Raw genomic sequence first — 42,058 nt, 5'->3', positions numbered from 1 at the left:
ATTCTTAGAAAAACAAATTCATTTGACTAATTTAGTTTAATGTTCGATATTAAATGAACTACAAACTGATTAATAAAAACTGCTAGATTACTCTAAGTAAAGGCTATTTGATTAGGATTTATTGTATACTTTTTTTGATGAAAAAGTTGATTGGAATGGAGGGGTGCTCGACTCCTATGGGATTAGCGGGAAGGCTAAAGACCCCGCAGGCTTGCCGAGGAGGCTAAAGAATCCCGTCACATGGAAAGCGAGCATCCTGTAATGGAAATCAACATCACCTACTCCTTTTACGAAAATTTGGTAATTTAATTGACAAAGTTGTTTTTCAACAGCGTGTAAAAAGACCCCTACAATTAGATAAGGGTCTCTTTTGTTCATTTATGATATTTTTTTCGTAACTTTTACTTCCACTGCCACATTTTGTTTTGTTAAGAATAAATTTAAAATAATTGCAGTTAATGAACCCGTCACAATTCCATTTTGCATTAACATTTTTAAAAAGTCAGGTAGTTGGTCGAACATTTGTGGAAGGGTTGCTGAACCTAACCCTACTGCTATACTACAAGCCGCGATTAATAGGTTTTCACCTTTACCTAAATCGACTTCTGAAAGAATTGATATTCCGGCAGCTGCAACAGATCCGAACATAACAATCATTGCGCCTCCAAGAACGGCATTTGGAATAACGGTCGTTAAAGCTGCAAGTTTAGGTAGTAATCCAAGAACAACCATGATACTTCCAGCAGCATAAATAACTTCCCTAGATTTAACTTTTGTAAGTGAGATTAAACCAACATTTTGTGAAAATGCTGTGTACGGAAATGCATTAAAAATACCACCAAGCATAATTGCAAGACCTTCTGAACGCAACCCATTTACGATTTGATCCTGTTTTACCTTTTGGTTGGTCGCTTTTCCTACTGCGAAATAGACTCCAGTTGATTCAACCATACTAACGATACAAACGATAATCATCGTGATAATAGCTGTAATACTGATTTTTGGTGCTCCGAAATAGAATGGTTGAGCGATACTAAACCACGATGCTTCCGATACGCTTGAAAAGTGAACGATTCCCATTGCATAGCCGGCAATTGTTCCTACAACCAAACCAACAAGTACGGAAATTGTTCGTAAAAACCCTTTAGCCCATCTGTTAATGACTAAAATTACGATAAGTGTAAGAAGTGCTAGTAATAAATTGTGTATTTGACCGAAGTCTGGACTCCCTTGTCCACCTGCTGCATTATTCATAGCTACTGGAATTAGAGAAAGTCCAATGATCGTTACGACCGACCCTGTTACAATTGTAGGGAAAAATTTTAATAACTTGCCATAAAAAGGAGCAGCTAATACAACAAAGATCCCAGAAATAATGATTGCACCATAAGCTGTCGGTAAGTTTGAAGAGGATGCAATTGCAATAATCGGACCTACCGCCGTAAAAGTACATCCTAAAACGACTGGCAATCTGCTACCAATGTATTTAGTCCCCATGCTTTGCAGGATTGTTGCGATACCGCAAGTAAATAAATCTGCTGCTATTAGATAAGCGATCTGAGTTGGCGTAAGTTTAAGCGCGCCACCTATTATAAGAGGCACAACAACTGCACCTGCATACATAGCCATGACGTGTTGAAAACCTAATGTAAATGCTTTTTGTTTAGTTAACAATCTGATTCTCTCCCTTGTCATTGCTTTAATTTATCTATATTGATTGGCATACAGTTAGTAAATACAAAAAAGGACAGGTTCCACTTGAGTATGTTTCTCTCAAGTGAAACCTGTCCTTCTGGGTTTTTATCCCTAATGGTGTAGCACGTGTAGTGCCCACATCGCTCGGACCAGCCATTTTACTTATACAATAATGCGGAACCCTAGATGTGCTTTCACTCATAGTCGGTCGATTATATTGGTCGTCCGGTAGAAACTTATGGGCCATATCCCCATGATTATATGAGTTATTTATATATTTGTACCTTGATTATGTTACACATGCTATTCAATATTTTCAAGTAGAAAATGCAAAGAAAAGGTGCTCCATTAGAAAAAAACTAATGGAACACCTTCTATTATGTTCTACGCATATAAGCTTTTACAGTTAGTGGTGCAAAAATTGCTACAATTACAGCAGCTCCAATAAGCGAAATGATTAAATCTGAACCTGCAGTTCCTGTGTTCGTTAGATTCCTTACAGCAGTGATCAGATGAGAGATTGGGTTTATTTTTACAAACCATTGAAGCCAATTTGGCATTGTATCGACTGGTACAAAGGCATTTGAAAGGAATGTTAATGGAAATAGTGCTAGCATAGAAATCCCTTGTACACTTGACGCTGTACGTGCAATTACTCCAAAAAAGGCAAAAATCCAGCTAATCGCCCATGAACATACAATTACAAGTAGTCCAGCTAAAACGACATAGCCTAAGCCACCTTCAGGGCGATATCCCATTATATACCCCATCGTGAAAGTAAGGACAGTAGCGATTGTATAACGTATCGTATCCGCCAATAAAGCTCCTGCCAGTGGTGCAATACGTGCAATCGGTAGCGATTTGAATCGATCGAATACACCTTTATCCATATCTTCACGCAATTGTACACCTGTAACAATCGAAGTAGTAATGACAGTCTGTACTAAGATTCCTGGTATGATTACCGGCAAATAACTCTTAACATCCCCAGAGATTGCTCCACCAAAGATATAAGTAAACATAAGTGTAAAAATAATAGGTTGTAATGTAACATCAAATAATTGTTCTGGTGTACGTTTTATTTTTAATAGACCACGATAAGCCATCGTAAAAGAATTTTTTACTGATTGACTAAAGCTGGTTTTATTTTTTAATTCACGATAAGCAGCTGGTTTTATTGAAGTGCTCATACCCTTACTCCCTCCATTTCTTTTGTTTTACCTGACTCCTTTGATCCATCATCATCTACACTGTTACCAGTAATCGTAAGGAATACTTCATCAAGTGTCGGCTTTTGCACACTCATTTCAGTTAAATGGATACCTTCATCACGTAAGGCGATTAGTAGGTCGGTTACTCGGTCAGCATCCGCCATAGATGCAGTAATTTTTCCTTCTACTAATGTAATATTGGATTTTACTTTTAGCACTCGTTCTACTGTTTGACGCGCCTTTTGAACATCTTTTATATCTTGAATTTTTAATTGTAATGATGAACTACCAACTGAAGCTTTCAATTCATCAACAGTACCTTCCGCAACTACATGACCACGATCTATTACTGCGATTCGATCTGCTAGTTCATCCGCCTCTTGAAGATATTGTGTTGTTAATAAAACTGTAGAACCTTCTTTTACTAAACGACGAATAGTATCCCACATTTGATTTCTTGTACGAGGGTCTAAACCAGTTGTCGGCTCATCTAAGAAGATAAGTGGTGGCTGTGCAATTAAACTTGCTGCTAAATCTAATCTACGACGCATTCCACCTGAGAAGTTTTTCAATGGGCGTTTTGCTGCTTCCGTTAAGCCAAATTCCTCTAATAAATCAGCTGCTTTCTTTCGCGATTCCGCTCTACCTAGACCTAGTAATCTTGAGAAGATAATAAGATTCTCTGTAGCACTTAGTGACTCATCTACTGAGGCATATTGACCAGTAACTCCAATTAATTGACGCACAATTTGAGCCTCTTTTAAAACATCATGCCCGAATATGCGTGCAGTACCTGCGTCTTGTCTAAGTAGCGTAGCCAGCATTCGAATTGTGGTTGTTTTCCCTGCACCATTTGGACCAAGTACACCGTAAATACTTCCAGCACGAACGTTTAAATCTACTCCATCAACCGCACGATTTTCACCAAATATTTTAACTAAACCACTCGCTTCTACGGCCAAATCTCCATTATTTGGGGTAATTATTTTTTTATTTAAATATTCCAATTTACTTCCTCCTTTACGCCTTATTACAAAATGAATATATCGACTAATTATGAATTAAGTATGAACTTTAAATAAAAATTTTCTTTACGAATAGTTACAACCTAAGGGATACAATGTCCAATAAAAAAACTTCCCTTATCTAAATTAAGGGAAGTTTAAATTTAGTCATGTACTATAGTCTGATTTAGTAGTAAGAACTCTGAATCTATATCATGTAAAAAAGGAGTCACTTCACCTAAACTATATAGATGTAACTGATGCATTGCTCGTGTACATGCAGTATAAAATAGTCTTCGGAGGTGCTCATCTCCATAAACTTGAGCTGATGCATCATAAATAATCACTGCATCGAATTCAATTCCTTTTGCCAAATATGCAGGAATAATGACTACACCTTGTTCATATTCAACTGAGTTTCTCTTTACATGTTTGATTCCTTCTACATCTTTTAATGCTTCATATGCCTCTGAGCTTTCTTCAGCAGATTTACAAATGACAGCAATTGTATTAAATTCACTTTTCTTTAAGTCTTCGATCTTAGATGCAATATGGCTGTGCAAATCTTCTCGGTTAGATAACTGTGTTAACACGGGCTTATCCCCAACTCGTTCAAAAGGTGTAATTAAATTGCCACCAGGAATGAGTCTACGTGTGAACTCTACAATTGGTTTTGTTGATCTGTAACTACGAGTCAGATTGATTACTTTTGTTTCATTTGGCCCATATAAACCTTTAAGGACATTAAAATCTCCCATTTCACTGGCATGCGCAAAGATAGCCTGATTAAAGTCACCTAAAACGGTCATCTTTGCAGAAGGAAACAATCTCTTCAAAAATTCAAATTGGAAAGGAGAATAATCTTGAGCTTCATCTACAAGTACAAATTTAATCGTAACATTTGATTGGAATCCTTGAACCAACTCTTTTAAAAGTAAATACGGTGTAGCATCCTCGTAAAACAATTTGCCTTCATCTAACATATTTAAAGTTAACTGACAGATGTCCTCCCAATTCTCAGGAGTATCCCCTTCAATCCATTGTTCAATTTGAGTTGGATTGGAAAATAACTGTTTATAGACACCCTTTATGTCAATGAAACGCAATCCACGAACCCACTCGCGTAATGGCTTTAGTTTTTTACGTACGACCATTCGACCTAATACCTTAGTTTCTTGTTCGTAATCATCGAATGAATCCTCTTTAGCTTGTTTTTTCTGTAAGTACTTATATGCTTTTTGATAATCATCTTTACTTAGTAACTCGATTTCATCCTGTACCCATGTTTTTTTCAGCTCTTGCTTTTCCATTTCATTGATTTGTTTGTTTAACCATTCCGTCAACTTCTCTAATCGGTTGTTAAATTTTAAAGAAGTGTCTGTGCTATAAAATCTTTCATATATTTGTTTAGCTGTAACGACTGGTTTGCCCCTAAATTTAAATCCCCTAAAGACCATTCCGGATAACTCCAGTGATTGTCTGTATGCCTTAATCGTCTCAAAGAAACGAGTTGAAGCTTTAAAGCGTATACTTGAAGTCCTAGTCTTATAGGTAGGATCATCTATTGCAGTTAGCACATATTCTAATTGCTCATAATTATCCTCAACTTGGAACGCATCACTTAGTCTATGAACTAAATATTCTTGGAATGTAACTTGTTGCATATTTTCTTCGCCTAATTCGGGTAAAACTCTCGATACGTAGTTATTAAACATTGCGTTAGGTGAAAATAAGATAATTTGATCTGCTTTTATCCAGTTTCTATATTTGTAGAGCAAATATGCAATCCTTTGTAAAGCTGCAGATGTCTTTCCGCTACCAGCCGCCCCTTGAACAATCAGTAATCTACCTTTGTCATAACGAATAATCTGATTTTGTTCTTTTTGAATGCTGGCTACTATGCTTCTCATGTGCTTATTTGTACCTTTGCCTAGCACATGCTGCAATATCTCATCACCTATAGTAAGACTTGTATCGAACATTGATTCAATTACACCGTTTCGTATAATGTATTGCCATTTTTGGTCTAATACGCCATTCACTTTCCCCCCAGGTGTATCATACTCTGCAGGACCTGGTGGATAATCATAGTAAACACTTGAAACTGGGGCCCTCCAATCATAAACCAAAATATTCTCTCCAGTTTCATCCATTAGTGTTGAAACACCAATATAAATACGCTCCGTTTCAGACAAACCTTCTTCTGTAAAGTTAATGCGACCAAAATAAGGAACCTCTTTCATTCGATGAAGTGCTGATAATCGGTTTGAAGATTGCTTATGATTAATTTGGCCGATCGCCAAAAGTTGAGATTGTTGTCTTAAACTAATAACCGTCTCTAAATAGTCATCAAAGCTATCTGTATTAACTTTAACCTCATCCCAAAAGTTTTTACGAACATTGATTACTTCGTTTCTACGTTGGGCTGTTTCGTCTGTTAATTTACTAATTTTGTCCGTAATTAGATCTAATACAGTATTTACTCTTACTTGTTCTTTTTGAAGTTCGTTGTTCATTTCATGCACTCCTTTAAAAGATAAAAATGGGGGTTGACTCAAGAGGATTTGTATAGTAAAATTAAAGTAGGGAAAATATGTCCTCTATATAATTTGTAATATATATACTGTATTAATCTACCACGTTTTTATCTTTTAGGCAATAGTCCTCGTTTAAAATCATCCTTATTTCATCTCAATTACTAATTTTCGTACATTCAAAAAGCAAAAAGACCTACCCAAAAATGATCATTTAATCACTTATAGTAAGGTCATCCTTATTATTTATTAATTTCTTCTGTACATACTACAATTAATTACCTTTTTTCAAAATTTACTTCTTTATTAAAATACCTCATACTATTTATGATCTTTCCTAAATACAAATTCTCCATTCACAATAGTAGCTTGAACATTAAACTTACGATCAATTAAGACGATATTTGCTTTTTTCCCACACTCTATACTTCCAACTTCATGATCAATATTAAGTAATTTTGCTTGGTTAAGACTGACCATCGGTAAAATAGATTCTAAAGGCACCCCTAAAATATCTTTCACATTTTTTAAACATTCCATTAAATTAGTCGTGCTTCCAGCTAATGAGCCTGTTTCTACTGTTCGAGCAATTTTATTTTCCACTTTAACATCTAATGTACCAAGCGTATAGGATCCATCTGGTAAATCAGCAGCTGCCATTGAATCACTTATTAAAATTATCTGTTCTGTTCCTTTTGCTTTGTATAAAAGCTTAATTGCTCCCGGGTGTACATGCTGTAAATCTGCTATACATTCACAATAACACTGATCATTTGTTAGAACGGCACCAAGACACCCAGGATCACGATGATTAAATCCCCTCATGCCGTTAAAAGTGTGAACAGAAATTTTTGCACCATGTTCAATTGCTTTATTCGTTGTATCATAGTCAGCATTTGTATGACCCATAGACACGTGAATTCCTTTATCTGTTATCAATTTAATAGCTTCCTCTGCTAGCTCTTTTTCTGGAGCTATTGTGATCACTTTAACCGTATTATTAGAAATTTTTACGAGCTCAATTAATTCATCAATATTTAGTTCACGAATATAATTGACCGGATGAGCACCACGATGCTCAGTTGTAATATATGGGCCTTCTACATACGATCCAATGATTTCCGCTCCTTCTGTCTGTCCCATCGCTTCACTTACGATCATTACAGCTTTTTTAATTTTTTCGAAATCATGAGTCAGTGTAGTTGGTAGAAACCCCGTAACTCCATGGCGTGCAAGTGACATAGACATTTCTTGTAATGAATGAATACTACCATCCATCGTGTCATTTCCAGCAATTCCATGAATATGTAAATCAATCATGCCCGGAATGGCTACAAAACTAGAATAATCTAAAATTTCACAGGTAGGTTTATTCGTTGTTACGCCATTTATTTTTCCGTTGTTAATCAGAATATAGCCAGCTTCAATTACTTTATCGGGTGTATAAACTTTTTCTACCTTAATTGCTTTCATAACACTTCCTCCTCTATTGTTTGCAGGAATACTTTTTCCTAAAGGACAATAGGCAACACCAAAATAGGATGCTGCCTGTTTGCTTGAATCTTATACGTGTAAGTAGTTTAATTTTTTTAAAGTTAAATAACATGCTCCATACAGCCCGGCATCATTCCCAAGAATCGAAGGAAATACGAGAGTTTCTTGATGATAAATCGGCATGGTTTCCTTTTTAATTTCAGAGTTGATGTCTTGTATAAATCGGTCTCCCTGCTCAGCAATTCCTCCTCCAATAATAATTGCCTCAGGGTTCAGGAGATGAACTATATTTGAGAGACCTATGCTTATATAATTGATAAAACTTTTATATACGGCAGTAGCAATTGAATCTCCTTCTTCTACTAGAGCCAAGATTTCTTCTCCAGAGATTTTCTTTATAACTTCACTATTCTTGTTCTTTTCATCAATAAAATCACTTACTAAAGCTGAGGTAGAAGCATATCTTTCAAAGCATCCTCTCCGTCCACAACCGCAAGAACGTCCGTTATTAATGATAACGGTATGACCTAGTTCACCAGCTAAATAACGAGATCCGCTTACAATCTTCCCATCTATGATAATGGTGCTTCCAATACCTGTTCCTAATGTTAGAAAAACTACATCTTTCTTTCCTTGAATTGCGCCTTTCCACATTTCACCGATGCAAGCACTTTTCACATCATTTTCTACACTAACGGGTAATTTAAATAAATTGAAAAGTATTTCTCCAAGCTTCATTCCTGAATAGTCTGGTATATTGTTGGAAAATAAAATTTCGCCTGTTTCATGATTTACAAGACCACACGAGGAGATTCCGATTCCTGCTATTAAAAAATCATTTTGGAGCTTTTTTATTTTCTCAGCTAAAAGTTCAGGAAGCAGCTTTTGTATATTACTTTTAGGTGTTGGTACCTTATCTTTGTATACTAAATGCCCATCACGATTTATTAGTCCAAATTTGATAAATGTACCCCCGATATCAAAACAAACTATATTTTCCACCATAATCGCCCCCTGTTAACTCCTTCACCTTAATGAGATTAAAGTAATGTTGAACTTTTGTTAATTCAACTGATCCAGTCCGCTCTGAGGCAGCATTAGATATCCCGCAGGCACATGACCACTTTAAAATATCTTCAATTGAATAGCCTTTCGAATGAGCAAAGACAAAGCCTGCAAGCATGCTATCTCCTGATCCAACTTGGTGCACATCTGTCAAAATTGGAATGATTGCCTGCAGTGTGACGTTCTCGCTAATTAAAATAGCACCTTCTTTTCCTAAAGAAAGTAAAACGTATTGGGTACCCTTTTGGCATATTTCCCTAGCGTGCAAAATCATATCTTCTATTGATAATTGGTTTAACCCGATTAACTTGCAAAACTCTTCTCTGTTCGGCTTAATTAAAAAGGGCTTTCCCTTTACACCTTGGGCTAGAGATTCTCCACTTGAATCTAAAAGAAAATATTTCCCTTTTTGTTTTGTTTTTTCTATTAGGTCTCTATAAAAATCAGAACCGATTCCATAAGGCAAGCTGCCAGAACCTACAATATAGTTATTTGATTCTAGAATGGTATCGAAATTTTTCAAAAATTCTTCTCTTTCATTCTCCGATATCTCAGGTCCTTGTTCAAGAATTTCTGTATGACCTTCTTTAGATTCAATTGCTAAACAAAATCTCGTCTCTCCTCTTATTTCTACAAAATGATTAATTAAATTGTAATTTTGGAGCTGACCAGCTATCCACTCGCCACTTTTTCCACCTAAAAATCCGGTACAAGTAACTTTAACTCCCAGCTGAGATAATACACGTGAAACGTTAAGTCCTTTTCCACCAGCTGTTTTATCTACAGCTGTAACACGATTAACGTCATCTAAGTGTAAGACGGGAAGATTGTACCGAATATCAATAGCTGGGTTTAATGTAATTGTAGCAATCATTTTTCTAACCCCGATTCATACTACCGCACATTTTAATCTTATCAGCAACGACTAACTTCATTTCTCTTACTGCATCTTTAAAATAATATCTAGGGTCATTGGCATCTGGATGTTCATTCAAATAACCACGCAATCCATTAGCAAAAGCTATTTTTAATTCAGTAGCAATATTTACTTTACATATGCCGTTTTTTATCGTCTGTTGTACTAATTCATCAGGTAAGCCCGAAGCTCCATGAAGAACTAGTGGAATATCAACTTCTCTTTGGATTGCACTTAATCGTTCAATATCTAATTTTGGTTCTCCTTTATAAAGACCATGAGCTGTTCCAATGGCAACAGCTAACGAGTCGATTCCTGTTCTTGAAACAAACTCTTTCGCTTGTGCCGGATTTGTATAAATTTGATCCTTTTCATCCACTTCAAGATCATCTTCTACCCCGCTTAGTCGGCCAAGCTCCGCCTCCACAGCAACTCCAAATGAAGAAGCATAATCAACTACTTCACGAACGATTCGAATATTTTCTTCAAAGTCATGATGAGAAGCATCAATCATGACTGAGTGAATTCCACTATCAATTAAAGCTTTTATATCATTAATTTTTTCATGGTGATCTAAATGAAAACAAATTGGAATATCATATCTTTTTTTTGCGGCCTCCATCATACTAATTAGAAACTCTTCTCCCATATAACTTACTGTACTTGGAGTAGCTGCGATCAAGACCGGTGAACGTAGCTCTTGAGCTGTTTCTAAAACTGTTTTCATTGTTTCTAAGTTATGAATATTAAATGCCGGAACTGCGTAGCCTTTAGATTGTGCCTCTAAAAGAATCGTACTTCTTGAAGTAATCAAAATAAATCTCCTCCATTCTTCATCTCATTAGTAAAAGGGTGAATCGTAACTCCTTTAACAACTCTGTTAACAACTCCTAATGGGGAAGGGTTATCTGGAGAAAAGCCGAGATTAATAGATTTATACATGGCAAAGGTTTGTGCGTATAAGATAAAAGGGAAAGTTAGAAAAATATCTTCACTAATTTTAGGAAGATCCACATGATAGAAAAGATCACTATATTCTTTGGCAACCTGATCCTTTAAAGATGAAATTGCTACTACTTTTCCTCGATTGGTTTCTTTGTAAATCTCTTCTAAAATGTCGAGATCGTACTGTCTTGTATAAGGGTTACAAGATAAAAATACAAATACAACAGTATCCTTATCTAAAATGGACTTAGGGCCATGTCTAAAACCTAATGAAGTATCAAAAGTAGACGGAATTGTCCCGCCTGTTAACTCCAACAATTTTAAAGATGCTTCTCTTGCCAATCCTTCAAAAACTCCTGAGCCTAAATAAACGACTTTTTGAAAAGATGAATTCGCCAGCTGTTTAATACTTTGCTCGCTACTGCTAATAATTGATTGACCAGCATGCATAAGTTCATCAACTTTCTTCTCCCACGTATGAATCTGATCAATATTGAAAAGCAGTAAAGCTGAGAAAAGCATCGTCGTAAAACTACTCGTCATTGCAAATCCTTGGTCGTTTGCTTCTTCTGGCATATAGATGACCATATGATTATGATCATTTTTCTTCTTTTGAGCCAGTAGTCCATCTTGGTTACATGTAAAAACGATTCCATAAAAATCATCTATCACTTGTTCTCCTAATTGAATAGCAGCCAAACTCTCTGGACTATTTCCTGAACGAGCAAATGAAATCATGATAGTTGGAATGTCCTTGCTTAAATAAGAATATGGATTTGACACAATATTTGTCGTAGCAATACTCTCTACTACAATTTTTTTGTTGTTAACGATTTGTTTTAGATAAGGAAGGACTGTGTCACCAACAAATGCAGAGGTACCTGCACCAGTTAAAATAATTCGTAACTGATTGTGTTTGTTTTCAATGCTATTTAAAAATGTAAGAATTTGGTCTCTACTAAATAAAAGAATATCCTTCGTTTCGTTCCATAATCTAGGTTGCTGGGCTATTTCTTTTGCTGTATGGCTCGCGCCAACATTCATTCTTTCATATTCACTCGATTTTAATAGCTCCATATTTACTTCCTCCTATTTTAACTGTTAGTGTCATCATTACCAGTTAGGTTAAATAGATACTTCTGTATCTATTTTTAGTGTGTAGAAAAATCCATTAAAAGCTGGTTTTCAGACTGATTGCAAGCAGCGGTGATGGCCAGTCTGAAGTGTCTACTTCAACTCTACTGTATAAGTAAATTTATCCCCTCTTGCAATAGAAATTGTATACTCAATTACTTTGCTCTGATCATAAGTTACTCGTTTAAGCATTAGACATGGTGCACCTTCGATAATGTTTAGCATTTCTGACTCCACTTTATTTGCACTAACAGCCATAAAACTTTCTAAAGCTCTAGAAATATTCACATTATATTGAGTTCTGAAGATTTCATACATTGGTGTATGTTGCAATTCTTCACTTGAAAGATTTTTAAAATCCTTTACAGGTACATAAGAGGTTTCATATAACATCGGTTCTTGATCTGCAAGTCTTAACCGAACAATCTTAAATACCTCTTCTTCTACCGATAGATCCATGACCTTTGCTACTTTACTGTCACAATTTATTTTTTCAAAAGAAACGACTGTAGTGGTTGGGATTTTCCCTGCTTTTTTCATTTCTTCTGTAAAACTATAAAATTTTACAAGACTTTGGTTATACGTTCTTTCTGAAACGTATGTCCCCTTGCCATGAACTTTATAAATATAGCCTTGTTTTTCAAGTTCTTGCATCGTCTGCCTTACCGTTGTTCGGCTAACTTGATACGTATCACATAATTCTCGTTCAGATGGTAGCTGATCGTTTTCAGCTAGTTCGCCTGATTCAATTTTTTCTAATAAAATATCCATTAATTGATAATAAAGAGGAAGTCGGGAATCCTTTTCTACCATGATTAGCTCCTTTAGTGGTATCTTTGTCATAACCAGTTAAATATACATCTATTATACATAATATTGAAAAAGATACCACACTATGTCGCAATAGAAATTTCTACAAAACTCTCTCTTCTGTCATTCTTAATTTTTTTTCATAGTCATCTAGTGAAACCATCGTTCCTGACACTCTTGATTCTTCTGCAGCATAAGCGATCATATGACTTTTAGCTGATACGATAGCTGATGTTAAGCTGCCTTTGTCCTTCTTAGTAACACGTTGAATGAAATCAGCCATAATACTTGTATCGGCTCCCATATGGCCACCATCTACAGTTGATGGCTTAATTAATTCCTTCTTACCTGAAAAATAATTAACTTCAATTTCGTTTTTAGCATCATTTCCTATTATTTCGCCTTTTGTTCCCATAATTTTAAAGTTACGGAATGTTTCATTTGTAAATGCCGTCATAGTAAATGCAACTGTTACGTCATTTTCAAATAATAAATTAACTACTTGATGGTCAACAACATCATTGTCACAGTGATATACGCAACGTCCATATGGTCCCTCTTGAATTGCCTTAAGTCTACTATCAAGACTTGAACTTGCTGAAATAACATTTGCTGGCCAAACATCACGGTCATGTAAATACCATTTAGCCGCTGAATAAGGACATTCCTTTTCTACCTTACAACCATCCAAACAGCGATGAGTTGAGCCTTCTGGTGCGTTTTCTTTTTTAAAGTAAGTTAAACTCCCATATGAAGATACACTCTTGCATTCTGTACCAACCAGCCATGCAAGCATATCCATATCGTGGCAACTTTTTTGTAAGAGCATTGAGCTAGATTCAGACGAATTACGCCAGTTACCACGTACAAAACTATGAGCTTGATGAAAGTAACCTACATTCTCATTCCACTGGATTGATATGATATCGCCAATTACTTTTCGATCAACAACTTCTTTTAGTGCTTGATAAAATGGCGCATATCTCATAACATGACAAACTGTTAATAATGTATTATGCCTTTCTGCCGCTTCAGCTATTTCTAACGTCTCAATTGGTTCCGGTGACATCGGTTTTTCTAATAAAATACTATATCCTTTTTCAATTGCCTTCATAACTGGCTTATAATGATTACGATCTGGACTACAAATTAATAATGCCTCGCATAGCTGTTCTTTTTCTAATAACTCAGTCCAGTCTTCAAATCTCATATTTTCAGGGATATTGTGAGCTTCCGCAAACTTTTCTCTTTTTTCTTTATTTGGCTCAGCTACAGCAATGAATTGTATTTCATGTGGATACTGTAAAGCATATGAACCGTATGCGTAAAATCCTCTACTTCCCGCTCCTATTAATGCTGCTTTCATAATTAGTTTCCTCCAAGCTTTGTAAGATTTTTATTTACTTCCCGTAACTGCAATTCCTTCAATAAATTGTTTTTGTAAAATCATAAATAAAATAAGCATTGGTAAAATGGCTAAAAATGACCCTGCCATTAAAACTGGATAATTGGTTAAGTATTGTCCTTGTAGTGAAGACAAACCTACAGATAACGTCATTGATTCTGGTGAACTGTTAACAATCATTGGCCACATTAATTCATTCCAGCTCCATAGCGTTGTAAATATACCTAAAGCAACTAAACCTGGCTTTGCTAAAGGAAGCATAATTTTCCAATAAATTTGGAAATGATTACAGCCATCTAATCTAGCAGCTTCTTCTAATTCCTTTGGTAATCCCATAAAAAATTGTCTTAATAGGAATGTACCAAATGCGCTAAATAAACCTGGAACGACTACCGCTTGTAAAGTGTTTAACCAGCCTAATTTCACCATGATCATATATTGCGGCAATAAAAAGACTTGCCCAGGTACCATTAAAACCGATAATGCGATTAAAAAAAGAATGTTTCTTCCTGGAAATTCAATTCTTGCAAAAGCGTACGCAGCTAAAGAACATAGTAATAATTGTCCGATTGTGCGAATTACTGTAATGATTAGCGTATTAAACATGAATTTAAAGAATGGTAGTAATTCAAAAACATCTTTATAATTCACCCACTGGAAATGCTTTGGAACAATAACAGGTGGAACATGAATCGACTCAGCATAAGTTTTTAATGAAGTTAGTAACATCCATATAAAAGGGAAGACCATTGCCAAGGCGCCGACAATTAGGATTAAATGAATTAAGATTGTTTTACTTGTAATCTGGTATCTTGCTTTCTCCAATGGTTACTCCTCCTTCAATCATAATGAACCCATTTCTTTTGTAAAACCATTTGAATCGCTGTAATGATCAAAATAATGATTAATAGTAAAACGGCAATTGCAGCAGCATAACCTTTATCGTTTAACACGAATGCATGCTGATAAAATAAGTACACAATTGATTGAGTATTTTCGAGTGCTGTACTGCTTTTCCCAATCATCATAAAAATTAAATCAAACACTTGGAACGCCCCAATAAAGGACATGATTGTTACGAAGAATATAACAGGGGAAAGTAACGGTAGTGTTATTTTAAAGAAGACCTTGACTGGCCCTGCACCATCTATCTCCGCTGCTTCGTAATATGATCTTGGAATCCCTTGTAGTCCTGAAAGAAAAATAACCATGTTGTAACCAAGTCCACTCCAAATTGCTACTACTATAATTGAATACAGTGCAATTTTTGGATCACTTACCCATTGTGGACCTTTTATGCCAAAGATGGATAAAAGATAATTTAGGAGCCCATAATCAGAATTATATAACCATCTCCAAACCATAGCGATTGCTGCTGGCATGGTAATAACAGGTAAAAAATATAAGGTTCGATAAACAGATTTACCCTTAATTTTTTGGTTTAAAAGTACTGCTATAAGAATTGATAAAAATATACCAATCGGAACCGTAAAAACGATATAAATGCCTGTGTTTTTAAACGACTGTAGTAGGTTAGAGTCTTCTAACATTCGTCTATAATTGTCTAATCCTGTCCATTCATATTGCCCAAATGCTCCCCATTCTGTAAAACTGAAGTAAATCGTTTGAATGATTGGCCACAAATAGAAAATCGTTAAACCAATCATTGTTGGAGCAATCATACAATACGCCCAAAAATAATCTGATCGTTTTTTCGTCTTTGATAAGCTTGGTATTTTTAGTTTACTTTTTGATTTCACTTCAACTTGTAGGGGCATTTCTTTCACTGTATTCACTCCTTTTAAGGGAAATAAAGAGAAGAAGTAATTTTAGGCTTTATAAATCTTCTTCTCTTCATTTTTTTAGTTCTTTGCTAGTGCCTCATCTGCCTTTTTCGTTAATTCTTTTGCAGCATCTTCAACACTTTCTTCATTACTCCATGCCTTTTTCAAGATATCAGTTTCATACTGCCAGATTTCGCCCGTATTTTTTACACTTGGTAACGGAACTGAATAGTCAACTCCATCAATAAAGGCTTGAAGATTTAAATTTGGAACAGCTTTTAACCAAGCATCTTGTGTACCATTATAAGCAGGGATTACTGTACCAGTTTTCGCATATACTTCTGCTGCTTCTTTAGAACCTAGGAATTGAACAAACTTCCAAGCAGCATCTTTATGTTTTGTGTTTGCCGCAATAACGTTTGCTAATCCATGAATGGCAACTGCACGCTGTTTTCCTTTAGGTACGACAGCTACATTTAAATCTGGATTTTTCTTATATTCCGGAACCATCCAAGGTCCATCAAACATCATTGCAATTTTTCCAGAAGAGAATAACTCTGATGGTGCTGTTTCCGTCATTTGAGCTTGTGTTGGAGACAGACCCTCTTTTATAAAACTAATGTTATATTTAAGTGCTTCAATTGCCTCAGGTTGATCAAATCCGACTGATTTGCCATCATCGGAAATAATATGACCACCATTTTGCCAAATGAAATCATAATATCCGCCTTGGTTACCCATTAAAGCTGCAAAGCCGTAAACTCCCTTATCTTTATTTGTAAGCTTCTTAGCAACCTCTTTTAACTTATTCCAATCCCAAGTATTATCTGGGTAAGGTATACCTGCTTCATCAAAAATCTTTTTGTTATACCAAAGTCCAGTTGTATCAAAGTCTTTTGGAATACCATAAAGCTTTCCATCTACTGTATAAAGATCGACTAATGACTTAGGATAATTGTCTAGACTGTAGTTGTCCTTTGATGCTAAGTCACTAAGTGGGACAATTACTTTGCCTTCCGCATATTGGACTATATGTGGACCATTCATCCATAAAACGTCCGGTAATGCTCCCCCTGTTGCAGCAGTTTCTAGCTTTTGGAAATACTGTGCATATGGAGTAAGCTCAGTTTTCACTTTAATATTAGGGTACTTTTGATTAAATAATTTTATAATTTCATCAACTGCGGGAACTTGCTTCTTATCCCAAAAACCGTAAGTAATTTCAACCTTTCCATCTTTTGCATCCCCCGATGTGTCACTGCTACCACAACCAGCTAATCCTAGTAAGCCTAAAGCCAAAGTTAGTAGCAAAACAAGCCACTTTTTCATCCTATTCCCCTTCTTTCTCTTAAAAGTTTAAAGCCTTTTAATCTAGTAGTTGCTCTAAAAGACATGATTTGGAATATTGTGCTCCATGAATACGTTGTCATGATGTTATTACCAGTTGATTTGAAAAGGCTTACAAAAAATGTTTAATTTCTAATAGAACATTCACCCCCTGTTATAACTTTCATAAATTCACTTTAGTAATGATGTCATTACCAGTTGTATGTAGTATAACACCTCTTTTTTAAATCATGAACACTTTTTTTCAATTTTTCAAAAAATTAAAATCGACAGGATTCATCATTATCTTCGTCATTTAGCCCTATTCTCCCATAGCCTATCACAACAAAAAGAACCTCCAATCACTTTTAATTGAAGGTTCTTAACTTAACTTAATTATGCTATTTAATTTGAAAAAAATTAATTATAAGCTAGCTCTTTTTCGTTTAATCCAAGCGTTTTTGAAGTGGAAGATTGGATTTCATCTAAAAGTTCTGGATGATCTTCTAGAGATAATCCAAATGATGGGATCATTTCTCTAATTTTTGGAGCCCATTCCATCATATGCCCAGGGAAGCATTTTTCTAATACTTCAAGCATTACGTGAACAGCAGTCGAAGCACCTGGAGATGCTCCAAGTAATGCCGCAATCGAACCATCAGCCGCACTAACTACTTCTGTACCGAATTGTAGTGTCCCTTTTCCAGCTGGAGTGTCTTTAATAACTTGTACACGTTGACCAGCAACTACGATATCCCAATCCTCACTCTTAGCATTTGGAATAAATTCACGTAATTCTTCCATACGTTTTTCATTCGATAATAAGACTTGTTGAATTAAATATTTAGTTAATGACATCTCTTTTACACCTGCCGCTAACATCGTCATAACGTTATTTGGTTTAACAGAGCTAATCAGATCCATATTTGAACCTGTTTTTAAGAACTTTGGTGAAAAGCCTGCAAATGGTCCAAATAATAACGACTTTTGGTTATCGATATATCTTGTATCAAGATGTGGAACAGACATTGGTGGTGCACCAACTTTAGCTTTTCCGTATACTTTTGCATGGTGTTGCTTGGCAACCTCTGGATTTTTACATACTAAGAATAGTCCACTTACAGGGAACCCTCCAATATGTTTTGACTCAGGGATACCAGTTTTTTGCAGTAAAGGTAGACTAGCTCCTCCACTACCGATAAATACGAATTTTGCAATATGGGAATCGATATTACCTGTGCTCATATTATACACTTTTACTTCCCATGAGCCGTCACTAGTGCGCTTAATATCTTCTACAGCATGTCTATAGTTTATCTCTACATTCTTACTCTCTAAGTGCTCAAACATCATACGCGTTAAAGCACCAAAGTTTACGTCCGTTCCTGAGTCTATTTTTGTTGCCGCTATTGGTTCATTAGATGTGCGTCCCTCCATGATTAGCGGGATCCATTCCTTCAACTTTTGAGCGTCTTCTGAGTATTCCATCCCTTTGAATAGAGGATTTTTAGAAAGCGCTTCAAATCGTTTACTCAAAAATTCCACATTTTCTTTACCTTGCACTAAACTCATATGAGGAATCGGCATGATAAAGTCTTGTGGATTACCAATCAAGTTATTGTTTACAAGATATGACCAAAATTGTCTTGAAAGTTGAAACTGTTCGTTAATTTTTATCGCCTTGCTAATATCAATCGTTCCATCAGCTTTTTCTGATGTATAGTTAAGCTCACATAACGCAGCATGTCCCGTACCTGCATTATTCCACTCATTAGAGCTTTCTTCTCCTGCTTTTTCTAATTTCTCAAATACTTTAATTTCCATTTCCGGTGCTAACTCTTTTAGTAATGACCCCAAAGTCGCACTCATGACTCCGGCACCAATTAAGATAATGTCTGTTCTAGTTTGTCTGTTGCTCATAATAACCTTCCTTTTCCCCTTTATTTGCAAAAAAGTAGGTTTTCCTGCTTAGGTGTCACAAAAAGCAAGGCACCACCTAGGAACACACCTTTTCTGTCTCAATTATATCTTATTAATAGTATAACACATTTAAACTACATTTTAATAATAGTATATCACTATTTAATTATATCCAATTAATAGTATATTTCTATTATTAACTGCCCTAAAAAAATTTTTTTCTTTATCTGATAATTATAAACTATTTAAACAATGTAAAAAAGTTAAAAATCTATCATTAAGGTCCTTATTTTAGAAAAATAAAATTTTGACTCACGATTAGTTAGTAAACCCTACCTCTATATAGTAAGCGCTTATTTTAAGTTTGTCTCCTGTACAATATAAAATAACCGAAGGAAAGATTTGCTTATTATTTTAAAATTATTTAATTGAACCAAATTATGGTCTAAATTTACTCTGACTTAAATGATTTAATACAAAAAAGAGACTGTCGAGAAGATCCCGACAGCCTAGTGCGACTCAAAATGAGCCTTTAATTTCTCGTTCGAAAAAATATATTTTCTATTTATATAACAAACCTATTTTTTGAACGTCTTACTTTCTCTGTCAATTCTGCTGATTCATTACTTTCCGCTGTTACCTTTGTGTTTAAACGTAACACTGATTGTATGATTCTTTGTTATATTCGTAAACGTGTACGTATTATTTGTTAGCTTAGTTTCTACTCCGTCTACTTTAAACGATTCAACCTCATAATTACCCTTATCAGGCGTAATTTTGTATGTTTGATTTGCTCCTTCATCTACTGAAAGTATACCACTTGGGCTAATCGTTCCATTGCCTTCAGCTGATGCTACGATTGTGTAAATGATCTTCTTGAACGTAACGTTAATCATGTGATCCTTCGATACATTTGTAAACGTATACGAATTACCAGTAAGATTTGTATTTACACCATCAACAGTAAATGTAGCAACCTCATACCCTTTATTCGGTGTAATCGTAAATGTTTGATCTTTTCCATGATTTACAGAAACATTACCGTTTGGACTGATTGTTCCATTGCTTCCAGCTGCTGCTGTGATTGTGTGTACGATTTGTTTAAATGTTACATTAATCGTATGATCTTTTGTTACGTTCGTAAACGTGTATGAGTTGTTTGTTAACTTTGTATCCTCACCGTCTACTTTAAACGTTGAAACTTCATAACCCTCGTAAGGCGTGATATTAAATGTTTGGTTCGTTCCATAATTCGTAGCAATTCTACCGTTCGGACTAATCGTTCCATTGCTTCCAGCTGAAGCCGTGATGATGTGAACGATTTGTTTGAATGTTACATTGATCGAATGATTTTTTGTTACGTTTGTGAAAATGTACTCGCCGTTTGTTACTGTTACTTCTTGTCCATCAACTTTAACGCTTCCAATCTCAAAACCTGTATTCGGTGTGATTTTGAACGTTTGATTTGATCCATGTTTCACTGAAGTAAAGCCATCCGGATCAATTTTACCGTTGCTGTCCGCTGTTGCCGAAATCAAATGTGATAAATCATCACTTATGATAATCGTAAATGAAGTATCGATATAACCAGGTGCAGAAATTGTAAAATTATAATCACCTAGGTCTTTAAATAAAGAGCGATCAACAAATGTTAGTTCCTTAGCTGTTAGAGTGTACTTGCTAGAATCAACTACTTTGCCATTAAGTGAAACAACAGGTGACGCTGCAAGCCAATCTGAATCTTGATTGTAGTTAATAGTGATTGGTGTGTCTTCTTGAATATAAGCAATTTTAGAAGCAAACACTGGTGGATTGCTCTTAATTACTTGAGTTACCTTTGTATCCGGGTAGCAATAAGCTGTAAACATAATCTCTTTATTACCTGTTGTTGAGAAAGCAGTACCTGGTAGAGTAATTGTAATATTGCTCTCATCTGATGAGATTGTTGTATCCGATTTAGTTGACACTCCATCTACTGTAATATCTCCTGTAACTGCCTTTGTAGCATTTGCCCATCTCATATTTTCAGTATTATTAGGTACTGTAATAATTACTGGTTTATTAACTCCACTTGGCGTCAAACTCGGTGTTGGTGCCGTTCTTTGAACAAATGGTTGAGCGATTGTGATTGGCGTAAAGTAAGGTGATATGAACTTAACGTTCTTATTACCAGCAGCAGTAGTAGATTGTGTTGCATTTCCATCAATAGTTACTGATCCTGTACCGTTTTTTACGGATGTTGTGACATAAGGTTTTACTGATGTAATCGATGATAATTGAAGTGTGATATCACCGTTATCTATCGATTGATCTGACGTCGGTGCAAGTAAAATTGAACTTCTCCATAACGGATTATCATCCCCATTAATATAGTAAGTAATGGTATCACCAAACTGAGGTGTTCCTGCAGTTGACGAAGGTGCAATTACAGGTGCAGTTTGTGGTGTAACAGTTGCATTTACATTAACGTCAGCATAACCCGGAGCTGAAACAACTAAACTCCTTGAAACTGCAGCTCCACCATTTGTTCTTACTAAATCATATGGAATCTTTAACGTTCCTGATGCTTCATCAATCACAGCTCTAGTTTTGATTGAATTGCCGCCAAATTTAATATCACCGCCAGCCTTCATAACAGATATCCAATCAGATGCAGCTGCACCTGGATTAAATGTCATTACAAGGTCTTTTCCAGCATAAATCGTACCTGCCGGACTTGTAAGTGTTACCCCTTGTTTGTAGAGAGGTTGATCAACAGACGTAGTTTGGTAATTTGATGCGATTATATTAATTTTTATACTACCTGGAGCAGTGATTAGCGCTTCATCAATCTTAATTGGTGTTCCAGGAGCACCTACTGTGATTTTATTAGCTTCAAAATCCGCTCTATTAATTGTAGTACCGCTAATTTGAATGGCTGTAATCGCATCTCTCCACGCTTGTGTATCGTTTGTAGCTCCAACTCCAATTGAGATTGGAGTTGAATTGCTATCATTAAAATAACGATTTGCTTCAGCAGTCAACGTTGGAGAAGAGAACGCATTAATTCTTTGTGTGAATGAATACGAAGTGTAATTGTCAGCTGAGATTGTAATCTTCCAATCCGCACTACTCGACGATGGCGTCGTGAAAATACCTGCTGGGATAGTAAAGTTAAATGTTGTTGCGTTTGCTGGCGTCAATTGGTTAAAGAGTCCTGCTAATTCAGCTCCGGTATAGTTTTTAACAACATTATTGTTAGGGTCAGTTATTGTTATTGAATTAATATTTGGCTGCCAAATATCACGATAGTGCGCAGCTGTTGAGCCTGTTGTATCTGATCGAGTGTATGTCAACGCTTTTCCGATTGTTGCAACGTTGTTTGGTGATAAAAGTGAAAAGCTGTTTCCTATACCATCTAGCATTTTGAATTTTAAAGAACGATCCATATAACCTGGAGCCTTGAACACGATTGTGTGGACTCCTGCTTTTTTGAACAATGATGGATCAAATTCATATTGTCCTTTGTTAGATACTACTTTTTCAATAATCGAATTTGTTGAAACGCCATTATATGAATTCGTAGCTGCTTTTCGGTCGACTCCATCAATCAGAATTTGTCCACCAGCTCCGTCTACAGCAGTTCTCCAAGCTGTATCTTCAATTTGTGTAAGAGTAGTAGCGCCGTTTACAGGGTCTGGTGTTTTATAGCCTACAGAAAATAATTGAAACGGATTTATTTTTCCATAATATACAAAAGCGGTGCTATCACTTGTTTTAATATATGGCACTGGTTTTACAATAGTGTTAAAAGCAGTAAGATCTGAACCGCTTGGTAAAGTGCCAAATCCAGTGATTGTTGTTGTTTTACTTGTAGTTAAAACGATTTTTCCTTCTAAAGTTGATGCATTTGGTGCAGTCGTATTGTATTTTCCAAAGTTTTTGATGATGTATTCAAAGTCGCTATAGTCAATTGTACCGTCGAAGTTAAAATCAGCATTTCTTGTGTAAGTTGATGGTGTACCAACAAAGCTATTGTAAGCTGCACTTTCATTCTCAATGTCTTTCATATCAATTACATCGTCACCATTTACATCACCTGCTAGCATGATTGCATTCGGAACAGAATAACTTCCTCCCGCTGCGTAATTATATTGCCCTGCAGTATTAACAGCTAATGTTCCATAGAACGTTAAATGACCTGGCATTTTCATTGTAAAGTTGTATGGTTTGTCTCCTGCTTGCATAGGAAGGTCAGTTGTGAATAAACCAGTCTGAATAATTCCTGGATTTGCACTTGAAGCGCTGGCTGTAGTATCCTGAGCTATTGACAATTTAGACGTAATACCACCTGCATTAGGATCTTCAAACTTAACCTCAACCCCCGAACCATCAGCTGTTATTGGCGTTGATCTACCGAATGAATTAGAAGTCGGATAGTTTTGGAAACCTTCCGGTCTAATACTTCCACTAATATACGCTGAGCCTTTAATGTAAAGTTTTTTATCTAGGAATGTAGGGACTCGATCCATTCCATTTTTCCCACCGTCATACGTTGTGATTTCCGGTATATTTGCAGAACCAACAAGCCATAAAGTATCGTATCCCGCATCGTTTGATACTTTGTATTTAATGTCAAGAAGAGGCATTTCTTTAGCAACACCACCACTCATTGTGTCCGTTGTATTTAATACACCTTGAGCTTGTACATCTTTCGGAAGATTGAAACTGAATATAAAATCTCCATTTACATCCGTGTCTTTTTGAATCCAAGTCTTATCAGCTGTAAGACCCTTTGTTGCTAAAAAGGCTTTGTATTCCGGACTAAAATCAATATCATTTATATCCGCAAAAGGAAGGCTATCAATATAGAACTTCGCTCCAACAAGATTTTTAGGATATTTAATAGATAATGTTGATTTAAAGTTATCTCCTTTTGAGACTAATGTTTTATCAACAAGGAAGTTAGGATCGACTCCATTTAATGTAGTTGAACCCGGCGAATCTAGTCGCGCAAATCGATTAACTACATACTCATTACCTTTTTTAACAAAATAATAAAATTGTCCTTGCGTTTCAAGATTACCTGCAAATGAATAATCTTCAGGATAAATTCTGAACTGTACACCGTAATTTTCTTTTAATGGGTCATCAGAAGTATTCACAAGGTCTTCTTTACTAATACCAAATTTAAATTGTCCATCACCACTAGGGGAAAGGAAATAGTTGACGTACGGTGCTGAGTTTGAATCACCAACCATTCCGTCAATTCTACCTAAAGACTGACTTACATTTGTATCAGTATCATAGTTAGGTGGTGCTGGGACTTGCGTTTCATGTCCAACGTTTTTCATATAATCAACATTTGAATCGTAAGCTTTTCCTGAGAACCACTTTAACGCCCCATCTGTCATAGGACCATTGGGGTCAATTTCATAAATGCCCGGTTCACTACCTTTATCCATTTGTACCGTTGGGGCGGTGTTATCAACATAAACTGTGCTGTTTTTTTCATATAACTGACCAGTAGTAGCGTCTAAAGCACGAGCTTGTATTGTATAACCACCTTCTCCAACTTGCTTTTGAGTTGATTGTTGTTGTGTAAGTTTAACTGATAAATTAGGATCATCCTTAGAAATAGGATCTTTATAAGGGTAATAATTACCATTAAGTAATAACGGTGCATAAACCAAATTACCAAGAGTAAAAGCAGATAGATTAAATGTAGCAATATATCCGATATATTTACTTCCTGTTATATCCATAATATAAAGCCTAAAACCAAATGAAGGATCTAGTGGACTTTTTACTCGAACCTCTGCCCAAGATTGAGGAACAACAGCAAATGTATTAGGATTAAAATTTTTATCGCCACTTAACGTAAAAGCTTTTCTTTGGATTCTAAAATCTAGTCCTCTACTTTGAACATTAATTGCAAGAGGCATGCGGTAAGTTTCATCAGGATTAGCTTGATTAACAAAGTTAATATATGCCTCGTAATATCCACTTGCAGCTGAAGTAGGAGCAGTAAATTTTACTGTAAGATGAATAGTTCCTCCTGCTGGAACTGTAATTGACTTTATTTCAGTCTCAGGTGATGTTGCATTACTTATGCTAATTTTAGCACCTTGCTCTACACCATCTTGTCCATCTGTCATGAACGCATCCTTAAAGAAAGCGCTCGATCCGTTGAAGGTCTTAGCAGCATTTCCGTTATTAGTAATATACAAATCGCCTGTTTTCGTAACAGAACCATCTACTGAGCGAGCAGTATAGCCAAACGAAAATGAACCTGTTGTATTTGCTATGTTAATAATATTTGAACTTGATGAATCATCAGTTGATGAGCGTGATTGAATAAAATCCTTTACCTTAAATTGCATATCAGAATGCACCGCTTGATATGGATCGGCTTTACCAGAGCCGATTTGGAATAAACTTTTTTGTGAGTCTATAGGATCAGCCGTTTGCATCAATGCTACTTTGACATCCTCAGGCTTATAGTTTGGATGAGCTGATAAAATCAATGCTGCCATACCAGCAACATGAGGAGTAGCCATTGATGTACCTGACATTGTTTGGTAATTATACGAATAATCTTTGCTATTTGGTTCCCAGATATCATAAGGAGCTGTTGAGAAAATATCTACACCTGGTGCAACAACATCAGGTTTAATTGCTAATGAACCTGTAACTGGACCGGTTGAACTAAAACTAGCAAGTGAATTCCCTGGCATTGTGAAATTTCCAGCATTCGATACAGATATTTTCTTAATCGTACCGGCCTTAAAAGCATTATAGAATTTTGTTCCATCTTTATTGCCTATTTGCAAAGTGTAAACCGTACTACCCATAGAACCAAAATAAAATGGATAAAACCCCTGATCATCAAATAGAAGATTAGAATTGTCCGATGGATTCCACAAAATCATTGCCTTAACATGTTCATTAGTCGCGTACTTCATTAGTTGGTCCATAGATGAACCACCGCGCTTGACAAGAACAACTTTATCTTTAACATCAATATTTTTATTACGAAGATCATCATACCAAGCAGGTGTGCCGTATCCAGCATCTACGATATCATACTGAGTCGATCCACTAAGCTTTGAATTCGATTCCGAAAAATCCTTTCCGATTAAACGCGTATTTGTAATCGCAAATGAATCTTCCCCTGATGCTCCATACGAATGGATGTCAAACGTTGGAACTTGAGTAGGTGTAGCAATTGCGCCGACAGTTATTGCCTTAGCTGCTGCACCCGGAGTTCCTACTGTTCCAGCACCTGGCCCAGAATTACCAGCAGCAATAACTGCAGTTACTCCAAGGTCAGAAATATTGTTAATTGCAACAGCATTAGGTGACAATGAATCATTATAAGCTGCACCAAGTGATAAGTTAATTACCTTACACCCATCCTTATATGATTGCTCAATCCCTGCGATAACTGCCTCATCTGTACCACCGTGAGGACCTAATACACGGTAAGCATATAACTGAACTTCAGGAGCAACTCCTCTAACTGCATAAGGAGAACTACTTCTTGATTGACCTGCAATTGTTCCAGCTACGTGGGTTCCGTGAGAAGTAATATAATTATGGTAATCTGTTGGAAAATTCGGGTCTTGTTGATCAGATGGAAGTGAATCATTGGCATTCTTTGCAGTTAACCAGTCAGAATATACCGTTTCCATCGGGTCATTGTCATTGTCTACAAAATCCTTACCGCCTTGATATTCTCCAGCAATATCTGGATGATTATAGTCAAGACCTGTGTCAATAACGCCGACCTTTACGCCTTTCCCTGTGATGTTTTCATTTTGTAAATCATGTATTTTTAACCAATCGAGAACTGCTGTTTCACCAGATTGTGGGCCTTCTGGACCCGGAGGTGGAACTGTTCCAGACTGCGTATTAACTGCTTTTTCTGATACGGAAGAGCTATCTGAAGTACTACTTGCTGATTGTATGTTAGATCGATTTGAACGAATAGCAGGTAATACATTTGGATTTGTTTTTTGATCAGAAACCTTTCCGTCACCTGTTACGCTCGCTGGAACATCGATTAATTGAGAAGCTGGAATTGGCGCATATTTAACATTTTGATAGACACTCTTTACGTAAGGTAATGCCAATATATCATTAAGTGAACTTTTAGGAATTTTGACAGCTAACCCGTTAAATACTTGAGTATACTCTCTTCCTATATGAATAGAGCTAGATTCGCCTGCTGCTTTCAATTTTTTAGACTCATTGCTAACGAAACTCTTAAAGTCACTGTGTGTTTGATTTACTTCTGTTTGAGCACTTTCTAACGTAACAGCCGGCGTGCTTTCTTGATTAACAGAAAGTTTTCCAGAAATTGCATTCTTCTGTTGATTTTGCATTTGAATTGGGGCTGGATCAACATTAAATTGAATAATTAAATCTAATTGATCCGAAGAATTTAATAGCTGTGGATCAAATTGAAGCTTCTCTAAATATAAATTTTGCAATTGTTGCGTTTGAGTCAAGTCAAGTTTGCTATTACTGTCAGATTGGACAGCTTTACTATCATTTGCAGTTGTTCCACCTGTCATGGCAAACGCCGGAACTGTGTATCCTAGCAGTGTGGAAGTTGCAAGAAACGTTGACATGACCATCTTTTTCATTTTTCGATGACTCATACCTTTCTCATTTCCCTTCTTTACTTTAATAGATAGAGCAAAAGCTCTATTCCCCCTTAACCATTTCTCCCCCTTTGATGACTGAATTTTAATAGTTTTTAAAATTTTATGACAAATTAATTGCCATTCTTCATTATAATTGGGGTATTATAGACAGTAAATTGGGGAAATTTAGCATAAAGTGAAGAAAGAACTTTGTCAGATTTTGTTAATAATTTGGAGTAATCTTCCTGTTGTTATTGTTTTACATAAGTATTTTATATGAATGGATTTGGGGGAATTTGTGAATTGTCATTCTACAAATTTTATAGATTTACATTTTTTGGATTAAATTAGTAATCCTTTTCAGCTTTTTCTCTTGCGATTCTATCTCTACTCGCAAGTTAAGAACATAAAAAAAGATCTCTCAATTTTTTGAGAGATCTTTCTACATTCTAATCCGATCTATTTTTTAATTTCCTGGACAAATTTCCAAGTTTGCCCTTTATTCTTTGATTGATAAAGTTCGCTACTATTCCCGTTATAATCCCCATCTGAACCTTGACCAACCAACATGCTTAAAACTCCGCCCATCATAAATGGCATACTTGGTGTGTCAAAAGGTTTTATAGCCTGTCCATTGTTCAACTTTACTTCATGAGATGTATAGTTTACTTTTTTGAAAGTTTTGCCCCCATCGTCTGTGCGGTATAAGGTTCCTTCATTACCGGATGGATTAACTGCTCCTAAAAATCCGAGTTTGTCATCCAAAAAAACGATGCCCGAAGCGCCACCAACTGTTCCGCTGTATGGGTCATTATTAATAATAGTCCATACATTTCCACCATCAGTGGTTTTGCTTAATGAATAAAATGTGCTTCCTAATGCTTTATCTGCAACATTTAGTTTATAACCAACTTCTTTCGATAGAAAAAACTGTTCCTTTGTATTAGTTTGCTCGTCTTTCTTCTCATCTGAAGTAGGTTGTTTTGGGGTAGTAGATGGTTTGCTCCATTTTGGATTACCTATTAAGTTATACCTAGCAGGTGTAATCTCTTTTTCCATCCCAGGGATAAATAAGGATACTGTATAGCCAATGATTTCATTACTTGCTGTTTCCGGACTATATTCTTTTCCATCCTTATCGATATTGATGATTCCATTTGTATTGTATCCCCAATTTCTTTTACCGTAATAGATCAATCCATACTGACTTTCATTCCATTTGCTAACTGCTTTTTTAATTGGAATCACATTAGCGGTTTCAATTAAAGGATCTAACAGTTTGTCATCATTATAATTAGGAGCGGCATAACCGTGTAAATATACGGTAATATTTTCTGACTTATTTTTATCATAAGTTATTAGAAAGCTTTCTTCTTTTCCATTGTCATTCTTCCCATAAACAAATGTATCAAAGGATGTAATTAATCCATCTGAATTAAATTTAAGGGAAAAATTATTTTCCATATATAATTTCTTGGGTAATGTATGTTTATTATTAATATCTTCAAAAATACCTTCTACGCCATATTGATAGATATTGTTATGCTCAAATTTAATTGATCTTTGATTTTTTAGTCGTTCTATATACCACGCAAGTTTACCGCCAAAATTAGTCGCACTTTTATATATGTTCGCTCCGTAAAATAATGTAATAGCAACAAACAAGACAATAGAAATAAATTTCCATACTTTTAAGTCTGATAGTTTATTCGGTTTACGCTCGCTGCCTTTTATAACTCTTATTATGGTAAATAAAATGACCAATATTAATAGGGCTATGCTTACTAATAAAATAGGTAGATTTTTATCAATACTTCCATACTTGCATATTGAAGCTAACTTTAGTCCAAAAACCCAGTATCCAATTAAGAAAATCGGATTTGTTAATAATGTTATAAGTGTTCTTTTTACTTTTCCCCTCAATCTATAAATCCCCCCTAATTGAATTTGTCGTTCTATTCATCCATTCTAAGTATACTTTGTTTTCCTGGATTTCTGCATGACTCGTGATTTACCTCCTTGTCTCCTTCAATAAAAAAGCACCCCTATTTGAACAGGAGTGCTAGATCTTAATTATTTGATCTTAAGAAATTAAACTATTTTGTTTAGGTATTCGAATCATCGCCTTAAATAAATCACCGTCAACTTGAATTGAAAACTGCCCTTTTTGAATTTCAATTAGACTTTTCGCTATTGAAAGACCTAAACCGCTACCTTGGCTATTTCTCGATTCATCGCCTCTTTTGAATCGTTCCATTAGTTCATCAGCCGAAATATTTAATTCATAAGCAGAAATGTTTTTGAAAGTTAGAAGTATATCATTCCCCATATCTTCTATATCAATATATACTCTTGATCCTCTGAGTGCATATTTAAATATATTAGATAATAGATTCTCTATAGATCTCCATAATAGTTTTCCATCCGCTGTAACAAAGAGTTTATTTTTGGGATGATTTATTTTAAATGTTAAATCTAAAGCTTCTACTTTTGCATTAACTTCACCCAAGCCTTGGGTTAATAACGATAAAATATCTATACGCTCAAGATGAACAGGAATTGTTCCACTAGACGCTTTGGCTGCTTCAAATAAATCATCAGTTAATAGCTTTAATCTTTGCGATTTTTGATCCAAAACTCCTACATATTCTTGTATTTTAATAGGGTCCTTTTCCTTTTTTAATAAGTCAACATACGTAATAATTGACGTCAATGGTGTTCTAATATCATGTGATACATTCGTGATAAGCTCAGTTTTCATCCTCTCACTCTTTAGTTCACGATTAACGGCTGTTTTCAAACCATCTGTAATGGTATTTATATTATTAGCAAGACTTGCAAACTCACCTTTCCCATCTACCTCTATATGGTGATTGAAATCGCCTGCTTTTATTTGCTCGATGCCTTCTTTAATTGCATTGAATTTTTTTACTTGTTTATATGCAAACCACGCAGCAAAGCCGATCGTGATTGGGAATATAAAAAATGTTAACGCAATTAAGATTGGATAGCCAACTACAAGTAAAACCGTTTTAACACCAGTACTGCCACTATTATAGACATTTTTAATAAAAGTAAAAAACTTACTTAATGAAAGATAGATTAATGTATGTTTTAACAGTGTTCCGTTTTTAATCTGTTTTATGATTGATAAAATTAGCACTAGTGCCACGATCAGAAACGGAATTGTAAGGAAAAATACTAACTTATTAATGACCTCTATTGTTAGCATGTCTACTAATGCTACCCAAGAGGAAATTAGAGCCATTATCAATACAACATTAACATCATTAAATAATTTATCAATTGTGTTTAAATGAAGTTCTCGATCATTAAATGCTTTTCTACCTATAATAAGTGCTAAGTACACAAAAGATGATAAGAATCCGACTGTACATCCTATAAACAGAATAAATGCTTTCGTCGCAATTGACTTATCTTCTTTCCATTCTTTTATTTTTTGATTCAAAGCATCTTGCGTGAACGCTATAGAAACTTCCATATTTTTTTCATTTAACTGATGTAAATTTCCGGTAATCCAATTAAAACGCTTATTCTTTTCAATTGTTGCTGGATAAATTTCTGTTTTATAATTTTTATAAATTACATAGGAAGGGTTCCCTTTGAATTGGCCTTTTAAAGTGTTATTTGTAAACTCATTAACTCCATCAGTGGCATAATATAATAGATCTTTCTTTTCTCCTAAAATTTGCATTAAACCTTGATATCTTTTTAAATCATCCGTTACCATCTGATTCTTTGCTTGATTAATTTCTTTTGTATAAGCCTTTTTAAAGTTTTCAAAGTTTTCTTCTTCACTTAAACTTGGATTATATATTTTTGACCTCTCCGTAAAGTCGGGATATAAAGATTCTTCAATTGATCTCATATCCTCTGTGCTAATTGCTCCACCCTTTGAAATATTCTCTTCACTTTTATACTCAACTACTAACTGAGTCAGGCTAGTAATAATTGGTTTAACTTCTTGCATATAGGATTTGCTGAGAAAGTAATTATCTTCAAAGACTATTCCAAAATCATCGTCGGTTAAAGCCTCTATATTTGCAATCGATTTTAATATACCTGAAAAGAAAAGAACAACAAGCGTAAATACAATTATTTTTGTAGTTAACGAATGACTATATTTTCTCGACCTTATATCCAACTCCCCACACCACCTTCAAATATTTTGGTTCTTTAGGATTTATTTCGATTTTCTCTCTAATTTTTCGTATATGGACTGATACAGTATTTTCGGGATTAAAAGCCGTTTCGTTCCATACTCTTTCATAAATTTCTTCAATTGAAAATACCCTACCAGCATTTTCAGTCAAGAGCTTTACAATTTTATACTGAACTGGAGTAAGATGAACAACTTCCCCATCAATTGTAATGATTTTACTTTCATCATCGACTGCTAGCCCTCCACTACGATATAAACTATTCTTTGTTTCAAGACTACCTAAGCTTGTATATCTCCGCAGTTGTGATTTAACTCGTGCGATGAGCTCTAAAGGATTGAATGGCTTTGTTATGTAATCATCTGCTCCTAAATTTAAGCCTAAAATTTTATCAGAATCCTCGGACTTCGCAGACAGCATAATGACAGGTACTCCATAACTTTCTCTGATCTTCATCGTAGTCCGAATCCCATCTAGCTTAGGCATCATAATATCCATAATAATGAGATGGATTTCCTGATTTTCGATGATTTCCAGAGCCTCTACTCCATTAAAGGCTTTGAACATGCTGTAACCTTCATTTTCTAAATAAATACAAATAGCCTCTACAATTGACTGATCATCATCGCAAACTAATATGTTCATGTATTTCTCTCCTATTTCCCTTTTTCAAAATTTTATCACCTCTTTATTTTTCATGTAAGAAGATGATATCAGTAAAATCTTAATAACCTCTCTATGTAAATCTTAAGATTTTCTTATGATTATAAAAAATCAATAATGGCTCTCATATATAAAATCAATTAAAATCCTCTTATTTTCCATAAGAGGTACGCATTTTTCACTCATTATTTTAACTAATTTATGGTAACCACATTGTTAGAGTTATAATAAAAGATTTTTATCTTTTTACAAAAAATTAAAACTATTCCAAATTTAATTATGCTATTGTGGAAATAGGCAAATTAAATGATTACAGATTATAGATCTAAGTCATACGGTCTATGTTTTGTGAATAGATAAGAAGTTGATCTTATGATTTTTTGCCCATATCATATTTTCGTTTGTAAAAAAAAGCAAAACTACAAAAAACACTTAAGGAGGTGCTTAAAAGGCTATTTAGGATTACATAGACCGGTAGCAAGATAATTTACGTAAATCCAACTTTAAACAGTATTTTTTTTTGCTTAATTTCAAAAAGGTCGTTATTTTTTCACCTTTTGTATTGTACATATTGCATTGCAGAAACTAGGGTACACAAAGAATCTTCAACCAGAATCTCATCATTTGAACCAACGAATAATTTGTTTTTTACTTCTCTTTAACCATGGGCAATTAATGCTCTTACTACTCCATTCATTCAATAAATCAATTTTAAAACTTATTAGGAGGTTTTTGTTATATGTTAGAAAGTCGATCTGAACAAAAGATTAGATTATCTAAAAAAATTAAAGGAAATCTTAAGAGAAATACAGCGCTTCTTGTTTGTACTAGTTTAGTCTTTTTAGGTGGTACGTTTGGGAATTTATTTAATAAACCCGCACAGGCTGCTGTGGGAACCCATGTTGTGATCAGCGAAATTTATGGTGGTGGAGGTAATAGCGGTTCTTCCTATAAAAATGATTATATTGAACTTTATAATCCGACAAATTCAAGTGTTAGCTTATCTGGATGGTCTATTCAATATGCCTCTTCTACTGGTGCATTCAGTAACATTACAAATTTATCAGGAAGCATTGGAGCACATCAATATATATTAATTAAAGAAGCAAGCGGCGGTGGCGGAACGATTGACCTTCCAACTGCGGATGTTACAGGTACAATCAACTTAAGCGCAAGCAGCGGAAAAGTTGCATTAGCTAAAGCTACGACTGCGGTATCAGGTTCAGCTGATTCAAATGTCGTGGATTTTGTTGGTTTCGGCTCTGCAAATGATTCAGAAACTACACCAGTAGGTACTCTTTCTGCTACAACAAGTGTAGAACGTAAGGACAACAATGGTGGAACTGCCCAAGGCCAAGGGAATGGTTGGGACACGAATAATAATGCTAATGACTTTGTGAATACGAGCAGTATAGTTCCTCAAAATTCGTCTTCCACAGCAGAACCTTCAACAGAAACACAAACGGGCACTGATAATGATCATATTGGATTAGGAAACCCAAGTGGCGCAACAAGTAATACATCTAATTCTAATAATTATCTAATGGTTAAATCTCAGTATGATCTATCTTACAACAATAGCAAACACGAGCCTAACTGGGTTAGCTGGCATGTAGGTTCATCTGATCTTGGAAGTGCCGCTCGTCAGGATGATTTCCGTGCTGATACAACATTGCCATCAGGCTGGTATCAAGTTACTGCTAGTGAATTTTCAGGAAGCGGATTTGATCGAGGTCATATGTGTCCATCAGCTGACCGAACATCTACTGTTGCTAACAATTCAGCAACTTTTCTAATGAGCAATATGATTCCACAAGCTCCAAACAACAACGAAGTTACTTGGGCAAATTTAGAAGAGTATAGTCGTTCACTTGTAACTGCTGGAAATGAATTATATGTAGTATCTGGTGGCTATGGATCAGGAGGCACTGGGTCTAATGGATATAAGACTACTGTTGGGAATGGCGTTGTGGTACCAGCAAAAACATGGAAAGTGATCGTTGTATTACCTAATGGAAATAATGATTTAAGTCGAGTTACAGCTTCTACGAGAGTAATTGCTGTAGTCCTACCAAATGATCAAACCACTTCTAGCCATCCTTGGAGTTACTATAGGGTAAGTGTAGATTCTATTGAGTCTTTGACTGGTTATGATTTCCTATCTTCAGTGCCTGCAAACGTTCAAAGTGCCATTGAAGCTAGCGTTGACAATGGTCCTACAAATTAAGTCTAGAGAATCGTTTCTTCACCTCTGATAGGAAATTAGCCTATATACATAGAAAAGGGAATGTGATCCAACTTTTTGTGGCACATTCCCTTTTCTATTTTACTGCTTATACCGTTAAATAACGTTGAGATTTATTAATTTTATCTTGCATCCTTGACATCTCATCATTTAAATATGACAAGATCAAATGTTGATTTAACAACATTCTTGCGTCTTTTTACAGAAGATTAATTTTAATAATTTCCTTATTATTTATGATACGGCTCATTCCTATTAATTCTAAATGAACGATAAATTTGCTCAACTAAAACCAACTTCATTAATTGATGTGGAAAAGTCATTTTTGAAAATGACAATGTATCATCCGCTCTTTTCATCACCGCATCACTTAGACCTAATGACCCACCAATCACAAATGCTACTTTGCTGTTTCCATATGTGGCAAGTTGATCTATTTTTTTTGCTAGTGATTCAGATGTATGTTCCTTCCCCTTAATAGCTAGTGCAATTACATAAGCATCTTCTGCTATTTTACTTAAAATTCTTTCGCCTTCTTTTTCCTTTACGATTAGCATGTCTGCATCACTTAAATTCTCTGGTGCCTTCTCATCTGGGACTTCGATAATATCCATTTTTGCGTAACTAGATAATCGTTTTATGTATTCATCGATCCCCATCTTTAAATACTTCTCTTTTAACTTTCCAACACTGATAATTGAGATATTCACACTATATCCTCACTTTACGAACAAGTTATACACAAAAGTTATCCACATACCCACAATTTCTATCCACATTTAGTGGGGGAATCTATGTTCGATACAATATATATGGCATCATTTTGACAATATTCACAGGTTGTGGATATATTATGCGTTTTTTCGACTTTATTCAACAGGGGTGTTTCACTATACTTATCCACAAAATCGTCAAGAGCCCATTCTATGTGCTCATCACAGCTTAAAATTATTTTTTCCACTTATACACAGCTCCTTTTTTTAGCACAAAAAAAAGAGGAGAAAGTAAACTCTCCCCTTAAGTATGCGCTTTGTTTTATACATACACTATATCTGTTGGTTTTTGAGGGTCCGTATCATGAATTTCAAATTGCATCCCAACTTCAAACCCTTTTCCCTCTAATGTTTGAGTAACAGACATTCTGGCAAGCTCTTTCATATTATTATCTTGGCTTAAATGAGCAAGATAAATACGTTTTGTTTTGTCCCCAATTACATCTGACATTGCTAGTGCAGCATCCTCATTTGATACGTGACCAACATCGCTTAAAATACGGCGCTTAATGCTCCATGGATATCTACCCATGCGTAACATTTCGACATCATGGTTACTTTCAAAAATATACATATCTGCGTTAGAAATGATCCCTTTCATTCGGTCACTTACATAGCCTGTATCCGTAATTGTAACAAATTTTTTCTCATTATGATGAAATACGTAAAACATTGGTTCAGCAGCATCATGTGATACACCAAATGATTCAACTTCAATATCCCCAAACTGAATCGTTGTTTCCATGTTAAAAATGAACTTTTGCTCTGTTGGAATGTCTCCAATTAAATGGTTCATTGCTTTCCATGTTTTTTCGTTCGCGTAAATTGGGATTTGATATCTTCTGGCAAGAACTCCAAGTCCTTTAATATGATCACTATGCTCATGCGTGACTAGAATGCCGGAAACTTCTTTTATATCCCTGTTGATTTCTTTAAATAAAGACTCCATCGCTTTACCGCTTAGTCCTGTATCAACTAAAAGCTTAGTTTTCTCCGTCCCAACGTATAACGCATTTCCGGTACTTCCACTTGCAAGTACACTAAAATGCAGACTCATCGCTATTCACTCCATTGTTCTTTATCTATCTTAATTATTTGTCCCTCAATAGCATTTACAAAGTAATCCTGCTTTTCATTGACAACGATATGCCATGCTGGTGCTATGAATTTAACTCCATTCGATAACGGGATTACTGTATAATAGCCAAAATCAACTTTTGTAATTCGATCACTCGGTTTTAATTCATCTTTAACGAATAAATTTTCAATGGCTTTAATTGCTGGTAAAGCTTCTTGGACATTCTTTTTATCGATCATTTCTTTTAAGTTTTCTAAATATCTTTGGCGATACCCATAAATCTCATTATTATCGTTATACTTTATTTCAACTACTGAGCTTTCGATATTATAAATTACGCGATCTTTATAGGTTTGACAGAAGTATATCGTTTTTGACGTTGGATCTATTTGACAATAATGATAGTTACCACCATTCCAAACATACTCCTTCACGAAGTTCTCTAAGAAGAGTATTTTATTTGTCTCTGCAATTGGAACTGGTTTTTTTAATTGACTTTGTAATACATCTTTATAGATTTGTATATTCTGTCCTTTTCGATCAGCAAAATTTTTCTTCGAGAAATCCTTACTATTACCTGATATATAAGATTCCTTTAAAGAATTTTTAGGTAATGTCACATATGTGATATCATTTTCCTTTAATTGGTCCTCAATACTCGATTCCGCCATCGTATCAAACTGATCACTACTTCGCTTTTGATAATATTGAATCGCTAAAAATAAATCTAATACTAAGAAAGTTAAAATAAATATTGTTTTGATTCTACTCCAATCCAACAATATTCACCCCAGTTCTACTTAGCATATCTTGATCAATCTTCTTATAGGTATCATCATAATTTATGATCCAAACAGGTTTTAACAGGATTGCTCTGTTATAGTACGGTTGATTGATTGTTGATTTATCTTCATCAAATATCGTCTCGTACCCTAAGCTAATATCCTTTATAAGGGATTTATTAATAGACTTATTATTAGATATGATGTCCATAATTTGTGAACCTGACATTAACTCCATTTCACTATCCTTCTTGTCCACCTGGATTCTAAATTTATACAATGGACGCTTAAAGGTTTCTATATCGTCTACTCCCCAACTCGTCGTAATTGTTGAATTATTATACACAGGTAAATTATTTACAAAAAGTCTAAATGAAACTTCATTATTCTCAGGTTTAACACCAGACAAAATATATCCATCAGTCCAGCCACCATGAGCATTAATAAAATCAACACTTCTTTGGACTAATAAATTAGGACTTTGATTATTATTGTTTTCAGGTGTTGTCGGGTTAACAAATGAAATCGCTCGATTTAATGGTGAAACTGACATTAGTCTAGTACCATCTGTGAATGTATCTCCTGAATCGGTACTTTCTTTTCGGACATTTGATGGATCACTAAATATAGCATCTTTTAATTTATCAACATCAATATCCGTTGTAAGATACTCCATCGTAGTTAGTTTGATTGGTTTTTTAGGTAAATAAATTATTTTACCTGAATCTAACTTATATCTTAAGCTTTCAGTAAAGCTTTCGTAATTGTCTCGAATCTTTTCAACAGAAGCAATAATTGAAGAGTTATCAAAGGTTGCTCCATAGAGAATACTTTGTGCTTCATTTGAAAAATAAATCCTTGCTGAAGAATCCTGTTTAGTAGATAAATTGATGATGATTCGGTCAAATAAAACATTTTGTAATCGTTTTGCATCTAGATTAAGAACTTTACCTAATGTCTCTACTGGCACTACAGTTGGAAAAATAATTTCTAATTTATTTTTTCCTTTTGTAATTGACTGGTAGGCAACTTCAGATGTTTTATTTGTCAGGTTTTCAAAATTCGTGATTTCGGATTTCTGCAATGATCTATAAATTGGTGATATATTCCCCTGTTTAGTTGTTTCATAATTCTTATTTGATTCATGAACAACTAATAAATTCGGAATTACTATGTCCTTAAAGTCTCTTTTTGCACCAATCGAAACTTTTTGGACATAGTCTTGATTTTGAAGTACATCGTATGTTGGTTGATATGACCATAAGCTATATGAAAGAACTAAGCTTACGATAACAAGAGTAGTTAATACAACTGATTTTATATGTTCTCTTCTCATTCCCACTCATCCTCTTGGTCATCAGCCACTGGAAGTGTGAAATAGACTGTTGTACCCTTTCCTTCTTCACTTTTAGCCCATATATGACCATCGTGCGCATAAATCATTTCTTTTGCCAAAGCAAGCCCTAGTCCAGAGCCCCCAACTTGTCTCGATCTAGCTTTATCTACTCGATAGAAACGATCAAATATCTTTGATAGATTTTCTTTTGGAATTCCCATACCTTCGTCAGTTATACTAACTAATATTTGATCTCTAGACTCTTTAATACGATAAGTTACAGTCCCACCTTCTGGTGAATACTTTAATGCATTTGAAATAATATTATCTAACACTTGTGTAATTCTATCTTCATCTATAAATACAAATCTTGTCTTACTTATAAACTCACGTTTGAACGATACTTCTTGAGACTTACTCATTTCATGTCGATCAATTATCCGATTAAATAATTCCGTGAAGTTAACCCAATCTTTCATTAAACGATATTCAGTACTATCTAACTTAGATAATTGTAATAAGTCATTTACTAATCGAATCATTCGTTCTGTTTCATCTTGAGTTACTTGTAAAAACTTAGGTGCAATTTCTTTATTCTCCCAAGCTCCATCTGACAATGCTTCTAAATAGCTTCTCATCGTTGTTAACGGTGTTCTTAATTCATGTGACACATTGGAAACAAAATCTCTTCGTTCTTGCTCTATTTTTTCTTGTTCAGTTACATCATAAAGTACAGCGATTAGACCATTAACTTTACCGGATTCTTTTTGAATAGTTGAAAGACTCGCTCGGATAATCATTGGTCTCTTATTATTACTATAATCTAACATGATTGAATCTGGCTCATCGTATAAATCATCTAAAGTATTAATCTTTTCGATTCCCAATACTTCTAAGATTGATTTATTTAATACTGTTTCACGTGAAACATTAAGCATCGTTTCAGCTGGATCGTTTAAGAGAATAATTTTCCCTCTACGATCAGTTGCGATAACCCCATCTGACATATGCTCTAGTACTGATTGAAGCTTTCTTCTTTCTCCATCCGTCGAAGCTCTGGCTTGCTGTAAATTACGAGATAGATTATTAAATGATATCGTTAATTCACCAATCTCATCTTCACTATAGGCCTTTAATTTGCGAGAGAAGTTTCCTTTCGCCATTTCTTGGGCCTGTCTTCTTATTTCAGAGATTGGCTTTGTAATTGCTTTAGCCAATAGTATCCCTAATATGGATGTAATCGCTACTGCTATAAGTGTACCAGTTGAAAAAATACGGTTAATTAATTCCATTCTTTCATAAGTACTTTCCATCGAAGCACTCGTGTAAATGGCTGAAACAATTTCGTCACCTTCCATTACTGGGGTAACAATTGTTTTCATTCGATGACCATTTTTAGGATCAATTAATACTTTCTCAGTTCTAGTGCCTACTAATAGAGCTCTCTTTACTAAAATATCAGTAGTCCTTTTACCAACAATAGACCGATTACTAGAATCTGAAGTTGCAATGACTTCACTATTTTGGTTAATAACTCTTACGTCTGATATTCCGATATTCTTTCCAAAGTCGGAAACTATTTTTTGGATATTAGCTTTTACTTCTGGGTCATCAAGAGTTTTCTTTTTTTCATACTCTATTTTTATATTATAAGCCAGTAGCTTAGCACGTTCGTTTATCGCAACTGTAAAACTGTTTACGAGTTGCTTTTCAAGCTCTCTTGAAAAATAAACGCTAATAATTTGCATAGCTACTAAGATGAGTAAAATATAAACAAGTACAAATTTAAATACAATTGATTTAAATAAACCAACTTTATTATAAGCTGCCATTAATCTTGCTCCGGATCACGCAGGTAATATCCTACTCCTCTTCTAGTTACAATGAAAAGTGGATAACTTGGATTGTCCTCAATTTTTTCACGAAGTCTTCGAATTGTTACATCGACAGTTCGTACATCTCCAAAATAATCATAACCCCAAACAGTTTGAAGTAAATGTTCTCTCGTCATAACCTGTCCAATATGCTTCGCTAAGTAATATAGTAATTCAAATTCGCGGTGAGTTAATTCAATCTTCTCGCCACGTTTAGTTACGATATAAGCATTTGGATTGATAACAAGCGAGCCAATAATAACTTCAACTGACTCCTCTTTTTCAGATGGAGCTCCTGTTTGGTGTCTACGTAAATTTGCTTTTACTCTGGCAAGCAACTCGCGTGTGCTAAATGGTTTTGTTACGTAGTCATCTGCTCCCATTTCTAAACCTAGTACTTTATCTAATTCTGAGTCCTTTGCTGTAATCATAATGATCGGCATTTCATGGTTCTTTCTTATTTCTCTACAAACTTCTAAACCATCTCTAATTGGTAACATAATATCTAATAAAACTAGGTCAGGAAGAAACTCATCTACTTTTTGTAATGCTTCCTCTCCATCATACGCGCAAACAATTTCAAAACCTTCTTTTTCTAAATTAAACTTCAATATATCAGCAATTGGTTTTTCATCATCGACTATTAATATTTTTTTATTCATTCCCCGCACTCCTTTTCTAGTCAGTTTTTGCTACCATCAATTCTATACATATCTTTTGCAATTTAATATTAAATTAGGCAACAAATAAACTTATCATAGCAATTTCGTTTTGTGGACTATCTCTCTAAATATAATACGACTACCATCTTACGTGTTATTCTTTTTGTATATAAACACTAGATTTTCGAAAAAAACCTCTAGCTTGTTGCTAGAGGTCTACTCCACTTACTTCTATTTTAAATTAAGTAGGTTTTTTTGTAAAATCGAACTGATTTATTCTATTTTCATAAGGTCGATATAAAATAAAAAACTACTGTATATACAGTAGTTTTTATGATGGCTCGGGACGGAATCGAACCGCCGACACGAGGATTTTCAGTCCTCTGCTCTACCGACTGAGCTACCGAGCCATTATATGGCGGTCCCGACCGGGATCGAACCGGCGATCTCCTGCGTGACAGGCAGGCATGTTAACCGCTACACCACGGGACCAAGATAATTTTATTTAAAAAAGGATGACCCGTACGGGACTCGAACCCGTGTTACCGCCGTGAAAGGGCGGTGTCTTAACCGCTTGACCAACGGGCCACA

27 protein-coding genes, 3 tRNA genes and 1 riboswitch are annotated in these 42,058 nt (G+C 35.1%); of the genes, 1 reads left to right on the top strand and 29 read right to left on the bottom strand.

The window, feature by feature from the left end:
- Positions 1–378: 378 nt before the first annotated feature.
- The 19 genes from BM319_RS23685 to BM319_RS23595 form a co-directional block, all read right to left on the bottom strand.
- Entirely contained in the window at positions 379–1,674 is a 1,296-nt protein-coding gene (locus BM319_RS23685) for a nucleobase:cation symporter-2 family protein (protein WP_091024942.1), read from the bottom strand.
- Positions 1,675–1,876: 202 nt separating this feature from the next.
- A riboswitch (purine riboswitch) is annotated at positions 1,877–1,980 on the bottom strand.
- 92 nt (positions 1,981–2,072) lie between these two features.
- Positions 2,073–2,885: an ABC transporter permease gene (locus tag BM319_RS23680; protein WP_091024940.1), complete on the bottom strand. Its 813-nt coding sequence runs from the start codon at positions 2,883–2,885 to the stop codon at positions 2,073–2,075.
- On the bottom strand, positions 2,882–3,913 hold the full coding sequence (locus BM319_RS23675) for an ATP-binding cassette domain-containing protein (RefSeq protein WP_091024939.1): 1,032 nt from the start codon (positions 3,911–3,913) through the stop codon (positions 2,882–2,884). Before BM319_RS23675 ends, BM319_RS23680 begins: the two co-directional genes overlap by 4 nt.
- 161 nt (positions 3,914–4,074) lie before the next feature.
- Positions 4,075–6,426 carry an RNA polymerase recycling motor HelD gene (gene helD / locus BM319_RS23670; RefSeq protein WP_091024937.1) on the bottom strand — a complete coding sequence of 784 codons (2,352 nt, stop codon included), beginning with the start codon at positions 6,424–6,426 and terminating at the stop codon, positions 4,075–4,077.
- Between the two features lie 339 nt (positions 6,427–6,765).
- Positions 6,766–7,917: an N-acetylglucosamine-6-phosphate deacetylase gene (gene nagA / locus BM319_RS23665; protein WP_091024935.1), complete on the bottom strand. Its 1,152-nt coding sequence runs from the start codon at positions 7,915–7,917 to the stop codon at positions 6,766–6,768.
- Positions 7,918–8,007: 90 nt separating this feature from the next.
- Positions 8,008–8,940, bottom strand: coding sequence for an ROK family protein (locus BM319_RS23660; RefSeq protein WP_175495673.1), 933 nt, complete (start codon positions 8,938–8,940; stop codon positions 8,008–8,010).
- Positions 8,918–9,877 carry a 1-phosphofructokinase gene (pfkB, locus tag BM319_RS23655; RefSeq protein ID WP_091024931.1) on the bottom strand — a complete coding sequence of 320 codons (960 nt, stop codon included), beginning with the start codon at positions 9,875–9,877 and terminating at the stop codon, positions 8,918–8,920. Before pfkB ends, BM319_RS23660 begins: the two co-directional genes overlap by 23 nt.
- Before the next feature lie 4 nt (positions 9,878–9,881).
- A complete protein-coding gene (locus tag BM319_RS23650; protein ID WP_025568629.1) occupies positions 9,882–10,733 on the bottom strand; it encodes a tagatose-bisphosphate aldolase subunit GatY in 852 nt (283 codons plus the stop codon).
- Complete coding sequence (locus tag BM319_RS23645; RefSeq protein ID WP_091024929.1) at positions 10,730–11,941, bottom strand: SIS domain-containing protein; 1,212 nt, start codon at positions 11,939–11,941, stop codon at positions 10,730–10,732. The genes BM319_RS23650 and BM319_RS23645 overlap by 4 nt, the downstream gene beginning before the upstream one ends.
- A 150-nt stretch (positions 11,942–12,091) precedes the next feature.
- Complete coding sequence (locus BM319_RS23640) at positions 12,092–12,811, bottom strand: GntR family transcriptional regulator (RefSeq protein WP_025568632.1); 720 nt, start codon at positions 12,809–12,811, stop codon at positions 12,092–12,094.
- Positions 12,812–12,911: 100 nt separating this feature from the next.
- Positions 12,912–14,177, bottom strand: a complete 1,266-nt coding sequence (locus BM319_RS23635) for a Gfo/Idh/MocA family protein (RefSeq protein WP_069033656.1) — start codon at positions 14,175–14,177, stop codon at positions 12,912–12,914.
- Between the two features lie 27 nt (positions 14,178–14,204).
- On the bottom strand, positions 14,205–14,963 hold the full coding sequence (locus BM319_RS23630) for a carbohydrate ABC transporter permease (RefSeq protein WP_091024946.1): 759 nt from the start codon (positions 14,961–14,963) through the stop codon (positions 14,205–14,207).
- 89 nt (positions 14,964–15,052) lie between these two features.
- Positions 15,053–15,991, bottom strand: coding sequence for a carbohydrate ABC transporter permease (locus BM319_RS23625; RefSeq protein WP_069033827.1), 939 nt, complete (start codon positions 15,989–15,991; stop codon positions 15,053–15,055).
- An 84-nt stretch (positions 15,992–16,075) separates the two neighbouring features.
- A complete protein-coding gene (locus BM319_RS23620; RefSeq protein ID WP_091024927.1) occupies positions 16,076–17,326 on the bottom strand; it encodes an ABC transporter substrate-binding protein in 1,251 nt (416 codons plus the stop codon).
- Positions 17,327–17,743: 417 nt separating this feature from the next.
- Positions 17,744–19,243 carry a malate:quinone oxidoreductase gene (locus tag BM319_RS23615; protein ID WP_091024925.1) on the bottom strand — a complete coding sequence of 500 codons (1,500 nt, stop codon included), beginning with the start codon at positions 19,241–19,243 and terminating at the stop codon, positions 17,744–17,746.
- 623 nt (positions 19,244–19,866) lie between these two features.
- Positions 19,867–27,888, bottom strand: a complete 8,022-nt coding sequence (locus BM319_RS23610) for a S8 family serine peptidase (RefSeq protein ID WP_091024923.1) — start codon at positions 27,886–27,888, stop codon at positions 19,867–19,869.
- 444 nt (positions 27,889–28,332) lie between these two features.
- Complete coding sequence (locus tag BM319_RS23605) at positions 28,333–29,820, bottom strand: WD40/YVTN/BNR-like repeat-containing protein (RefSeq protein ID WP_069033651.1); 1,488 nt, start codon at positions 29,818–29,820, stop codon at positions 28,333–28,335.
- A gap of 136 nt (positions 29,821–29,956) precedes the next feature.
- Positions 29,957–32,038, bottom strand: a complete 2,082-nt coding sequence (locus BM319_RS23600) for a HAMP domain-containing sensor histidine kinase (RefSeq protein ID WP_069033650.1) — start codon at positions 32,036–32,038, stop codon at positions 29,957–29,959.
- Positions 32,013–32,699 carry a response regulator transcription factor gene (locus BM319_RS23595; RefSeq protein WP_069033649.1) on the bottom strand — a complete coding sequence of 229 codons (687 nt, stop codon included), beginning with the start codon at positions 32,697–32,699 and terminating at the stop codon, positions 32,013–32,015. Before BM319_RS23595 ends, BM319_RS23600 begins: the two co-directional genes overlap by 26 nt.
- A gap of 757 nt (positions 32,700–33,456) precedes the next feature.
- On the opposite strand from BM319_RS23595, the gene BM319_RS23590 reads away from it, so the two are divergent.
- On the top strand, positions 33,457–34,944 hold the full coding sequence (locus tag BM319_RS23590; protein ID WP_084006860.1) for a DNA/RNA non-specific endonuclease: 1,488 nt from the start codon (positions 33,457–33,459) through the stop codon (positions 34,942–34,944).
- Positions 34,945–35,192: 248 nt separating this feature from the next.
- Here the strand turns inward: BM319_RS23590 and rlmH are convergent, their stop codons facing one another.
- From rlmH to BM319_RS23540, 10 genes are all read right to left on the bottom strand, one after another.
- Positions 35,193–35,672: a 23S rRNA (pseudouridine(1915)-N(3))-methyltransferase RlmH gene (rlmH, locus tag BM319_RS23585; RefSeq protein WP_069033648.1), complete on the bottom strand. Its 480-nt coding sequence runs from the start codon at positions 35,670–35,672 to the stop codon at positions 35,193–35,195.
- Between the two features lie 59 nt (positions 35,673–35,731).
- Complete coding sequence (locus tag BM319_RS23580; RefSeq protein WP_387325021.1) at positions 35,732–35,923, bottom strand: CxxH/CxxC protein; 192 nt, start codon at positions 35,921–35,923, stop codon at positions 35,732–35,734.
- Between the two features lie 74 nt (positions 35,924–35,997).
- Positions 35,998–36,792 carry an exodeoxyribonuclease YycJ gene (gene yycJ, locus BM319_RS23575; protein ID WP_069033647.1) on the bottom strand — a complete coding sequence of 265 codons (795 nt, stop codon included), beginning with the start codon at positions 36,790–36,792 and terminating at the stop codon, positions 35,998–36,000.
- A gap of 2 nt (positions 36,793–36,794) precedes the next feature.
- A complete protein-coding gene (locus tag BM319_RS23570) occupies positions 36,795–37,592 on the bottom strand; it encodes a two-component system regulatory protein YycI (RefSeq protein ID WP_069033646.1) in 798 nt (265 codons plus the stop codon).
- Complete coding sequence (locus BM319_RS23565) at positions 37,579–38,931, bottom strand: YycH family regulatory protein (protein ID WP_025569161.1); 1,353 nt, start codon at positions 38,929–38,931, stop codon at positions 37,579–37,581. The genes BM319_RS23570 and BM319_RS23565 overlap by 14 nt, the downstream gene beginning before the upstream one ends.
- Positions 38,928–40,763 (bottom strand): cell wall metabolism sensor histidine kinase WalK, encoded by a 1,836-nt coding sequence (walK, locus tag BM319_RS23560; RefSeq protein ID WP_029715380.1) that lies wholly within the window; start codon positions 40,761–40,763, stop codon positions 38,928–38,930. Before walK ends, BM319_RS23565 begins: the two co-directional genes overlap by 4 nt.
- Positions 40,763–41,467 (bottom strand): response regulator YycF, encoded by a 705-nt coding sequence (yycF, locus tag BM319_RS23555; protein ID WP_025569158.1) that lies wholly within the window; start codon positions 41,465–41,467, stop codon positions 40,763–40,765. Before yycF ends, walK begins: the two co-directional genes overlap by 1 nt.
- A gap of 337 nt (positions 41,468–41,804) precedes the next feature.
- Positions 41,805–41,877 (bottom strand) — tRNA-Phe (locus BM319_RS23550).
- Between the two features lie 6 nt (positions 41,878–41,883).
- Positions 41,884–41,959, bottom strand: a tRNA-Asp gene (locus BM319_RS23545).
- 24 nt (positions 41,960–41,983) lie between these two features.
- A tRNA-Glu gene (locus tag BM319_RS23540) sits at positions 41,984–42,055 on the bottom strand.
- Positions 42,056–42,058 lie beyond the last annotated feature (3 nt).

This window comes from Bacillus sp. UNCCL81 (genome assembly GCF_900112535.1).
Classification (GTDB): domain Bacteria; phylum Bacillota; class Bacilli; order Bacillales; family Bacillaceae_G; genus Gottfriedia; species Gottfriedia luciferensis_B.
Note: the sequence above shows the minus strand (reverse complement) of the source record. Positions and strands in the feature narration are given on the sequence as shown.

Bases quoted from the DNA above. Each gene is read 5' to 3' on its own strand.
- BM319_RS23680 (WP_091024940.1), bottom strand. From the start codon at position 2,885: ATGAGCACTTCAATAAAACCAGCTGCTTATCGTGAATTAAAAAATAAA.
- helD (WP_091024937.1), bottom strand. From the start codon at position 6,426: ATGAACAACGAACTTCAAAAAGAACAAGTAAGAGTAAATACTGTATTA.
- nagA (WP_091024935.1), bottom strand. From the start codon at position 7,917: ATGAAAGCAATTAAGGTAGAAAAAGTTTATACACCCGATAAAGTAATT.
- pfkB (WP_091024931.1), bottom strand. From the start codon at position 9,877: ATGATTGCTACAATTACATTAAACCCAGCTATTGATATTCGGTACAAT.
- BM319_RS23645 (WP_091024929.1), bottom strand. From the start codon at position 11,941: ATGGAGCTATTAAAATCGAGTGAATATGAAAGAATGAATGTTGGCGCG.
- BM319_RS23640 (WP_025568632.1), bottom strand. From the start codon at position 12,811: ATGGTAGAAAAGGATTCCCGACTTCCTCTTTATTATCAATTAATGGAT.
- BM319_RS23630 (WP_091024946.1), bottom strand. From the start codon at position 14,963: ATGGTCTTCCCTTTTATATGGATGTTACTAACTTCATTAAAAACTTAT.
- BM319_RS23625 (WP_069033827.1), bottom strand. From the start codon at position 15,991: ATGCCCCTACAAGTTGAAGTGAAATCAAAAAGTAAACTAAAAATACCA.
- BM319_RS23620 (WP_091024927.1), bottom strand. From the start codon at position 17,326: ATGAAAAAGTGGCTTGTTTTGCTACTAACTTTGGCTTTAGGCTTACTA.
- BM319_RS23615 (WP_091024925.1), bottom strand. From the start codon at position 19,243: ATGAGCAACAGACAAACTAGAACAGACATTATCTTAATTGGTGCCGGA.
- BM319_RS23610 (WP_091024923.1), bottom strand. From the start codon at position 27,888: ATGAGTCATCGAAAAATGAAAAAGATGGTCATGTCAACGTTTCTTGCA.
- BM319_RS23595 (WP_069033649.1), bottom strand. From the start codon at position 32,699: ATGAACATATTAGTTTGCGATGATGATCAGTCAATTGTAGAGGCTATT.
- BM319_RS23590 (WP_084006860.1), top strand. From the start codon at position 33,457: ATGTTAGAAAGTCGATCTGAACAAAAGATTAGATTATCTAAAAAAATT.
- yycJ (WP_069033647.1), bottom strand. From the start codon at position 36,792: ATGAGTCTGCATTTTAGTGTACTTGCAAGTGGAAGTACCGGAAATGCG.
- BM319_RS23565 (WP_025569161.1), bottom strand. From the start codon at position 38,931: ATGAGAAGAGAACATATAAAATCAGTTGTATTAACTACTCTTGTTATC.
- walK (WP_029715380.1), bottom strand. From the start codon at position 40,763: ATGGCAGCTTATAATAAAGTTGGTTTATTTAAATCAATTGTATTTAAA.
- yycF (WP_025569158.1), bottom strand. From the start codon at position 41,467: ATGAATAAAAAAATATTAATAGTCGATGATGAAAAACCAATTGCTGAT.